This is a genomic window from Spirillospora sp. NPDC046719, assembly GCF_040645715.1.
In the GTDB taxonomy this organism is placed as follows: Bacteria; Actinomycetota; Actinomycetes; order Streptosporangiales; family Streptosporangiaceae; genus Spirillospora.
The window spans coordinates 1-57671 of the sequence record NZ_JBEYYT010000001.1 but is presented as its reverse complement, the minus strand read 5'-3'; the positions used below and the strand labels follow the sequence as shown (position 1 = coordinate 57671).

Annotated in this window: 50 protein-coding genes and 1 pseudogene (1 of these 51 running past the window's edge); 23 read left to right on the top strand and 28 right to left on the bottom strand. The window is 72.3% G+C overall.

From position 1 onward, the window contains the following. The 5 genes from ABZ914_RS00255 to ABZ914_RS00235 all read right to left on the bottom strand — a co-directional run. On the bottom strand, nt 1-48 hold the 5' end (the start) of the coding sequence (locus tag ABZ914_RS00255) for a class I SAM-dependent methyltransferase (protein ID WP_500190508.1). 657 nt of this gene lie to the left of the window's left edge; only the first 48 of its 705 coding nucleotides appear in the window; it begins with the start codon at nt 46-48; its stop codon lies beyond the left edge, outside the window. A gap of 77 nt (nt 49-125) precedes the next feature. Continuing rightward, nucleotides 126-1496: an ABC transporter ATP-binding protein gene (locus ABZ914_RS00250; RefSeq protein ID WP_500190507.1), complete on the bottom strand. Its 1371-nt coding sequence runs from the start codon at nt 1494-1496 to the stop codon at nt 126-128. Between the two features lie 20 nt (nt 1497-1516). After that, nucleotides 1517-2347 (bottom strand): carbohydrate ABC transporter permease, encoded by an 831-nt coding sequence (locus ABZ914_RS00245; RefSeq protein ID WP_190867306.1) that lies wholly within the window; start codon nt 2345-2347, stop codon nt 1517-1519. Continuing rightward, nucleotides 2347-3300: a carbohydrate ABC transporter permease gene (locus ABZ914_RS00240; protein ID WP_433146091.1), complete on the bottom strand. Its 954-nt coding sequence runs from the start codon at nt 3298-3300 to the stop codon at nt 2347-2349. The genes ABZ914_RS00245 and ABZ914_RS00240 overlap by 1 nt, the downstream gene beginning before the upstream one ends. A gap of 11 nt (nt 3301-3311) precedes the next feature. Beyond that, the gene (locus tag ABZ914_RS00235) at nt 3312-4625 is read right to left on the bottom strand and encodes an extracellular solute-binding protein (protein ID WP_500190504.1); all 1314 of its coding nucleotides are present in this window, start codon (nt 4623-4625) and stop codon (nt 3312-3314) included. A gap of 236 nt (nt 4626-4861) precedes the next feature. Between ABZ914_RS00235 and ABZ914_RS00230 the strand changes: the two genes are divergently transcribed. Then, a complete protein-coding gene (locus ABZ914_RS00230; protein WP_190867300.1) occupies nt 4862-6172 on the top strand; it encodes an ammonium transporter in 1311 nt (436 codons plus the stop codon). 120 nt (nt 6173-6292) lie between these two features. Here ABZ914_RS00230 and ABZ914_RS00225 read toward each other — a convergent pair whose 3' ends face one another. Continuing rightward, nucleotides 6293-7285, bottom strand: coding sequence for an SCO0930 family lipoprotein (locus ABZ914_RS00225; protein WP_500190502.1), 993 nt, complete (start codon nt 7283-7285; stop codon nt 6293-6295). A 175-nt stretch (nt 7286-7460) separates the two neighbouring features. Here ABZ914_RS00225 and ABZ914_RS00220 point away from each other — a divergent pair, with 175 nt between their 5' ends. Then, nucleotides 7461-8480: a hypothetical protein gene (locus ABZ914_RS00220; protein ID WP_500190501.1), complete on the top strand. Its 1020-nt coding sequence runs from the start codon at nt 7461-7463 to the stop codon at nt 8478-8480. A gap of 69 nt (nt 8481-8549) precedes the next feature. On the opposite strand, the gene ABZ914_RS00215 is transcribed toward ABZ914_RS00220, so the two are convergent. Next, nucleotides 8550-8744: a DUF6243 family protein gene (locus ABZ914_RS00215; protein ID WP_433146079.1), complete on the bottom strand. Its 195-nt coding sequence runs from the start codon at nt 8742-8744 to the stop codon at nt 8550-8552. Nucleotides 8745-8993: 249 nt separating this feature from the next. Between ABZ914_RS00215 and ABZ914_RS00210 the strand changes: the two genes are divergently transcribed. Next, a complete protein-coding gene (locus ABZ914_RS00210) occupies nt 8994-10070 on the top strand; it encodes a quinone-dependent dihydroorotate dehydrogenase (protein ID WP_500190498.1) in 1077 nt (358 codons plus the stop codon). Between the two features lie 107 nt (nt 10071-10177). Beyond that, on the top strand, nt 10178-11440 hold the full coding sequence (locus ABZ914_RS00205; protein ID WP_500190497.1) for a calcium:cation antiporter family protein: 1263 nt from the start codon (nt 10178-10180) through the stop codon (nt 11438-11440). Here the strand turns inward: ABZ914_RS00205 and ABZ914_RS00200 are convergent. Together ABZ914_RS00200 and ABZ914_RS00195 are read right to left on the bottom strand one after the other, a co-directional pair. Beyond that, nucleotides 11430-12926, bottom strand: coding sequence for a DUF7059 domain-containing protein (locus ABZ914_RS00200; protein ID WP_500190495.1), 1497 nt, complete (start codon nt 12924-12926; stop codon nt 11430-11432). The genes ABZ914_RS00205 and ABZ914_RS00200 overlap by 11 nt on opposite strands. A 226-nt stretch (nt 12927-13152) precedes the next feature. Then, on the bottom strand, nt 13153-13521 hold the full coding sequence (locus ABZ914_RS00195; RefSeq protein WP_500190493.1) for an ArsR/SmtB family transcription factor: 369 nt from the start codon (nt 13519-13521) through the stop codon (nt 13153-13155). 88 nt (nt 13522-13609) lie between these two features. Between ABZ914_RS00195 and ABZ914_RS00190 the strand changes: the two genes are divergently transcribed. Further along, nucleotides 13610-14854 carry an MFS transporter gene (locus ABZ914_RS00190; RefSeq protein WP_500190491.1) on the top strand — a complete coding sequence of 415 codons (1245 nt, stop codon included), beginning with the start codon at nt 13610-13612 and terminating at the stop codon, nt 14852-14854. On the opposite strand, the gene ABZ914_RS00185 is transcribed toward ABZ914_RS00190, so the two are convergent. The 3 genes from ABZ914_RS00185 to ABZ914_RS00175 all read right to left on the bottom strand — a co-directional run bounded on the left by ABZ914_RS00185 (nt 14842) and on the right by ABZ914_RS00175 (nt 17555). Then, on the bottom strand, nt 14842-15684 hold the full coding sequence (locus tag ABZ914_RS00185) for an N-acetylmuramoyl-L-alanine amidase (RefSeq protein WP_500190489.1): 843 nt from the start codon (nt 15682-15684) through the stop codon (nt 14842-14844). The genes ABZ914_RS00190 and ABZ914_RS00185 overlap by 13 nt on opposite strands. A gap of 168 nt (nt 15685-15852) precedes the next feature. Continuing rightward, nucleotides 15853-16089, bottom strand: coding sequence for a hypothetical protein (locus ABZ914_RS00180; RefSeq protein WP_151542608.1), 237 nt, complete (start codon nt 16087-16089; stop codon nt 15853-15855). Between the two features lie 353 nt (nt 16090-16442). Then, a complete protein-coding gene (locus ABZ914_RS00175; protein WP_190867283.1) occupies nt 16443-17555 on the bottom strand; it encodes a LacI family DNA-binding transcriptional regulator in 1113 nt (370 codons plus the stop codon). A gap of 291 nt (nt 17556-17846) precedes the next feature. Between ABZ914_RS00175 and ABZ914_RS00170 the strand changes: the two genes are divergently transcribed. Further along, complete coding sequence (locus tag ABZ914_RS00170; protein ID WP_500190484.1) at nt 17847-18536, top strand: TetR/AcrR family transcriptional regulator; 690 nt, start codon at nt 17847-17849, stop codon at nt 18534-18536. Between the two features lie 350 nt (nt 18537-18886). On the opposite strand, the gene bldC is transcribed toward ABZ914_RS00170, so the two are convergent. Continuing rightward, a complete protein-coding gene (gene bldC / locus ABZ914_RS00165; RefSeq protein ID WP_012850682.1) occupies nt 18887-19090 on the bottom strand; it encodes a developmental transcriptional regulator BldC in 204 nt (67 codons plus the stop codon). 273 nt (nt 19091-19363) lie between these two features. After that, nucleotides 19364-20281 (bottom strand): DUF8083 family protein, encoded by a 918-nt coding sequence (locus ABZ914_RS00160; RefSeq protein ID WP_500190482.1) that lies wholly within the window; start codon nt 20279-20281, stop codon nt 19364-19366. A gap of 95 nt (nt 20282-20376) precedes the next feature. Between ABZ914_RS00160 and ABZ914_RS00155 the strand changes: the two genes are divergently transcribed. After that, nucleotides 20377-21459, top strand: coding sequence for a Leu/Phe/Val dehydrogenase (locus tag ABZ914_RS00155; protein ID WP_500190480.1), 1083 nt, complete (start codon nt 20377-20379; stop codon nt 21457-21459). A gap of 336 nt (nt 21460-21795) precedes the next feature. After that, a complete protein-coding gene (locus tag ABZ914_RS00150) occupies nt 21796-22002 on the top strand; it encodes a DUF3073 domain-containing protein (protein ID WP_208270045.1) in 207 nt (68 codons plus the stop codon). A gap of 273 nt (nt 22003-22275) precedes the next feature. Here the strand turns inward: ABZ914_RS00150 and purM are convergent, their stop codons facing one another. Beyond that, nucleotides 22276-23301 carry a phosphoribosylformylglycinamidine cyclo-ligase gene (purM, locus tag ABZ914_RS00145; RefSeq protein WP_500190478.1) on the bottom strand — a complete coding sequence of 342 codons (1026 nt, stop codon included), beginning with the start codon at nt 23299-23301 and terminating at the stop codon, nt 22276-22278. Then, a complete protein-coding gene (gene purF / locus ABZ914_RS00140; protein WP_500190476.1) occupies nt 23298-24749 on the bottom strand; it encodes an amidophosphoribosyltransferase in 1452 nt (483 codons plus the stop codon). The genes purM and purF overlap by 4 nt, the downstream gene beginning before the upstream one ends. Before the next feature lie 127 nt (nt 24750-24876). Here purF and ABZ914_RS00135 point away from each other — a divergent pair, with 127 nt between their 5' ends. Beyond that, nucleotides 24877-25248, top strand: a complete 372-nt coding sequence (locus tag ABZ914_RS00135; protein WP_500190475.1) for a DUF4190 domain-containing protein — start codon at nt 24877-24879, stop codon at nt 25246-25248. 13 nt (nt 25249-25261) lie between these two features. On the opposite strand, the gene ABZ914_RS00130 is transcribed toward ABZ914_RS00135, so the two are convergent. Both ABZ914_RS00130 and ABZ914_RS00125 read right to left on the bottom strand, forming a co-directional pair. Beyond that, nucleotides 25262-25900, bottom strand: a complete 639-nt coding sequence (locus ABZ914_RS00130) for a LamG domain-containing protein (protein WP_500190474.1) — start codon at nt 25898-25900, stop codon at nt 25262-25264. 137 nt (nt 25901-26037) lie between these two features. After that, complete coding sequence (locus ABZ914_RS00125) at nt 26038-26490, bottom strand: sterol carrier family protein (protein WP_433239729.1); 453 nt, start codon at nt 26488-26490, stop codon at nt 26038-26040. A gap of 250 nt (nt 26491-26740) precedes the next feature. On the opposite strand from ABZ914_RS00125, the gene ABZ914_RS00120 reads away from it, so the two are divergent. The 4 genes from ABZ914_RS00120 (at nt 26741) to ABZ914_RS00105 (ending at nt 32064) form a co-directional block, all read left to right on the top strand. After that, nucleotides 26741-28909: a serine/threonine-protein kinase gene (locus ABZ914_RS00120; protein ID WP_500190472.1), complete on the top strand. Its 2169-nt coding sequence runs from the start codon at nt 26741-26743 to the stop codon at nt 28907-28909. A 257-nt stretch (nt 28910-29166) separates the two neighbouring features. Further along, complete coding sequence (locus ABZ914_RS00115; RefSeq protein WP_433146038.1) at nt 29167-30333, top strand: S8 family peptidase; 1167 nt, start codon at nt 29167-29169, stop codon at nt 30331-30333. 167 nt (nt 30334-30500) lie between these two features. Next, nucleotides 30501-31460, top strand: coding sequence for a coiled-coil domain-containing protein (locus tag ABZ914_RS00110; RefSeq protein WP_500190470.1), 960 nt, complete (start codon nt 30501-30503; stop codon nt 31458-31460). A 10-nt stretch (nt 31461-31470) separates the two neighbouring features. Next, a complete protein-coding gene (locus ABZ914_RS00105) occupies nt 31471-32064 on the top strand; it encodes a hypothetical protein (RefSeq protein ID WP_500190468.1) in 594 nt (197 codons plus the stop codon). Between the two features lie 12 nt (nt 32065-32076). Here ABZ914_RS00105 and ABZ914_RS00100 read toward each other — a convergent pair whose 3' ends face one another. The 6 genes and pseudogenes from ABZ914_RS00100 to purS all read right to left on the bottom strand — a co-directional run. Further along, nucleotides 32077-32571, bottom strand: a complete 495-nt coding sequence (locus tag ABZ914_RS00100; RefSeq protein WP_500190467.1) for a GNAT family N-acetyltransferase — start codon at nt 32569-32571, stop codon at nt 32077-32079. Further along, a complete protein-coding gene (locus ABZ914_RS00095) occupies nt 32568-33086 on the bottom strand; it encodes a GNAT family N-acetyltransferase (protein WP_500190465.1) in 519 nt (172 codons plus the stop codon). The genes ABZ914_RS00100 and ABZ914_RS00095 overlap by 4 nt, the downstream gene beginning before the upstream one ends. Nucleotides 33087-33333: 247 nt before the next feature. Beyond that, nucleotides 33334-35628 (bottom strand): phosphoribosylformylglycinamidine synthase subunit PurL, encoded by a 2295-nt coding sequence (gene purL, locus ABZ914_RS00090; protein WP_500190593.1) that lies wholly within the window; start codon nt 35626-35628, stop codon nt 33334-33336. Between the two features lie 920 nt (nt 35629-36548). Beyond that, nucleotides 36549-37229, bottom strand: coding sequence for a phosphoribosylformylglycinamidine synthase subunit PurQ (purQ, locus tag ABZ914_RS00085; protein WP_173097141.1), 681 nt, complete (start codon nt 37227-37229; stop codon nt 36549-36551). A gap of 101 nt (nt 37230-37330) precedes the next feature. Next, nucleotides 37331-37786, bottom strand: coding sequence for an ATP-binding protein (locus ABZ914_RS00080; RefSeq protein WP_500190463.1), 456 nt, complete (start codon nt 37784-37786; stop codon nt 37331-37333). A gap of 236 nt (nt 37787-38022) precedes the next feature. Beyond that, nucleotides 38023-38259 (bottom strand): annotated as a pseudogene (purS, locus tag ABZ914_RS00075) (phosphoribosylformylglycinamidine synthase subunit PurS); the annotation flags it as partial. 119 nt (nt 38260-38378) lie between these two features. On the opposite strand from purS, the gene ABZ914_RS00070 reads away from it, so the two are divergent. The 6 genes from ABZ914_RS00070 to ABZ914_RS00045 all read left to right on the top strand — a co-directional run bounded on the left by ABZ914_RS00070 (nt 38379) and on the right by ABZ914_RS00045 (nt 45917). Beyond that, nucleotides 38379-39998 carry a hypothetical protein gene (locus ABZ914_RS00070; protein ID WP_500190461.1) on the top strand — a complete coding sequence of 540 codons (1620 nt, stop codon included), beginning with the start codon at nt 38379-38381 and terminating at the stop codon, nt 39996-39998. A gap of 165 nt (nt 39999-40163) precedes the next feature. After that, complete coding sequence (gene pdhA, locus ABZ914_RS00065; RefSeq protein ID WP_433146021.1) at nt 40164-41297, top strand: pyruvate dehydrogenase (acetyl-transferring) E1 component subunit alpha; 1134 nt, start codon at nt 40164-40166, stop codon at nt 41295-41297. Further along, complete coding sequence (locus tag ABZ914_RS00060; protein ID WP_387024235.1) at nt 41294-42283, top strand: alpha-ketoacid dehydrogenase subunit beta; 990 nt, start codon at nt 41294-41296, stop codon at nt 42281-42283. Before pdhA ends, ABZ914_RS00060 begins: the two co-directional genes overlap by 4 nt. 5 nt (nt 42284-42288) lie before the next feature. Continuing rightward, nucleotides 42289-43770, top strand: a complete 1482-nt coding sequence (locus ABZ914_RS00055) for a dihydrolipoamide acetyltransferase family protein (RefSeq protein ID WP_500190458.1) — start codon at nt 42289-42291, stop codon at nt 43768-43770. A gap of 170 nt (nt 43771-43940) precedes the next feature. Further along, on the top strand, nt 43941-45287 hold the full coding sequence (locus ABZ914_RS00050) for a lipase family protein (RefSeq protein WP_500190456.1): 1347 nt from the start codon (nt 43941-43943) through the stop codon (nt 45285-45287). Nucleotides 45288-45440: 153 nt separating this feature from the next. Beyond that, nucleotides 45441-45917, top strand: coding sequence for a nuclear transport factor 2 family protein (locus ABZ914_RS00045; protein WP_500190455.1), 477 nt, complete (start codon nt 45441-45443; stop codon nt 45915-45917). On the opposite strand, the gene ABZ914_RS00040 is transcribed toward ABZ914_RS00045, so the two are convergent. Both ABZ914_RS00040 and ABZ914_RS00035 read right to left on the bottom strand, forming a co-directional pair. Continuing rightward, complete coding sequence (locus ABZ914_RS00040) at nt 45914-46306, bottom strand: VOC family protein (protein WP_500190453.1); 393 nt, start codon at nt 46304-46306, stop codon at nt 45914-45916. The two genes, ABZ914_RS00045 and ABZ914_RS00040, sit on opposite strands and share 4 nt — an antisense overlap. 148 nt (nt 46307-46454) lie before the next feature. Next, on the bottom strand, nt 46455-47501 hold the full coding sequence (locus tag ABZ914_RS00035; protein ID WP_500190451.1) for a hypothetical protein: 1047 nt from the start codon (nt 47499-47501) through the stop codon (nt 46455-46457). Nucleotides 47502-47594: 93 nt separating this feature from the next. Between ABZ914_RS00035 and ABZ914_RS00030 the strand changes: the two genes are divergently transcribed. Next, complete coding sequence (locus tag ABZ914_RS00030) at nt 47595-48182, top strand: TetR/AcrR family transcriptional regulator (protein WP_500190450.1); 588 nt, start codon at nt 47595-47597, stop codon at nt 48180-48182. A gap of 283 nt (nt 48183-48465) precedes the next feature. After that, nucleotides 48466-50331: a serine/threonine-protein kinase gene (locus ABZ914_RS00025; protein WP_500190448.1), complete on the top strand. Its 1866-nt coding sequence runs from the start codon at nt 48466-48468 to the stop codon at nt 50329-50331. Nucleotides 50332-50343: 12 nt separating this feature from the next. Here ABZ914_RS00025 and ABZ914_RS00020 read toward each other — a convergent pair whose 3' ends face one another. Both ABZ914_RS00020 and ABZ914_RS00015 read right to left on the bottom strand, forming a co-directional pair. Continuing rightward, on the bottom strand, nt 50344-51783 hold the full coding sequence (locus tag ABZ914_RS00020; RefSeq protein ID WP_500190591.1) for an OmpA family protein: 1440 nt from the start codon (nt 51781-51783) through the stop codon (nt 50344-50346). A 202-nt stretch (nt 51784-51985) separates the two neighbouring features. Next, nucleotides 51986-53821 (bottom strand): acyl-CoA dehydrogenase, encoded by a 1836-nt coding sequence (locus ABZ914_RS00015; protein WP_500190446.1) that lies wholly within the window; start codon nt 53819-53821, stop codon nt 51986-51988. A 502-nt stretch (nt 53822-54323) separates the two neighbouring features. Here ABZ914_RS00015 and ABZ914_RS00010 point away from each other — a divergent pair. Together ABZ914_RS00010 and ABZ914_RS00005 are read left to right on the top strand one after the other, a co-directional pair. Further along, a complete protein-coding gene (locus ABZ914_RS00010) occupies nt 54324-55592 on the top strand; it encodes a glycosyltransferase family 2 protein (protein ID WP_500190445.1) in 1269 nt (422 codons plus the stop codon). Between the two features lies 1 nt (nt 55593). Then, nucleotides 55594-57671, top strand: a 2078-nt coding sequence (locus ABZ914_RS00005; RefSeq protein ID WP_500190443.1) for a right-handed parallel beta-helix repeat-containing protein, incomplete at its 3' end; no start/stop codon positions are given.

The window sequence follows — 57671 nt, the reverse complement described above, 5'->3', positions numbered from 1 at the left end:
GCTCACTTCGGCGTGCGCGGCGTACTCGTCGGCGAAGCGGTCGTACATGCGTCCGATCGTGCCAGACCCGTCGCCGGACGGCGCGCCTGCGCGGGACGCGCGGTCGCGCCGACCGGGGCGCGGGGTCAGGTCTCCGAGGCGCCCGCGGTCGCCGCTCCCTCCTCCCCTCCCGGCGCGCCCGCCTCGTCTCCGGCCGCGCCCGCCGCGCCCGCCGCGCGCGGAGCACCGCCGGCCGGGTCGGCCGCCGCGCCGGCGCCCTCGCCGGGACGCTGCGCCCGGCGCTGGGCCTCGCGGGCGCGCTCGGCCACCCGCGCCAGCTCCGCGACCCGCGCCTCGTCGCGGGTGAGGTTCTCGCCGCTCGCCGGATCGAAGATGTGGATCTTCGAGGTGTCGATCCACAGCTCCGCCTCGTCGCCCGGCGTGATCCCGCTGGACGCGTCCAGCGCCACCACCGCCTGCGTGCGCAGCTGGTCGCTGTCCAGCTCGCGGGACAGGTCGCGGAGCTGCGCGGCGAGGTCGGCCGGCGCCTCGTACGGGACGTAGGCGTACAGCTCGTTGCCGAGCCACTCGGTGACGTCGACGCGCGCGCTGACCGTGCTGCCGCGCGCCTTCCTCTCCGCGCCGACCAGCGCGGCGTCCTCGAAGTGCTCGGGGCGGATCCCGACGAGCACGACGTCGCGGCCCGCCACCGCGGCGGCCTTGCGCTCGTCGCCGACCTCGAAGCGGCCGAGCGGGGTGTCGAGCGCCGTGCCGTCGACGGACGCGGGCAGGAAGTTCATCGACGGCGAGCCGATGAACCCCGCGACGAACAGGTTGACCGGCTCCTCGTACAGCTCGCGCGGGCTCCCGACCTGCTGCAGGACGCCCTTGCGCAGCACCGCGACGCGGTCGCCGAGCGTCATCGCCTCCGTCTGGTCGTGCGTGACGTACACGGTGGTGACGCCGAGCCGGCGCTGGAGCCGCGAGATCTCCGTGCGCATCTGGCCGCGCAGCTTGGCGTCCAGGTTGGACAGCGGCTCGTCGAACAGGAACGCGTTCGCCTGCCGGATGATCGCGCGGCCCATCGCGACGCGCTGCCGCTGCCCGCCGGACAGGTTCGCCGGCTTGCGGTCCAGGTGCTCGGTGAGTTCGAGCAGCTCGGCGGTCTCCCGGACGCGGCGGTCGACCTCCTCGCGCGGCACCTTCGCCAGCCGCAGCGGGAACGCGATGTTCTCGAACACCGTGAGGTGCGGGTACAGGGCGTAGTTCTGGAACACCATCGACAGGTTCCGCTGCCGCGGCGCGATCTTGTTGACGACCCGCTCGCCGATGCGCATCTCACCGCCGGTGATGTCCTCCAGCCCGACGATCATCCGCAGCAGGGTGGACTTGCCGCAGCCGGACGGCCCGACGAGGATCATGAACTCGCCGTCCCGCACGTCCAGGGACACCTCGTTCACGGCCGGGAACCCGTCGCCGTACCGCTTGACGATGTTCTTCATGGTGATGGCGGCCATGCTTCAACCCCCTCGGGCCCTCAGCCCTTGACTGCGCCGGACGTCAGCCCGGCGACGATGCGGCGCTGGAACGCCAGGACGATGACGACGATCGGGACGGTCACCACGACCGCCGCCGCGCAGATGGCGGTCGTCGGCTGCTGGAACTCCGACGCGCCGGTGAAGAACGCCAGCGCGGCGGGCACGACCCGGGCCCGGTCCGACGACGTCAGCGAGATCCCGAACACGAAGTCGTTCCAGCAGAAGAAGAAGGTGAGGATCGCGGCGGTGAACACGCCGGGCGCGGCCAGCGGGACGATCACCTTGCGGAACGCCTGCCAGGTCGTCGCGCCGTCCACCTGCGCGGCCTGCTCCATCTCCCACGGGATCTCGCGGAAGAACGCCGACAGCGTCCAGATCGCGAGGGGCAGCGCGAACGAGATGTACGGGATGATCAGCCCCGGCCACGTGTCGTACAGGCCGACGTCGCGCCACAGGTCGAACAGCGGCCCGACCAGCGACACGACCGGGAACATCGCGATCGCGAGGGCGAACGACAGGATCGCCTTCTTGCCGGGGAACTCCAGCCGGGCGATCGCGTACGCGACGAGCGTGGCGAACACGACGCCGATCACGGTCGCGATCAGCGAGATGCCGATTGAGTTGATCAGCGCGGCGGTGAACAGGTCGGTCTTGAAGACCGTCCGGTAGTTGTCCCAGGTCCAGTGGTGCGGCAGGAAGCCCTTCTGGTTGCCGATCTCGCCGGGCTGCTTGAACGACAGCATCACGATCCACAGGATCGGGAACACCGTCCACACGAGGATCAGCAGGGACGCGACGGCCCACAGCCATTTCGAACGGGCGGTCTCCATCACTTCTCGCCTCCCCCGCGCTCGCCGCGCGCCTGCGCCAGGTCGACACGGAACCCCTTGATGAACACGACCGCGATGAGGACCACCGACAGGAACAGCAGCACGCCGACCGCGTCGCCGAGCCCGATCGCGGTCCGGGTGATCGTCTGCCGGTAGGTGAGGAACGACAGCGTCTCGGTCTTCTGCTGGCCGGACGTCATGACGAAGACGTTGTCGAAGATCCGCCACGCGTCGAGCGTGCGGAACAGCACCGCGACGAGGATCGCGGCCTTCATGTTGGGGATCGTCACCCGGCGCAGCCGCTGCCACGCCGTCGCGCCGTCCACGGTCGCGGCCTCGCCGAGGTCGCCCGGCACCTGCGCCAGCCCGGCGAGGAGCAGCAGCGACACGAACGGGGTCGTCTTCCAGATCTCGGACAGGACGATCACGGTCATCGAGGACCAGCGGCCGGAGAACCAGGCGTAGTCGCCGAGCCCGAACCAGGAGTTCACGAACCCCGACTGGAGGTCGAACGCGTACTTCCAGGCGAACGCGGAGATCACCGTGACGATCCCGTAGGGCAGCAGGATCGCGGTGCGGACGGTCCGCCGCGCGAAGACGGCCCGGTGCATCACCATCGCGAGCGCGAACCCGATGACGAGCTCCACCGCGACGGTGACGAAGGTGATGACGAAGGTGGTGAGGACGTCCTGCCAGAACAGCGGGTCGGACAGCGCCGTCCCGTAGTTGGCGAGGCCGACGAAGCGGCGGTCGTCCGGCGCGGTGATCCGGTAGCTGAACAGCGACAGGTACAGGGCGTTGACCAGCGGGTACGCGGTCACGACCAGCATGACGAGCACGGCCGGGGCGGACAGCAGGAGGCCGAGCCGGCGTTCGGCGCGGCCGCGGTCGGAGATCTCCGCCGCGGGCGCCGCGGGTCTTCCGGCGGCGGGGGCGGTGTGCACTGCGGTCATCGTCGGTCCCTTCAGAGCAGGCGCTGGTCGCGCAGGACCTGGTGGACGAACGTGGCGGACTCGCGCGGCGTCGAGTTCGGGTTCACCGACGCCGGCGGGTGCCAGCGGCTCTGGATCGCGCCGGACACGTCGGTGTAGTACGGCGTGATCGGGCGCGGCGCCGCCGCGTTGATCGAGTCGCGGATCAGTCCCGCCATCGGGAACTGCTTCTGGATCTCCGGGTCGTCGTAGACGGCCGGACGCGCCGCCGGGTTGCCCTCGGCGAGCATGTACTCCTTCTGGTGCTCGGTGGAGGTGATGCAGGTGACCGCGTCCACGGCGAAGGTGTTCTTGTACTTGCCGTAGGCGCCGATCGCGACCTCGATGCCGCCGAACGGCGGCTTGCTGTCCTGGCCGGCCGCCACCTTCGGGTAGCGGGCCCAGCCGATGTCGGACGGGATCGCCTTGCCGATGACGCCGGCCTTGGCGTCGCTGGCGTCGGCGGCCCAGATGTAGGGCCAGTTGACCATGAAGCCGCCGCGCGCGCCGTTGAACAGGGCGCGGGCCTGCTCCTCGATGTCGGTGGACAGCGTCGGGCTCGCGGCCCGGGAGGTCGCCAGCCGGTGGACGATCGTCGCCGCGGCCCGCCCGGCCGGGGAGTCGATCTCGATCCGCGCGTTGTCGCCCTTCTGCGCCTCGCCGACCACCTGACCGCCGGCGGACGCGACGAGGGCGTTGATCCACACCATGTAGCCCTCGTACTTGTTGGCCTGCACGCCGACGGTGGTGCCGGTGCGCAGCGCCGCGTCGATCATCTTGTCCCAGGTGAAGTCGGGCGCGTTCGGATCGACGCCGGCCTTCTTCACGGCGGACTTGCGGTACCAGAGCAGTTGCGTGTTCGCCCAGAACGGCGCGGCGTACAGCTTCCCGTCCCAGGTGGAGCTCTGCACCGCCACCGGGAACACGCCCTGCGTGAACCGCGCCGCCTGGCTCGCCGGGAACGGCCGCAGGAACCCGGCGTTCGCGGCCTCCGCGACGAACACCGGGTCGAGGCTCATCAGGTCGAGCCCGCCGTCCTTGGCGGCCAGCCGCCGGACGAGCTGCTCGCGCTGCTGCGTGGCGTCGTCCGGCATCAGCGAGGTCTTGATCTTGAATTTCCCGCCGGACGCCTTGGAGCAGGCGGCGGCGAGCTTGTCCTGCCCGCCGTTGTCGGGGTTGATGTACCAGTTCAGGGTGGGGGTGCCGCCGCCTCCGCAGGCGGCGAGGCCGCCCGCCGCCAGCGCCAGCGCGACCGCGGCTCTCAGTGCGGTACCGGTTCTGCGTGCTCGTCCGACTCCCTCGACCATCGGGCCTCCCGAAGCCACCCACCATGTGCGGGCGCTTCGCCGGAACGCATCCATGGCGGGTCCGATTTCATGAGAACACCGGAATGCGTAACTGTCGAGATGCGAAGAGTGAGGTGGTGAGGGGAACGAAACGCACCGGCAACACGAAACACAGCCGAAACAAAGCGGTATAGGACACGAAACGGACACGGGTGATTCTCGATGGCGGACAACGGATCCGCGAAGGGGGAGACGCCGTGCCCAGAGGAACCGATGCGGGCGACACCGCGTGGCTGCTCGCGAGCACCGCGCTCGTCCTGCTGATGACGCCCGGACTGGCGCTGTTCTACGGGGGAATGGTCCGCGCCAAGAGCACCCTCAACATGATCATGATGAGCCTGGTGTCGGTCGCGCTGGTGACCGTCTCCTGGCTCGTCGCCGGCTACAGCCTCGCGTTCGGCCACGATCTCGGCGGCCTCGGGCTGCTCGGCGGATTCGAGCACGTGGGCCTTAAAGGCATCACCCCGACGACACCCCATGGTCACGTCCCGGCGCTGCTGTTCGTGACCTTCCAGCTCACCTTCGCGATCCTCACCACCGCGCTCATCAGCGGCGCCATCGCCGACCGCGCGAAGTTCTCCGCCTGGATGGTGTTCGTGCCCGTCTGGGCCCTCGCCGTCTACGCGCCGATCGCCCACTGGGTGTGGGGCGGCGGCTGGATCTCCGACCTCGGCGCCCTCGACTACGCGGGCGGGCTCGTCGTCGAGATCGCCTCCGGCGCGTCCGGGCTCGCGATGGCGCTCGTCCTCGGCCCCCGCATCGGGTTCCGCAAGGAGGCGATGCGGCCGCACAACCTGCCCATGGTGCTGCTCGGCGTCGGGCTGCTCTGGTTCGGCTGGTTCGGCTTCAACGCCGGGTCCGCGCTCGCCGCGAACGGGACCGCCGCCGCCGTCTTCCTCAACACCCTCGTCGCCGGCTGCACCGGCCTGCTCGGCTGGCTGCTCGTCGAGCAGCGCCGCGACGGCCGCCCCACCACGTTCGGCGCCGCGTCCGGCGTCGTCGCCGGCCTCGTCGCGATCACCCCGTCCTGCGGGTCGGTGAACGTGCTCGGCGCGCTCGCCGTCGGGCTCGTCGCGGGCGTCGTCTGCTCCTACGCGGTCGGCTGGAAGCACCGGCTCGGCTACGACGACTCCCTCGACGTCGTCGGCGTCCACCTCGTCGGCGGCGTCATCGGGACGCTGCTGATCGGGCTGCTCGCCGTGCGCTCGATGACCGGCGGCGCGGCCGGGCTGATCGCCGGCGGCAGCGGCGTCCAGCTCGGCAAGCAGGCGATCGCGGTCCCGGTCGTCGGGCTGTTCGCGTTCACCGTCACGTTCGCGGTCGGGAAGCTGATCGACAAGGTGATGGGGTTCCGGGTGTCCGCCGAGGACGAGACGAGCGGCGTCGACCTCGCCCTGCACGCCGAGACCGCCTACGAGCACGGCGTCAACGGCCACGCCAACCCCATTGGCAAGCTCGCCCACCCCTCCCCGCTCGGCATCGCCAAGCAGCAGGAGCAGGGCGCCTGACCCGCCCGACCCGGCCTGGCCCCGGGTTCCCGGGAAGACGAAGAAGGCGCGGGAGGCTCGCGGACCCCGACCGACCCGCGATCCTCCCGCGCCTTCGCCCTTGGGGGACGGCGCGGGGGCTCAGTACCCGCCGCCCGTCCCGTAACCGGAGCCGCCGCCGGACCCGGTGCCCGAACCGCCACCCGAACCGCCGCCGGTCATGATCTTCGCACCGCTCGGCCTCGTCAGCCACCACACCCCGCCGACGCCCTGGCCCTTGGTGTCACCCGGCTGCTTGTCCTTCTCGTAGAAGTACATCGGCCAGCCGTTGATCGTGAGCTGGCACTTGCCGTCGTCCTTGCGCTCGATGAAGTTGACGACCTTGCGGCTGACGCCTTCGAGCTTGAGGTGCTTCCAGCCGTTGAACACCGCCGGCGGCCACGCCTTCTTGCACGCGCCGAAGCACGTCGAGTTCGGCGGCTTGCTGGTGTCCTTGTCGTAGCGGTACAGCGTGCGGCCGTTCCCGTCGGTCAGGATCAGCCCGAACTTCGGGTCGTTCTTCGCCTTGACGACCGTCCAGCCCTTCCACTTGTTCGCGGTCCTGGCCGCCGCGAGCGCCTTCTTGCCGGTCGGCGCCGCCGCGTACCACTTCTTGCCGACGCCCTGCCCGCGCACGTCGCCGGGGCTCTGGTCCTTCACGTACCGGTACAGCGGCCAGCCGCCGAGGGTGACCTGCCACTTGCCGTCCGGCCGCCGCACCTTCCCGACCAGCGCCGCCTCGACGCCCTTGACCTGCGTGGCGGCGCCGTTCGCCCACACCGGCGGCCACGCCTTCGCGCACGCGCCCGCGCAGGTCGACGCGGGCGGCTTCGCCGTGTCGTCGTCGAACCGGTACAGCGTCCTGCCCTGGCCGTCCGTCACCACCTTGCCGAGCCTGGTGACGCTCGCGACCTCCAGCGTCGTCGGCGCGGCGGACGGCGACGGCGACGCCGACGGGTCCGCCTGGGCCCTGCTCCCGGCGGCGGCGTTCCGCTGCCCCTTGCCGTTCCCGTTCTCCTGCCCGCACGCCGACAGCACCATCCCGGACGCGATGAGGGCGGCCGCGGCGGGGAACGCCCAACGTGGGAAATGCATCTCGTGTCCTCCATGTGTTGTGGGCCCCCGCTCGGTCCGGGTGCCGCACGCCGATCGAGGAGGCGGCCGCACCGCTCGTCCTGATCGAGGAGCAGTACGGTGAAGGGCGCGGAACGGGTTCAACCTCGGACACGTCCCAGGAAAAGCCCACGAACACCGCGATCGAGGTATGCAGGTGCCGACCCCCGACCGTCCGAGCCGCCCGTCCCCCGACCCGGCCGGCCTCTTCGCCAAGCCATCGCCGCCTCAGCCCGCCGGCCTCTTCGCCAAGCCGCCGCCGCCCGAGCCGGAGCCGCCGGCAGGTCCGGCCTGGCTCGTCGTCCCGGCGCGGGTGATCGCGCTGATCGTCGTCGTGCCGTTCCGGCTCCTGTACGACCTGCTCAGGGTGGTCGGACGCGGCGTCGCGGCGTGCTGGCGGTTCCTGATCCGCGTGCCGGCGGCGATCGCCGTCGCGCTGTACCGGTGGGTGCTGCGGCCGCTCGGCCTCGTCCTGTGGTGGCCGCTGCGCATGCTCGGCCTCGGCATCGCGGCCGCCGCGCGCTGGCTCTACCGGTACGTCCTGACGCCGATCGGGCACGTCCTCGACCTCGTCCTGCTCAGGCCGCTCCGTGCGCTCGGACGCGGTCTCGCCTGGCTCGGCGGATGGATCGGGCGCGGATTCGCGTGGCTGTTCCGGGGCATCGGATGGCTCGTCGCCGTCCTCATCGTCCTGCCCGTCAGCCTGCTCTGGCGGTACCTGCTGCTGCCGCCGCTGCTCGGGCTCGCCTGGGTCGCGCGCTGGATCGGCCGCGGGCTCGCCGCGGCGTGGCGGGCCTTCGCGACCGCCGCCGTATGGACATGGCGGCAGACCGGGCGCTGCCTCGGGTGGCTGCTGCGCGTCTTCGTCGTCGTCCCGGCGCGCGCGCTGTGGCGGTACGTGCTGGCGCCGATCGGCGCAGGCATCGCCGGGACGTGGCGGCTCTCCGCCCGCGTCCTGTCCTGGCTATGGCGCACCCTGGTGGTCGCGCCCTTCCGCGTACTGGTGCTGATCCCGCTCCGCTGGTTCGGGACGACCGTGCTGCTCCCCATCGGGCGCGGCATCGGCGCGGCATGGCGCGTCACCGTCCGCGACCCGCTGCGCGCCGTCCGCCGGACGCTGCGCGAGGCGAGCCGGGACGTCCGCCGGACGCTGCGCCGCACCTTCCTCGGCCGCTGAGCCCGATCCCGGGCCGGACGGCCGAACGCGCCGGCCTCCTGGACGGAGACCGGCGCGCTCTGGTGATCGTTACTGCTCGTCCGCCGCGGAGTCGCGCCGCTCGGCGCGCTCGCGCATCTTCCTGAGCAGCTCCTTCTTCCGGGCCGCCGGATCGGCGGCGCCGCCCGGCGCCGCGGCCTCCCCGCCGCGCAGCGCGCGGCGCGAGATCTTCTTGCGCTGGCCGCCGACTCCGAGCATGCCGTTCCGGCTCCTGCTCTTGGACATGATCGACTCCCGTCCGGGCTGGTGTGCCATCGGTCCTGCACCCAGATCCGGCCGCGCGGGAGCGGTGACGCTCAGACGCCCCTGGCGTCCCGGCCGGATCGTCCGGCGGAACGCGGCGGATGCACGCGCTGGAGCACGGGCCACGCGGCGGTGGCCAGGAGATCGCTGATCATCCCGCCACCGTAGGGACCGCCCCGCGCGGCGGGCAACGTGTTTTCGGGCGGGCCGGTGCTGCGATACTGGCGGGCGATGTATCGACTCCTGTTCTCACTGGTCATCGCCCGGATCTCCGCCGAGACCGTGCACCACCTGACGCTGCGGGCGCTGCGCGCGATCCAGGCCGTCCCGGGCGCGGCGCCGCTGCTGCGGCGGGTCCTCGCGCCGCGCGACCCGGCGCTCCGCGTCCACGCGCTCGGCCTGGACTTCCCGAGCCCGCTCGGCCTCGCCGCCGGGTTCGACAAGGACGCCGTCGCCTACGAGGCGCTCGGCGCGTTCGGGTTCGGCCATGTCGAGATCGGCACCGTGACCGGACGGCCCCAGCCCGGCAACCCGCGCCCCCGGCTGTTCCGCCTCGTCCGCGACCGGGCGGTCATCAACCGGATGGGGTTCAACAACGCCGGCTCCGAGGCCGCCGCCGCCCGGCTGCGCGACCGCCGTCCCGGCACGATCGTCGGGGTCAACATCGGCAAGACCAAGGTCGTCCCGGAGGCCGAGGCCGCCGCCGACTACGTCGCGAGCACCGAGCGGCTCGCCCCCCACGCCGACTACCTCGTGGTCAACGTCAGCTCCCCGAACACCCCGGGCCTGCGGAACCTGCAGGCCGTCGAGCACCTGCGGCCGCTGCTCACCGCCGTCCGCGAGGCCGCCGACCGGTCCGCGCCGCGCCGCGTCCCGCTGCTGGTCAAGATCGCGCCGGACCTGGCCGACGCCGACGTCGACGCGGTCGCCGACCTCGCCCTCGACCTCGGCCTGGACGGGATCATCGCGACCAACACCACCATCGAGCGCTCCGGGTTGCGCAGCGACGCCGCGCTGGTGAAGGAGACCGGCGGGCTGTCCGGCGCGCCGCTGAAGGACCGGTCGCTGGACGTGCTGCGCCGGCTGCGCGACCGCGTCGGCGACCGGCTCGTCCTGGTCTCGGTCGGCGGCGTCGAGTCCGCCGACGACGTGTGGGAACGCGTCCGCGCCGGCGCGACCCTCGTCCAGGGCTACACCGGGATGATCTACGGCGGCCCGCTGTGGGCCCACCGCGTCCACCGCGACCTGGCCCGGCGCCTGAAGACCAGCGCCTTCCCCACCATCACCGCCGCCCGCCGCCCCCGTTGAGCCGGGGCGCCTCGTCCTCCTCAGGCCGCGGGCAGGGCGGCACGCCAGGACCAACGGAGATCGCGGCTTTGCCGTGAGCTGAGCATCGCGCGGGCACGAGTGCAGGTATGCCCGGCGACCTGGTGCCCCGTGAGACGCTGCTCGTCCGCATCGGCGCCGCGCTGGCCGTCGGCACGCCCGCCCTCGTGACGCGGGTCGCCGGGCTGCACCCGCCCTCCGTCGCCGCCGCGGTGATCTACGGCGCCGGGGTGCTGGCCGCCGCCGTCCTGCTGATGTGGGCGGCCGAGACGGCCCGCGCCGACATGTCGGGAGCGCTCGCCCTCGCGCTGCTCGCCCTCATCGCCATCCTCCCCGAGTACGCCGTTGACGTGTACTACGCGTTCGCGGCCGGCACGAAACCGCACTACGCGGGCTATGCGGCGGCCAACATGACCGGCGCGAACCGGCTCCTCGTCGGCGTCGGGTGGGCGCTGGTCGTGCTGGCGTTCACGCTCGGCGTCCGCCGGACCGCCCGGCGCCGCCGGCGGCACGGCAGGAGGCGCGGCGGACGGCCGGGAGCGCCGCCGCCCGGCGAGGAGCGGGACGTCCGCCTCGCCCCGCACCACCGGACGGAGCTGGGGTTCCTCGCCCTCGCGACCGTGCTCGGCTTCGTCCCCGCGCTCACCGCGGAGATCGGGTGGTACATCGCGATCATCCTGATCGCCGTGTACATCGTCTATCTCGGCCGGATCGCCCGGGGCGGCGGCGAGGACGTGGAGAACCTCGCCGGGGTGCCCGCCTGGCTCGTCACGCTGCCGCGCCGGATGCGCCGCTCCGCGACCGCGGCCGGGTTCGCGATCGGTGCGATCCTCGTGTTCATCTCCGCCGAACCGTTCGCGAACTCGCTGGTGGACGCCGGGTCCGCGCTCGGTGTCGACGAGTTCCTGCTGGTCCAGTGGCTCGCGCCGCTGGCGTCCGAGGCCCCGGAGCTGATCGTCGCGGTGATGTTCGCGTGGCGGCTGCGCGACGCCGACGCGATCGGCACGCTGCTGTCCAGCAAGGTCAACCAGTGGACGCTGCTGATCGGCAGCCTGCCCCTCGCCTACAAGGCGGGCGGCGGCGCCTGGTCGCTGCCGCTCGACTCGCGGCAGCTGGAGGAGGTGCTGCTGACCGCCGCGCAGACCGTCCTCGGGCTCGGCCTGCTCATCGACCTGGTGCTGCGGCGGTGGGAGGCCGCGCTGCTGTTCGTGCTGTTCGCGATCCAGTTCCCGCTGCCGGGCGAGCAGGCCCGGCTGGTCCTCTCCGGGATCTACCTCGCGATCGGCTTCACCGTCCTGATCAACCGGTACCGCGATCTCGGCCGCGCGATGGAGACCGTCCTCAGGCACTAGCCGTCGTCGCGGGCCGGACCGTCTCGAAGAAGCCGTCGGCGATCAGCTCCGGCAGCACGGCCTCGGCGTGCGCCCGGACCTGGCCCGCGTCCATGCCGGTGAGCTGGGCGATCGCGTCGAGCAGCGGGTCGATCGGGAGGCTGCCGTCGCAGACCCCGGCGAGCGCCGCCTCCACCGTGCCGACCCCGGCCGCCCGGCGCAGCCCCGCGGTCTGCCGCAGCACGATCCGCTCGGGGTCCTCGGCGCCCGGCGGGCCGACCTGTTCCTGGACGAGCCCGGCCGCCGCCCGCACCCGCGATCCACAGCCTGTGGAAAACTTTTCGGCGTTCCCGAACCCGTCCAGGACGCCTTCCACATAGGCGCCGACGGGTTGGTCGACGGCCTGCCGCAGCTCCTCGATCCGGACGGAGGGGCGGTCGCTGCGGCGAAGCGTGATCCACCCGAACCCGATGCCGGTGACGCCCTGCCGCTCGAAATGGTCGAGCCACGCGTCGTAGCGCACCCGGTATTCGGGCGTTCCCGCCTCGCACGAATCGCGCAGCCACAACTCGGCGTACTCGGCGGGGTCCTGGACGTCCCGCTGGACGATCCACGCGTCGCAGCCCGCCGTCCACGCGCCGACGCGCTCCTCCCACGGCACGCCGTCGACGTGCAGCCAGTTGGCCAGGAGCTGGCAGTATCCGCCGTCCTCCAGCATCTCCGGCGCGGCGCCGACGAGCCGCCGGCAGAAGTCGTCGCCGGGCATCCCCGACTCCCGGTAGGTGAACCGGCGGTCGCCGGACGGCGCGACCACGAACGGCGGGTTCGACACGATCAGGTCGAAGCGGCGGCCCCGCACCGGCTCCAGGAGCGAGCCCTCCAGCAGCTCGACGCCGTCCGTTCCGGACAGCGCGAAACTCATCGCGGCGAGCTCCAGGGCGCGCGGGTTCACGTCCGTCGCGGTGATCCGGCCGGGGCGCAGCCGGTCGTGCAGATGCACCGCCTGGACGCCGCAGCCGGTACCGAGATCGAGGGCGTTGTCCACAGCCCTGTGGACAACGAGCCGGGCCAGATTCCCCGACGCGCCGCCCGCCCCCACCACGTGGTCGTCCGCCGGGACCGCGCCGGAGCCGGGCCGCACCTTGAGATCGGAGACGACGTACCCCGCGTGCCCCTCGCCGCTCACCGACTCCAGCGGCTCGGCGTGCAGCAGCGGCCGCGCCTCCGCACCGGACGGCTCGGCCAGCCCCGCCGCGAACAGGTCGCGGTCGTCCAGGCCCGCCGCGGCGAGGGCGGCCGCGTCCACCGGCACCTGCAACCAGAACAGCCGGGTCAGCAGCTCCAGCGCCGACCCGCCGCGCGTCGCCCGCAGCGCCGGGACGATCTCGTCGCGGGCCAGCGCGCCGCCCGCGACCGGGCCGAGCAGCTCGCGCACGCCGCCGACGGTGTAGCCCGCGTCCTCGAACGCGGCACGGACGCGGCGCAGGGCCTCCCGAAGATCACGCATCCGCCCATCCTGCCCGACCGCTCTCCGGCATGCCCGAACCCGCGCTGCACCGCCTCGACCCCGCAGGAACCTCAGGCGTCGCGATCGCGAGCGAAGCCGGATGCGAGCGAAGCCGGATGCGAGCGAAGCGAGAATCCGATCGCGCAGCGAGCCCCTGGGCGAGTCGGAGCGATGCAGCGATCGCACGCGTCGTCCGTTGAAGGAAGGCCGTCTAGCGGCCTGACGCCTAGGACGATGCGATCAGATCCAGCAGGCCGGGGAAGCGGGCGTTGAGGTCGTCGATGCGGACCTCGCTGCGGCGCTCCAGGCCGTACTGCCGCTGCCGCAGGACGCCGGCCTCGCGCAGCGCCTTGAAGTGGTGGGTCAGCGACGACTTCGGCCGGTCGAACCCGAACCAGCCGCAGGGATGGTCGAACTCCTCGCGTTCGAGCAGCAGCCTGCGCACGATCTCCAGCCGCAGCGGCCCGCTGAGCGCGCCGAACACCGTCTCCAGCCGGAGGTCCTCGACGGCCGGTTCCGGCAGCGGCTCGGGCAGGCCGGGCGGTTCGGCCATCACCCGGATCGCCGGTCGCGTGGTCGTCCCCGTCGTCGCCATGCCGCGTCCCCTCTCCCACATGTACGAGTTTCATCGTACTGCATGTTATGTTCGAAAAAAGTCGTACTGCTTCGGCGAAGGGACCCCCATGTCGCACGCCCGGACGATCCGCGCCCCGGAGGACGCCCCGGAGGGCGCCCCGCCCGCCGCCGTCCCCACCCGCTGGATCTGGCTCGCCGCCTGGCCCGTCACCGCCGTCTTCGTGCTGTCGAACGCCGCCACCCCGCTCTACGTGCTCTGGCAGCGCGACATCGGCTTCTCCAAGGGCACGCTCACCGTCGTCTTCGCCTTCTACATCGTCGGGCTGCTCGGCTCCCTGCTGGTGTCCGGCGTGCTCTCCGACCGGTTCGGCCGCCGCCCCGTGCTGCTGCCCGCGCTCGCCCTCGCGCTCGCCGCCTGCGTCGTGTTCGCGACCGCCGGCACCGTCGCCGCGCTCATCGCCGCCCGGCTGCTGACCGGCGTCGCCGTCGGCGCGGCCGTCTCCGCCGGCATGGCCGCCGTCACCGACGTCGCCGGGCCGTCCCGCCGCCGCCTCGCCGCGCTCCTCGCCTCGTCCGCGATGGTCTTCGGCGCCGGCCTCGGGCCGCTGCTGTCCGGCGTCCTGTCCGAGACGCTGCCCGCCCCGACCGCCACCGTGTTCGCCGTCGAGGCCGTCCTGCTGGCCACCGCGGTCCTCGTCGTGCTGCGCATGCCGACCGGACGCCCGTCCGGGCCCGCCGCGCGGTCGTGGATCCGGGTGCCGCGCGTCCCGCGCGGGAGCGGCATGCGGCTCGTCCTCGGGATCGCGGTCTTCGCGCCCGGCATCACCGCGACGTCGTTCGTGCTGTCGCTCGGCCCGTCACTGCTGTCCGGGCTGCTCGGCACCGGGAACCGGATCGTCGCCGGCGGCATGGCGTTCGTCATGTTCGCCGCCGCCACCGGCGTGCAGTTCGCCGTCCAGCGGCTGCCCCGGCGCGCCGTCCTCCTCGCGGGCGCCGCCGCCACGACCGCCGCGATGGCCGCGCTGGTCGGCGCCGTGCACGGCGGGTCGGTCGCGGCGCTCGCCGCGTCCGCCGTGCTCGCGGGCGCCGGGCAGGGCATGGGCCAGCTCGGGGGCCTGTCGCTGCTGAACTCCGCCGTCCCGCCGCGCCGCCTCGCCGAGGCCAACGCCGCGTTCAACATCGGCGGCTACGTCCCCGCCGGCCTCCTGCCGGTCACCGCCGGCTACCTCAGCGACGCCGTGGGCCTCACCGCGGGCGCCACCCTGTTCGCCGCCGCGCTCGCCGCCCTCGCCGCGACCGGCGGCCTCGTCGTCCTGGCGGCCCGCCGCGGCACCGACGCTCAGGACAGGTAGTTCTGGAAGCCCTTCGCGAGGGACTCCGCCATGCGCTGCCGGAACGATGCGCTGGTCATCTTGGCCGCGTCGCCCTTGTTACGCATGTTGCCGCACTCGATGAAGACCTTCGGGACCGTCGACATGTTCAGCCCGCCGAGGTCGCTGCGCTTGTCGATGGCCTTCGTGCCCAGGTACGTGGAGTAGGAGATGCCGGTGCCGGAGTGGTACGCGTCGCGCAGCGCCGTGCCGAGCTTGGCGGACGGAGCGACGATCTTGGCGTTCTTGCCGACCGCCAGCGGCTCGATGATGTGGAACCCGTGCCCGGACGCGGCCGCGCCGTCGCCGTGGATGGAGATGGCGGCGTCGGCGTGCGCGGCGTTGCCGACCGCCGCCCGCTGGTCCACGCACGGCCCGACGCCCGTGTCGTTCTTGCGGGTCAGCGTCACCTTCGCGCCCTCCGCGCGCAGGATCTTCGCCAGCCGGTTCGACACGTCCCAGGTGAAGGCGTGCTCGGAGTAGCCGGAGACGGTGTCGGTGCCGGTGGTGTCGCACTCCTTGGTGCCGTTGCCGACGTACACCGGCTTGGCGATCTCGCGCGGGTGCGAGGCGTTGCCGCCGTTGTGGCCCGGGTCGATCACGATGACCTTGCCCGCCAGCGGGTGCCCGCCGGACCCCTGCGGCGAGACGGGGCCGCCCGCCGAGGTGCCCGTCGTCGCGCCCGTGGTCGGGGGCGCCGCGGTGTCACCGGCCGGCGACGCCTTCCCACCGGCCGATCCGCCGCACGCGGCCAGTGCGCCGAGGCACAGCGCGAGACCGGCGACCGCGGGGCCTCCTCGTTGGATGCGCACAGACCGTCCTCCGTGATGACTTCGTTACCGACCCTGACAGTCTGCACACGCGCGGGAGTTCGTCAAACGAAGTCGGAGAAACGGGTAGGGCGAGTTCCGGCCGTACCAGGTCAACGAGGACGGCTCTGGACGGCCCTGGTTCGCCCGTACGCGCGCCGGGAGGTCCGGTCAGAGGAGCGGGTCCTCCTTGCCCAGCAGCGCCGCCAGCGCGCGCGCCTCGTCCGCGTCCAGGCCGAGGACCACGCGAGGCCGCCCCCAGGGGTGGTCGATCGAATGGGCGACGTAACTGGCGACCGACTCCGAGACCTGCTCGGCCAGGCCGCGCGCGTGCCGCCACTGCGACCACGCCTGCTCCAGTTCGCTCGCCGCGCGCTGCGCGCACGACACCAGTTCCGGATCACGCACGAGCTGAACCCCCTTGGGTGAACACGACCCTTACCCGTACCGCCCGGCCGCGCGGGCGGCCCCATACAGGAGCCGCCCGCGCGCCACGCCGAGCGGTGAGTCCATTAAGGCGCCGCCGAGGGGGAGGAGGCTGATGAATGCGGCAGGCTTGGCCAGCCCCTTACCCGCACCACACCACTTCGAGGAACACGGACCGTCCGGAGCGTCGGACGGAGCGAGACGAGCGCGCGCGGGCAGGTGCGGCAGAGAGCCCCGGGCGGGCGCGAGGGAGCCCCTGGGGAGGCGCCAGGGGAGCCCGCAGGCAGGCGTGAGGGGAGCGCTCGCGGGCGCGTGCGCGCCGGACGGGGGCCGCGCTAGACGGCGGGAGCGGGGCCGGTCGTCGAACGGATCACCAGATGCGGGACGACGAGGTTCTGCTTGGCCCCCCGGGACGGGTCGCCGATCCGCGCGGTCAGCAGCTCCGCGGCCACCCTCCCCATGTCCCGGCGCGGCTGGTCGACGCTGGTCAGCGAGATGTGCCGGATCGCGGCGAGATGCGTGTTGTCGTAGCCGACGATCGACAGCTCACCGGGCACCGACATGTCCAGCTCGTCCGCCGCCGACAGCGCGCCGGTGGCGACCAGGTCGTTCGGCGCGAAGATCGCCGTGGGCCGCCGCTCGCGGCGCAGCAGCTCCAGGGTCGCCCGGTAGCCGCCGTCCTCGGTGAAGTCGCCGGGCTCGACCACGATCTCGTCGCTCAGCCCGTGCCGGTGCATCGCCTTCTCGTAGCCCGCCCGCCGGTACCGCGCGGTCGTCGAGCGCGCCCCCTCGATGTGCGCGATCCGCCGGTGCCCCAGGCCGACCAGGTGGTCGACGGCCAGGCTCGCGCCCAGCTCGTCGTCGTCCACCACGATGTCGACCCCGACGACGTCGCGCTCGCCGACGACCACCACCGGGACGCTCGCCGCGGCCTCCTTCAGCGACTCCGGGACGACGCTGAGCAGGACGAGGCCGTCCACCCGCATCTCCAGGAACGCCTCGACGGCCTCCGCCTCGAACAGCGGGTCCCAGCGGCCGCTGCCGACCAGCATCCGCAGCCCGGCGCCGTGCAGGCTCTCCTGGAGGCCGTCCAGGAACTCGGCGAAGAACGGGTTGTGCAGGTCGGCGACGATCGCCCCGATCAGCCGGGTGCGGCCCTCGACCAGGCTGCGCGCCACCGCGTTCGGCCGGTAGCCGAGCTCGCGCGCCGCCTGCAGCACCGCCTGCCGGCGCCGCTCGCTCACGTGCGGTGACCCCCGCATGACCAGCGACACGAGCGACTTCGACACGCCGGCCCGCTCGGCGACGTTGCGGATGGTCGGCTTCGGCGCGGGCACCGGCCTCCCCTCGTCGCTGCGCGCCGCGGAGGCGGGCTCGCGCGGCGGGGGCACCGCGCCCTCCCCCACCACCGGCGTCTCGTGCGGGGGGCTTGCTTCACCAGCTGACATGGCACTCCGTCCAGGGGGGCCTAGGCATGCCTCATGGGTCTTGGCGGACCTGCCGCGGCGGCACGCCGCGGAGGGCCGGCGCACCTCCTGCGCCGCGGAGGAGATGCCATGATGCCTCTCCTTCGCCCCATATCGTCGCAACAGTGAGTAACGGGCATACGACAATGGCAGTTGCGGCCTGTGGTGTTCCGGATCACAGCGGTGTCGGCGGGTGATCACGACCCGGTGAAAAGCCCGCCCCGCGGGACGCGCCCGCGACCCGCCCGGGTCGCCCTCGGATACGCTGCCCAGGTGGCAGAACGTGGGGTGGCCGGCGGTAAGGCGCGGAGCCGGCAGGGCGGCGGGCAAGGACGCCGCAGGCTCAGCGTGGACGAACGGCGAGAGGAACTGATCGAGGCGGCGCTGCAGCTGTTCAGCACGCGCTCGCCCGAGGACATCTCGATCGACGACGTCGCGGCCGCCGCGGGCGCCTCGCGCGCGCTGGTCTACCACTACTTCGGCGGCAAGTACGAGCTGTACCTCGCGGCGCTCGGCAGCGCCGCCAAGCAGCTGTCGGTGCTGCTGGAGCCGCCGGCGGAGGGCAAGCCGCTGGAGCGGCTGCGGGTGTCGCTGGAGCGCTACTTCGACTTCGTGGAGAGCCACGCGGCCGGTTACACGGCGCTGCTGCGCGGCGGGCCCGCGGACCGCTCCGGCGAGGTCGGCGAGATCGTCGACGGCATCCGGCAGCTCCTGCTGGACCGGATCCTGCACTCGCTGGACGTGGAGACCCCGCCGCCGATCCTGCGCATCACGCTGCGCTCGTGGATGGCGTCCGTGGAGACCGCGGGCCTGGACTGGCTGGACAACCGCGACGTGTCCCGCCCCGAGCTGGAGGCCCTCGTGGTGGACCAGCTCGTGGTGATGCTGCACGTGGCGGGCAAGCACGACCCGTCGACCGGCGCCCTGTTCGACCGTCTCGCCCAGGAAGAGATGAGCGTCTGAGCCGCGCCCCGTCCTGCCACAACGGGAAGATCGGCTGACCTCATCCGGTCACGCCCCGTGCGCTCCGGCGCGGGCCGGGGGCGAGAGCGGGACCGGGGTCGAGACCGGGGTCGGGAAAAGGATTGTCCCGCCCGCGGTTCGCGAGCGGGACATCCAGACCGGACGGTGATCGGCCCGGGACCGCGATTCTCGGATGACCGTGGTCCCGGCCCGTTCGTCCAGGAGGCCGCTGCGGCGTCCTCGCGCGTAATCGACGTGCGAGGCCGTCGAGGGGCCTCCTGACCGCCCCCCCAGTTGTTCGGCCGGGTGCTTCCGGCAGGGCTCGGTTCGAGCCCGGCCGGCCGGAGCGGCTACTCCGACCGCTGCTGCGGAATGCCCGCCAGCAGCGCGCGCACCTCCGCCTCGCGGTAGCGCCGATGCCCCCCGAGCGTGCGGATGGACGTGAGCTTCCCCGCCTTCGCCCACCGCGTGACGGTCTTGGGGTCGACGCGGAACATCGTCGCCACCTCCGCCGGCGTCAGCAGGGGCTCGGCCTCTGGCGTACGTGCTGACATGTTTGCGGCCTCTCCTCCGTGGACCGATGACAGCGATCCTGCGATTGATCCTCGCGCGGTCACTGATGTCCCCTATGGCCCGAAAGAGCCACTATGACATCACAACGTGTAACCTTGCCACCACTCAGCGCAACAAGCAAGTTCCTGGCGGTAGTTGCGTGCAAACATCCCCGCCGAGGCCGGGAGCTGCGCGTGTCCGGTGATGACTGGGTCACGCTGCGTGATTCTAGCGACACGTATAGTCGTATCGCGCGCGGATTCGGGAAATTTGTTTTAGTTCGCCGATTCGAGGGCCCGTACGGGCCTCCAGCGCGCGAGGAGACGCTTGTACATCGCCACGGTCAGCTCGACCTCACCGCGCTCCATCCCGGTGAGCGCGACGGCCATCTCCGCGACCGACTCGTCCCCCTGCAGCGTCCGGTCGTCCAGCAGATGGACGAGGCCGCCGTAGTCCAGCTCGACCAGCGCCCGCGGATGGAACTCCCCGAGCCACCGGGCGAGCGTGTCCAGCCGGCCCGCCGACAGCAGGAAGACCTCTCCCGACCCGTCGCCGAGGGTCTCGCGCACCACCGGGAGGGCGGCGGCGACCCGGCGGCGCGCCTCCCCCATCGAGGTGACGTAGATGAGAGTACGCGCAGGAGCCGCCGTCGCAGGGCCATGACCTGCTTGTTCTTGGGACGCGTCCTCCTCCGGGCCGTATCCGGCGCCCGGCGCGCCCAGCATCAGGCACCGCTCCCCGCGGGCGAACGGCACGAACCAGTCCAGCGGCACGTGCCACGTGCTGGTCAGGATGTGCGGCCGCAGCGAGCGCCCCGCCCGCTTCCACTGCTCGAACTCGCGCACGACCCGCTCGGCCAGCGGCGGCGGGACGAACGCGGCCGCGAGCGCCGCCGCGTGCTCCCCGCGGAACCGCTCGAACGCCAGCCAGGACCGCAGCCGCGTCTCCCACGGGCAGATGTAGATCGTGTCGCCGACACGCCGGACGTAGGCGTCCCGGCTCTCCCGGTCCGGCACGACCTCCGGCGGCACGCCGACGACCCGGCGCGCCGCGTCGTCGTGCTCGGCGCCGAGCGCGTGGATCCGGCGGGGCCGCCGCCTGGAGTCGGCATAGGCCGTCCACAGGGTCCGCGCGGGCTCCGGGAAGGCGGTCACCGGTTCATATATCCGTAGGTACGCCGCGTACGGAAACACCACCGCATCGTGACATGAGACCGGACGAACGCTGCCGCGAACACGCCATACCGCGCCCCTTAGTCTGATCTACAGACAGAGAGGAGGGCACTACCGTGCCTAATGTCTTCGGGTCGCCCCACAAGGGCACAGAGCCCCGACACGAGCAGGTCGTCTTCTGCCAGGACGAGGCCAGCGGCCTGCGCGCGATCATCGCGATCTACTCCACCGCGCTCGGCCCCTCGCTGGGCGGCACCCGCTTCTACCCGTACGGGTCGGAGGAGGAGGCGCTCACCGACGTGCTGAACCTGTCCCGCGGCATGGCTTACAAGAACGCCATGGCGGGGCTGGACCTCGGCGGCGGCAAGGCCGTCATCATCGGTGACCCCGCCAAGGACAAGTCGGAGGCGCTGCTGAGGGCGTACGGACGGTTCGTCCAGTCGCTCAACGGCCGCTACTACACGGCGTGCGACGTCGGCACGTACAGCGAGGACATGGACGTGGTGGCGCGGGAGTGCCGGTTCGTCACGGGGCGGACGGTCGCGCACGGCGGCGCGGGCGACTCGTCGATCCTCACCGCGTACGGCGTGTTCCAGGGCATGCGCGCCGCGGCGGAGACGGTGTGGGGCACGCCGTCCCTGCGCGGCAAGAGGGTCGGCGTGGAGGGCGTCGGGAAGGTCGGCCACAGGCTGGTGGAGCACCTGCGCGAGGACGGCGCGGACGTGGTCATCTGCGACGTCAGCGAAGCGGCGGTGGAGCGCGTCCAGGCGCTGCACCCCGAGGTGGACGTCGTCGCGGACAAGGACGAGATGGTCCGCACGGAGCTGGACGTGTACGCGCCGTGTGCGCTCGGCGGGTCCCTCAACGACGACACGGTGCCGGTGCTGAGCGCGAAGGTGGTGTGCGGGGCGGCCAACAACCAGCTCGCCCACTCCGGCATCGAGAAGCGCCTCGCGGACCGTGACGTGCTGTACGCGCCCGACTACGTGGTGAACTCCGGCGGCGTGATCCAGGTGGCGGACGAGATCGAGGGCTTCAACTTCGACCGGGCGAAGGCGCGCGCGGCGGGGATCTACGACACGACCCGGAAGATCTTCGCGCTGGCCGCCGACGAGGGCGTCCCGCCGGCGGTGGCCGCCGACCGGCTCGCCGAACGGCGGATGTCCGAGATCGGACGCCTGCGCGGCATTCTCCTCTGAGCGGACGGACCCCTCCGAGCGGACGGTGATCCGGGCCGCCGCGGGGCCGGTACGGCCGGCTCCGCGGCGGTCCGCCGCGTTTCCGCCGATGGCGGCCGCTCTCGCGCGCGTGTCGCGGGCGCCTTGCCGCCGCACTGTAGGGCGGCCCTGACCACCGGATACACTGGAGTCTCAGCAACAAGAGCGCCGCCACGTACCGTCGATGTACCGAGCCGGGCGCAAAACGGGTACGGTTGTATCCGTGACTGACGCATGGCTCATCAGGCACCGGTTCGTGTGGTACACGCGCGCGTTGATGGGCCCACGAAAGCCCTGACCATCGAGGGGGTCGAGCCAATGGGTCGCGGCCGAGCCAAGGCCAAGCAGGTGAAGGTTGCCCGCCAGCTCAAGTACAACAGCGGCGGTACAGACCTCGACCGCCTGAAGCACGAACTCGGGGTCAACGACTCCGGTGACGACTCCTACGATGAGCTCGCCGAGAAGTACGCGGACTTCGCCGATGACTACGGGACCGAAGACCGCAAGGACGGCACCTCCGGTTGACCGGCTGACAACACGCCACTGCCCGCACCCGCGGGCAGTGGCGTTTGTTCGGTTTCGGGCATCCGGTCCCCGGCGCTCCTGAGCACCGCCCCGCGCGGCTGAGAACCGCCTGGGGCCACGTCCGGCGTCTCCGGCGCATCAGCCGACCCACGGGTCTCCCTGGCGTCCCAGCGTCGCGCTGAGCGCCTCCGCCGTCCCACCCGGAACCCCGGGCGGGACGGATCGGACGGCAGGTCGCTTGATCGACGGATCGGACGGTCGCTTCCGGACGGGTCAGGCGAAGTCGGCCCGGCCGGCGCCCTCGGTGACCTCACCGAGGGCCCAGGACGGCACGCCGCGCGACGCCAGCAGCCGCAGCGCCTCGTCGGCGGCCTCGGCGGCGACGATGGCGGCCATGCCCACGCCCAGGTTGAACGTCTTGTCCATCTCCGCCTGCGGCACGTCGCCGTGGTCCTGCAGGACCCGGAACAGCGCGGGCACCTCCCACGACGAGCGGCGCAGCACGGCGTCCGCGGTCGGCGGCAGGGACCGCGCCAGGTTCGCCGCCAGCCCCCCGCCCGTGATGTGGGCGAACGCCCGGACGCCCCCGGCCCGGGTCAGGGCCAGGCAGTCCTGCGCGTAGATGCGGGTCGGTGTGAGCAGTTCCTCACCGAGCGGACGGTCCAGCTCCGACGGCTGCGACTCCAGCGCGAGGTCGGTCGTGGCCAGGATGTGGCGGACGAGCGAGTACCCGTTGGAGTGGATGCCGGACGACGCCATGGCGATGACCGCGTCCCCGGGGCGGACACGGTCCGGCCCCAGCAGCTCTCCGGCCTCCACCACGCCCGTCCCGGCGCCGGCGATGTCGAACTCGTCCGCCTCCAGCAGGCCGGGGTGCTCGGCGGTCTCGCCGCCGACCAGGGCGCAGCCCGCGAGGGCGCAGCCGTCCGCGATACCCCCGACGATGTCGGCGATGCGCTCCGGCACGACCTTGCCGCAGGCGATGTAGTCCGTCATGAACAGCGGTTCGGCGCCGCATACGGCGAGGTCGTCGATGACCATGCCGACGAGGTCGTGCCCCACCGTGTCGTAGACGCCGAGGCGCCGCGCCAGGTCGACCTTGGTGCCGACGCCGTCCGTGGACGTCGCGAGCAGGGGCCGCTTGTAGCGCAGGAAGGCGGACGCGTCGAAGAGGCCCGCGAAGCCGCTGGCGTCGTCCACGACCTCGGGACGCCGCGCGCGCGCCACCCGCGACTTCATCAGCTCGACGGCGCGCTCGCCCGCCGCGATGTCCACGCCGGCGGCCTCGTACGAGGTCATCGGGTGACCTCCAGCAGGTGCTTGCCGCGGGCGGCGTCCTCCACCGGGATGGGGTAGACGCCGTCGAAGCAGGCCCGGCACAGGTTGTCCTTGGGGATCCGCGACGCGGAGATCAGCTCGTCCAGCGAGATGTAGCCGAGCGTGTCGGCGCCGATGGAGTCGCGGATCTCCTCCACCGACAGGTTCCCGGCGATCAGCTCGGCCCGCGTGGCGAAGTCGATGCCGTAGAAGCACGGCCACGACACGGGCGGGCTGGAGATGCGCACGTGCACCTCCCTGGCGCCCGCGTCCCGCAGCATCCCCACGATCGCGCGCTGGGTGTTGCCGCGGACGATCGAGTCGTCCACCACCACCAGGCGCTTGCCCTCGATCGCCTCGCGCAGCGGGTTCAGCTTCAGCCGAATGCCGAGCTGGCGGATCGTCTGCGACGGCTGGATGAACGTCCGGCCGACGTAGGAGTTCTTCACCAGGCCCTGGCCGTAGGGGATGCCGGACGCCTCGGCGTAGCCGATCGCGGCCGGGGTGCCCGACTCCGGCGTCGGGATGACCAGGTCGGCCTCGACGGGGTGCTCGCGGGCCAGCCGGCGGCCGACCTCGACCCGCGTCGCCTGGACGCTGCGCCCGGCGATCGTGGTGTCCGGCCTGGCCAGGTACACGTACTCGAACAGGCAGCCCTTCGGCCGCGGCTCGGCGAACCGCTCGGAGCGGACGCCCTCGCCGTCGATCGCGATCAGCTCGCCGGGCTCGATCTCCCGGACGAACCGGGCGCCGACGATGTCGAGACCGGCGGTCTCGGACGCGACCACCCAGCCGCCGTCCTCCAGCGAGCCCAGCACCAGCGGGCGGATCCCCTCGGGGTCGCGCGCCGCGTACAGGATCCCCTCGTCCATGAAGACCAGGGAGTACGCGCCGCGCGTCACCGGCAGGATCTCGCGCGCCGCCGCGAGCGGGCCGCCGTCGCGGGTGGCCAGCAGCGCGGTCAGGACCTCGGTGTCGGTGGTGGCGGTCAGCACCCCCGGCTCCAGCCGGGCGGCCAGGTCCGGGGTGTTGATCAGGTTGCCGTTGTGCACCAGCGCCAGCCCGCCCGCCTCGGTCGAGCGGAACGTGGGCTGCGCGTTCTCCCACGTCGGCGAGCCGGTCGTGGAGTAGCGGCAGTGGCCCACGGCGATGTGGCCGCGCAGGGTGTTCAGCACCGACTCGTCGAAGACCTGGGCGACCAGGCCCATGTCCTTGTAGACGACGATCCGGGAGCCGTCGCTTACCGCGATGCCCGCCGACTCCTGCCCGCGGTGCTGGAGCGCGTACAGGCCGTAGTAGGTGAGCTTGCTCACTTCCGCCCTCGGCGCCTGGTCCGCGGGGACCCAGACGCCGAACACACCGCAGGCGTCCTGCGGGGGGCGGTCGGAGGGATCGATGTCGTGGCTCAGACGTCCGTCACGGAGAGGCACACCAGTCAGTCTAGATGCCCCCTTCACCTGCTCGGATCGGTGGATCTCCTTAAGCGACCTTTACTCCCCGCGAGCACGGCTTTCAGCGTCCGCGCGCAAATCTGGTGGCCGACACGTGGAGGGACGCATGACGCTGCCTGGGTACCAGACCTATTCGCCTCCGGCTCCGCCCAGGCGGAGCGGGCTGGCACGGGCCTCCCTGGTGCTCGGCATCGTCGGGCTCCTAGGGCTCGCCCTGTGCCTCCTGGGGCTGATCCCGGCGCTCGTGGGGCTCGTCCTGGGGACGGTCGCCCTCGTCCGCGGGCGGTCCGAGCGGTGGCCCGCTGTGGCGGGGATCGTGTGCTCCGGGATAGCCGTCGTGGTGGGCGCCCTGGCGCTGTCCTGGCTGCTGAGCAAGGCGGCGATGTGCGGGGACACGTCCCGCTACCCGGACGACGCGGCGCGCCAAGGATGCGTGGAGCACGAGTTCCCGTTCGTCCGCGATACGCCGGCTCCCTGAGCCGGACCGCTCGTCAGCCCGCTTCCGGGACGGCGAGGGCGGCCACCGCCTCGGCGCTCAGGGGCGACGCGTAGACCCGGAAATCGTCCATCAGGCCGCCGAAACCGGGCTTGGTGGGTTCGCTGCCCAGGTAGATGGGCCCGGCGGGCGTCACGACGGCGTGCTCCAGGGACATGCCCGTGTCGAGACGGCCGTTGATGTAGAGGAACATGCCTTCCTGGTCCACGACGAAGGCGACGTGGGTCCACTCCCCCAGGGGCGGCCTCGCGTGGCTGTCCACGTACTCAGGGCCCTTGATGGTGAACAACTGCACGCGCATGCGCATGGCGTCCGGGTAGAGCCACATGCCGAGCGCGCGCGCATCGCTCTCCGCCACCGGCTTGTAGAGCAGGCTCCGCCACTCGCCGGTCGGCTCCTCCTCCACCCGGACGAAGAACGCCACGCTGAACCCGAACACCTGGCTCAGCACCAGTTGCGGCATCGCGGGGATCAGCGCCCGGCCTTGGCCGTCCAGGCTCAGCGCCTCCCCGTGCCGTCCCGGGACGATCTGCGCGGACTCGTTCAGCTCCGCGACCGGCCCGCCCCCGGCGGCGTCCGCCACCCGGCGGCCGTCGACGGTCGCGACGTCGAACGTCCAATGCGCAACGAGCACGGGTCCACCTCCTGCACGGCCTCTCGCCGATGCGGTGCCCCGACGGTCGGCCCCCACGCTCGCAGCGCCCGGCGCGCCAGGCAAGGCACGAAACGGACACGGCGCCCGATATGGCAGGTCAGGCTCGGGAAACCGGATCAGCCGAGCGGCAGCGGGACCTGCGCGGACAGGTCCGCGCGCGCGCCGCTGGCCCGCACCCGGTTGGCGGCGACGGCGTCCGCCCAGCTCAGCCGTCCCGTCGCCAGCGCGATCCAGGTCCCGGCGTCCATCTCCACCACATTCGGCGGGGTTCCCCGGGTATGGTGCGGGCCGGCGATGCACTGCACGGCGGCGTGCGGAGGGACGCGCACCTCGACCGACCGGCCCGGCGCCAGCTCCGCGAGCCGGTCGAGCAGGAACCGGACGGCGCCGCGGACGACCGGGCGGGACACGTCCCGGGCCGGGTCCTTGCCCGCGTCCAGGGCCGCCAGCACGGTCTCCAGGGCCGCGCGGCGCAGCGCGGCGGCCTCGTCCGGGCCGGGGAAAGGCGGCAGGCCCAGGGCGGCGCGCTGCTCGTTCAGCACGGCGGTGGAGAGCGGTGTTCGCGGCACCGTCCCGACGCTACCGGGTCGCCGCAGGCGGAAGGAGCGGGAGGCCGCCCGCACGGAGGTGCGCGGGGACGGCCTGCGAGGGTGTTCGGCGGCGGTTCCCGGCGGCGGTGGGGCGGGGCGCTCGGCCATCGATGGCACCCGAACGCCTCACACACGGTAAAAATGGACCCCGGTAGCAGGCACGCATGGGGACTTGAAAGGAACGGGGAAGCCGGGGACGCGGTCCCCGGAGGACACGGAGGTTCGTCAGATGCCCGAGGCGCTGCCCCTGCAGCCCGGTGACCCGCGACGGCTCGGCTCGTACGAGGTCACGGGCCGGCTGGGCGTCGGCGAGCAGGGCGCCGTCTTCCTCGGCAGGGACCCTGCGGGCGGCTTCGTCGCCGTGAAGCTCCTGCACGTCCGGCTGAGCGGCGAGCCCGTGGCGCGCTCCCGGTTCGCCAACGCCTTCGCGTCCGCCCAGAAGGTCGCCGGTTTCTGCACGGCGGCGATCCTGAGCGCCGACGTGGAGGGCGACCGCCCCTACGTGGTGAGCGAGTGGGTGGACGGTCCTTCCCTGCAGCAGCTCGTGGACGAGGAAGGGAAGCGCGGCGGCGCCGTAGTGGAACGCGTGGCCGTCGGTGCGGCGGTCGCGCTGGCCGCCGTCCACCGGGCGGGCGCCGTCCATCACGGGCTGAAGCCGGGGAACATCCTGCTCGGCAGGAACGGCCCCCGGATGGCCGACTTCGGGATAGCGCGCGCGCTGGAGGCCGTTAACGCCGCGCCCACCGGACGCATCACCGAAGACCCCGCCTACAAGGCGCCCGAGCAACTCAGCGGCAGCGGCATCGGCCCCGCCGCCGACGTCTTCGCCTGGGCCGCCACCATGCTCTTCGCGGCGACGGGCAAGGCGCCCTTCGGGGACGGCTCCCCGTCCGAGGTGATGCAGCACATCATCTACGAGGAGCCGGACCTGTCGGAGGCGCCGCCGTCACTGCGCGAGGTGATGCGCGACGCGTTCGTCAAGGACCCCGCCGCACGTCCCACCGCCAAGCAGTTGCTCGAACGGCTCCTTGCGGAGAGCAGCGCGCTCGCGGGGCGCCTGCCCGCGTCGATGGTGGACGAGGGCCGTGCGCTCGCCACGAGCGTCGTACCGGCCGCGCAGGCTTCCCCACCGCCGCCGCCCTCTCAGCCCGCCCAGCCTCCGGCGCAGCCGCCGGTCCAACCGCCGCCACCGCGCACCGGCCTAGGGCAGCCCACCGCACCGCCTCCCCCACCGCAGGGACCACCACCGCCGCAAGGGCCGCCCCTGCAGGGACCGCCCGCACCGCAGGGACCGCCCGCACCGCAAGGGCCGCCGCCTCCCGGCGCTGGGCCCGCGCCCATGCCGCCCGGGCCGCCGCACTCGCCTATGGGCGTCCCTATGGGGATGCCTATGGGCGGTCCCGTAGGCGCGCCCATGGGTGCTCCCCAGGGGCCGCCGCCTCACCAGGGGTTCATGCCCCCGCCTCCCGGCAACGCGCCGCAGATGCAGCCGCCGCCCGCGACGGCCCGGCACGCGTTCCATCCGCCCCCGTCGCGTCCCTTCCGGAAGCTCTCGCAGTTCCTCTCCTCCACTTCCCTGGGGAAGGACAAGCAGAAGCCCGAGCCGGAAGGCCCCGTCGGTTCCGGTGGCGCGGCGCCGTCCGCACCCGATCTGGACCCCGCCGCCTTCGAGGCGACCACCACGTTCAACGTGATCGCCCCGTCGGCGGACGCCACGGCCACGCTGAGCGCCGTCCCGGAGGCCCCCGGCCCGTCCGACCCGGCCCCGACCGCCATGTTCGACCCCCTCGACATGCCGGACGCGCCGGGCATGCCGGACGCGCCGGACTCGACGACGGCGTCGCACTTCATCCCCGGCCTGCGGGCCGAGCAGGGCGGCGGTGGCGACCGGAAGGCGTCGGCGCTCCTCGCCCTCGGCCGGATGCGCCGGCCCAGCAACCACGTCCTGGGCGTCGCGCTGTCCCTCGTCATCGGCGTGGGCGTGGGCATCGCCATCATCGTGCTCGTGCTGTGGCCGCAACTGAAGGACGACGGCGACCCGCCGACTAACCAGACCAACACGTCCGCCAACCAGCCGGTGAGCACGGTCCCCGGCCCGTTCGCGGGCACCTGGAAGGGCACGGTGGTGAACACCGCCCAGCACGCGTCCTTCCCCGTCGAGGTGACGTTCCAGACCGGGGCCACCACCGCGCGGGCGGTCTACCCGCAGGAGCGCTGCACCGGAACGCTCACGCTCAAGAGCGGCACGCAGAGCAACCTGACCATGGACCTCGCCATCCCGGCGCCCTGCACGCCCGGGACCGTCCAGATCAAGCGGATGGCGGACGGGACGCTCCAGTACGCGTGGAACAAGCCCGGCACGAACCTCGCCTACTCCGGAAAGCTGTCGCGCGGCTGACCCCGCCCTCGCCCGCTCGCGACGTCCCCGGGCGCGCGCGGGGGCGTGCGACAGGGCCGGGCGCGCGACCGGATCGGAACCGTCTCCTGACGCGGCCTTCCGGTTGACGGCCGACTCCGGCCGCCGTGCAGCCCGTCCGACCCGTCCACTTTTGCGGTCTTTATCAGAGTAGTTCCGCTAGGGTTTCCCCTCGATCGAATCCTCGATCCTCTGACGGGCCGCCGAGAGCGCGGCCCCCCGGCAGAAGGAGACACGCCTTGCGGGCTGTCCACCGGAGGCTCCTGTTGGCCGGCGTCGTCGCGGCGTGCGTCGGCGGCGCGGCGGCCTTCCCCGTCCTCGCGGACTCCTCTTCCCCCTCCCTCGTCAAGGTGACCGCCGCCGAGGGCACCCCCGTGCCCGGCCGCTACATCGTCACCCTGAAGAAGGGCGCGTCCGCCGAGTCGGCCGTCAACAAGGTGAAGGCCACCGGCGCGCAGCGCTTCGACGGCGTCCTCAACGGCTTCGCCGCGAAGCTGACCGGCGCCCAGCTCGACAAGCTTCGCCATGACAGCCGCGTCGCCGCCATCGAGCAGGACCAGGTCATGAAGGCCCAGGGGACGCAGGGTTCCGCGCCCTGGGGCCTCGACCGCATCGACCAGCGCAAGCGGCCGCTGTCGAAGAGCTACCACTACACCTCGCTGGCCAAGGACGTCACCGCCTACGTCATCGACTCCGGCCTCGACGTCACCCACTCGCAGTTCGGCGGCCGCGCCGCCATCGCGTGGGTCGCTCCCACCTACAACGGCAACGGCGCCGACTGCAACGGCCACGGCACCCACGTCGCCGGCATCATCGGCTCGAGCACCTACGGCGTCGCCAAGGGCGTCAAGCTGCGCGCGCTCCGCGTCCTCGACTGCGACGGCACGGGCTACGTGTCCGACCTCGTGTCCGCCGCGCAGTGGCTGCGCACCCACGCCGCCAAGCCGGCCGTCGCGAACATCTCGATCGGCGCGCCCAAGTCCGCCGCCCTGAACACCGCCGTGGAGAACCTGTCCCGGTCCGGCGTGTTCGTCTCCGTCGCGGCGGGCAACGAGAACGCCGACGCGTGCAAGTCCTCGCCGTCCGGCGCGGGCTGGGTCATGGCCGTCGGCGCCACCACGTCCTACGACAACCGCGCCACCTTCTCCAACTGGGGCAAGTGCGTGGACATCAACGCCCCCGGCTACGACATCCGGTCGACGCTGCCCGGCAACACGACCGGCCTGGAGAGCGGCACGTCCATGGCCTCGCCGTTCGTCGCCGGCACCGCCGCCCTCTACCTGCAGACGCACCCCAAGGCGACCTTCCCCACGGTGCAGAAGTGGCTGAACGACAACTCCACCAAGAACGTCCTCGGGCGCATGCGCAGCCAGGCCAACCGGCTGCTCTACAAGAGCAACCTCTGACCCTCCCGTAGGATGGCCCGGCTCCCCCACGGGGGGCCGGGCTTCTTGGGCGTTGAACCGTCCCACCCGTCACAGCCGTTTACCCTTGGCGAGGACAAGGACGGCCCCCCTCGCCGTCCGTTGGCATTCGGCCGGGCGCCCCCGGGTCCGGCCGGAGAGGAGAAGACGTGGAGTCCCCCACCTCCACCCTCCGGAGACGAACCCGGCGCGCGGTCCTGGCCCTCGTCGCCGTCGCCCTGCCGCTGGCCGGCACCGCCGCCCCCTCCTCCGCCGCCGCGCCGCGCACCCCCGCCGCCCTGCCGTCCGACCCCGGCGACAGCGGAAAATTCGCCAAGATGAACGCCCAGATCGCCAAGCTCGACAAGGCCTACGGCGGCGACCTCGCCAAGCTGAGGGACGCCCAGTACGCCGCGAAGAAGGCGCTGCAGAAGTCCGAGAGCCTGCAGGGCGACCTCAACGACGCCCGCTCCCTCGTCGCCCAGATGGCCGCCACCCAGTACATGACGGACGGCCAGGGCCCCACCATCTCCATGCTCGCCGCGGGCAACGCGTCCGACATGCTGAGCGGCTACACCCTCATCGAGCACCTCGCGCAGAACAAGACGGCGAAGGTCGCGCAGATCGGCAAGCTCGTCGACGAGCAGGCCAAGGCGCACGAGCAGGCCCAGCAGAAGATCACCGAGCTGCAGAAGGAGATCAAGGACCTGCTGGGCCAGAAGAAGCGCGTCGAGGCCCTGGTCAAGAAGTACAAGCCGCAGTCACCGAGCGTCGGCATGGGCGGCGTCACCCCGCGCATGCTGAACGTCAAGAACGTCATCGACCAGGAAGAGGGCCCCTTCCCCACGATCGGCTGCGTCCGCACCACCGGCGACCCGCAGGACCACGGCACCGGCCACGCCTGCGACTTCATGATCACCACCGGCGGCGTCATGGCCACCGGCGCCGCCAAGGCCCACGGCGACGCCACCGCCGCCTACGCCATCGCCCACGCGAGCGCCCTGGGCATCAAGTACATCATCTGGCGCCAGCGCATCTACGACCTCCGCAGCCCCGGCTGGCGCACGATGGAGAACCGCGGCGGCGTAACCGCCAACCACTACGACCACGTCCACATCTCGGTCTTCTGAGCGTTTTGGGGTGGGGTTCTGGGGCACGGTCGCCTTTCTACGGTCCCAACGGCACGCCGAGACGCTGGACGCGTTGTCTTCCTGGGCCGCCCTCGGCATGGACTCCTGGGTCCACGGTGACGGCTGGCAAGGCGTCCAGTTCCGCCACGACCAGGACCTCGACTGGCGGACGGTGCTCATCGAGGTGATGTGCGAGACCGCCCGGCCCGTGCTCGGCGCCTTCGTCCTCGACAGCGACGGCGCGTGCGTTCTCGGCGCGGACCCCGTGAACGGGGCCTGGTCGGCGGTGCTCGAGATCGAGGGCGTCCTGGCGCACCTCGTCCTGCCGGTCGTCGAGTGGGTGGAGGGTGAGGAGACCCCTCGCGTACTTGAGGACGACCCGGACTACATGCGGGAACGCGAAGAGCTTCGTACCGCGCTCACCGAAATGTGCGGCCCGGTCGAGGAAACCGCGCGCCGTGCGGCGCTGTGGTCGGCCGAGGCGGGTCACCACGCCGAAACCGGGAGCATCGTGCAGGCCCTCATGACCACCGGCGGCTTCGTCGAGGAGGTGTTTGGGGCGCTCGCGGAAATTCTTGGGATCCCTGCCGTGCATTCGAGATGAAGGACGAATGGTTCAGGAGCGGGTGGTCTCTTCGGTTTTGAAAGTGCGGAAACCTCTGCGGTGGTAGTTCGGGAGGGCGTTGGGATGGTCGAAGGACGAGGTGTGGAGCCAGACCCGGGCGGCCGTCGGGGACAGTTCCCAGGCGTGCTGGATGCCCAGGGTCAGCGCGTAGCCGCCGAGGCCCTTGCCGACGAAATCGGGGAGCAGGCCGAAGCTCTTGATCTCGACCTCGTGGTCCTGGGGGTCGTAGGCGACGATGCCGGCGTGCTCGCCGGTGAAGAACAGCAGGCCGAACGTCCGGCGGGGGTTCTCGTCGAACCAGGCCCGCCATTCCTCCGGGGTGCGGCGGGAGCTTTTCCAGCCGTATGGTGCGCCGACGCGGGCGAGGATGTCCGGGACGAGGGGCGAGGTCCGGTCCAGGGGCGCCAGGGACAGGCCGGGGATGGGGGCGGCCGCGACCAGCTGCGCGCGGTCGGTCATCTCGACGTACGTCACGATCTCCTTCACACCGGCAGGCTACGGTGCGGGCGCAACTCGCGGCGGTAGCGGAGTTCGTCGACGGGTGTGCCGCGGACGTTCCGGTGGCGGGTCTCGCCGGTGAAGGCCCAGCCGGCGGCCTCGTAGAAGGCGCAGGCGCGCTGATTGCCGTCGAGGACCCAGAGGACGGCGCTTTCGTGGCCGAGGCCGGAAAGGGCGTTGAGGGCGCGGGCGTGGAGGGCGCCGCCGATTCCTTGCCGCCAATGCGACTCGGCCACGTGCAGGGCCAGCAGTTCGCCCGTGCGAGGGCCGTCGTGGGAGGGCCCGATTTCGGCGAAGGCGACTATGGCGGGCGCGGTGACGAACGTGGCGCGGGACGGGTCACGGAGCCTTTCCAGCCAGCGGTGCTCGCGTTCGGCCGCATCGTAGGCGGCGAGGAAACCGTCCGGGAGAAGGCCGCGGTAGGCGGCGCGGTACGAGGCCAGGTGCAGGCGCGCGATCGCGGGGGCGTCGGCCTCGGTGGCGGTGCGGATCGCAGGGGGCATGCGTTCAATGGAAGACGAGAAGGGGGGCCCGGGGGGGGGGCCGGCGGTGGGGGTGGGGGGGGGTTAGGGGGTGGGGGGGGGGTGGGGGCGTTGGGCTGGGGGGGTTGGGCGGGGCGCTCGGGCGCCTGGGGCCGCCGCGCGTGCGGGGGGGGGCGGGCCGGGGGGGGGGGGGGTAGCGCGGGGCGCAGCTTTACATGGAACCCCGCCCGGGCCGCCCGGGTGGGGCGCCCTTCTGTGGTCGTGCGGGTCAGTTCGCGTAGCTGGGGAGCATGCGCTCGTTGGCCTCGCGGAGTTCGGCGAGGGGGATGGAGAACAGCTCCTGCTGGTCGCCCTCCGGGCCGCGGCCGGCGACGGTCAGCGTGTCGCCGCCGGCGACGCCGATCTGGGTGACCGGGACGCCCGCCGACTCGCAGAGGGCCGCCAGGCGGGCCTCGCCGCCGGGACGGACCGCGACCATGGCGCGGGCCACCGACTCGCTGAACAGCGTGACGAACGGGTCGCCGGGCAGGGTGATCCGGGCGCCGAGGCCGCCGCGCAGGCAGGACTCCACCAGGGTCTGCGAGAGGCCGCCGTCCGACAGGTCGTGGGCGGCCGTCAGGAGGCCCTCGCGGATCGCGGTGACCATGACCGAGGCGAGGGCCGCCTCCGCCTTCAGGTCCACCAGCGGCGGCAGGCCGCCGAGGTGGTTGTAGACGACGTGCGCCCATTCGGAGCCGCCGAACTCCTCGCGGGTCTCGCCGAGCAGCGCGATCGTGGCGCCGTCGGAGGTGAGCGCCATGTTCACGCGGCGGCGGACGTCGTCGTGGACGCCGAGGACGCCGATGACCGGGGTCGGGTTGATCGGCGTGGTGCCGGTCTGGTTGTAGAAGCTGACGTTGCCGCCGGTCACCGGGATGCCGAGGTACTGGCAGGCGTCGGCGAGGCCCTCGACGGCGCGGGCGAACTGCCACATGACGCCCGGGTCCTCGGGGGAGCCGAAGTTCAGGCAGTTCGTCACGGCGAGGGGGCGGGCGCCGGTGGCGGCCACGTTGCGGTACGCCTCGGACAGCGCGAGCTGCGCGCCCGAGTACGGGTCGAGCCGGGTGTAGCGGCCGTTGCCGTCCAGGGACAGCGCGATGCCGAGGCCCGACTCGTCGTCGATCCGGACGACGCCCGCGTTGTCCGGCATGGCGAGGACGGTGTTGCCCAGCACGTACCGGTCGTACTGCGAGGTCACCCACGTCTTGCTCGCCAGGTTCGGCGAGCCCGCGAGCCACAGCACGGTGCGGCGCAGCTCGTCGCCGTTGGACGGGCGGGTCAGCCGGCCCGGGGTGTCGGACTGGAGGGCGCCGAGGTCCTTCGGGGGCTCGAACGGCCGCTCGTAGACCGGGCCCTCGTCGGCGGCGGTGACCGGCGGGATGTCGACGATCGTCTCGCCGCGCCACGTCATGACGAGGCGGCGGGTGTCGGTGACCTGGCCGATGACGGTGGCGGGGATCTCCCAGCGGCGGCAGATCTCCATGAAGCGGTCGACCTTGTCGGGCGACACGACCGCCATCATGCGCTCCTGCGACTCGCTCATGAGGATCTCCTCAGGGCGCAGGGTCGCGTCGCGCAGCGGGACGGCGTCGAGGTCGACGTACATGCCGCCGGTGCCGGCGGCGGCCAGCTCCGTCGTCGCGCAGGAGACGCCGGCGGCGCCGAGGTCCTGGATGCCGACCACGAGGTCCTCGCGGAACAGCTCCAGGCAGCACTCGATGAGCAGCTTCTCCATGAACGGGTCGCCGACCTGGACCGACGGCCGCTTGGTGTGCGACTCCTCGTCGAAGGTCGCGGACGCCAGGACGGACGCGCCGCCGATGCCGTCCGGGCCGGTGAGGGCGCCGAAGAGGATCACCTTGTTGCCGGGGCCGGGGGCCACGGCGCGCTTGATGTCCTCGTGCTTCATCACGCCCACGCAGAGGGCGTTGACCAGCGGGTTGCCCTCGTAGCAGGCGTCGAAGACGGTCTCGCCACCGATGTTGGGCAGGCCGAGGGAGTTGCCGTAGCCGCCGACGCCGGCGACGACGCCGGGCAGCACGCGCTGGGTGTCGGGGGCGTCGGCCGGGCCGAAGCGCAGGGAGTCCATGACGGCGATCGGGCGGGCGCCCATCGACATGATGTCGCGGACGATCCCGCCGACGCCGGTCGCGGCGCCCTGGTACGGCTCGACGTAGGACGGGTGGTTGTGCGACTCGACCTTGAAGGTGACCGCCCAGCCCTGGCCGATGTCGACGACGCCGGCGTTCTCCCCCATGCCGACGAGCAGCTTGTCGGTCTTGGGCGCCTTGTCGCCGAACTGCCGCAGGTGGACCTTGGAGCTCTTGTAGGAGCAGTGCTCGCTCCACATCACCGAGTAGATCGCCAGCTCGGCGGAGGTGGGGCGGCGGCCGAGGATGTGCCGGACGCGCTGGTACTCCTCGTCGTTCATGCCCAGCTCGACGTACGGCTGCGGGCGGTCCGGCGAGGCGGCGGCGATGGCGACGGTGTCGGTGCCGGGGTCGGCCCTGACGGACGACTCGATCGCGAGCCGGGCGCCGCCGCCGATGGCGGGCTGCGGTCCCGTCCCGGACCCGACGGCGTGCTGGGGCCCGGTGCCGGGGCCGCCGACCGCGGGCTGCGGGCCGGTGTTCGGGCCCCCGATGGCGGGCTGCGGGCCGGTGTTCGAGCCCACGGCGGGCTGCGGGCCGGTGCCGGAGCCGATCGCGGGCAGCGGGCCGGTCGCGGGGCCGACGGGCGGGAGCGGGCCGGTGTTCGGGTTCACGGCGGGCAGCGGACCCGTCGCGGGACCGGGGACGGCCTGCGGGCTCGCGCCGGGGCTCGCCCAGGGGCCGGACTGCCCCTGCGGGCCGACGGCGGGCTGCGGGCCCGTGCCGGAGCCGATGGCGGGCTGCGGGCCGGTCCCGGGGCCGGCGACGCGCTGCGGCGCGGCGGGCGGGGGCGGCGGGAACGCGGCGTACTCGCTCAGGTCGGGGGTGGTGAGCGTGGGGTCGGCGTGCGGCGGGAAGGGGACGGCGACGCCCTCCTCGGCCAGCGCGCGCGCGAAGTCATCCGAGGGGACGCCCGTGTCGGGCATGGTGCGTCCCGTCGCGGCCGGGTCGTCGTTCAGCACGGGCAGCGGCCCGGTGAACGGCCCCTGCGGCGCGGGCGGAGCCGGCGGCCCCTGCGGCGTGGGCGATCCCTGCGGCGTGGGCGATCCCTGCGGCGTGGGCGATCCCTGCGGCGCGGGCGGGGCGGGCGGTCCCTGCGGCGTGGGCGACGCGGCGGCCGAGTTCGACCGGTCCTCCTCCAGGATGGCCTCGAAGGCCTGCGTCACCGATGGGTCGACGGGCTGCAGCTCGGGGTCGTCGGCGTCGGACTTCAGCTCGTCCAGCCAGTCCAGCGACGGCTCGTCGTGCGCGGCGTCGCGCGCCGCGCGGCCGGAAGCGTTGGGCCGTTGCTCGCTCATGCGTTGACCAGTCTCTTGACGATCGAGGTGAAGAAGCCGAGCCCGTCGGTGGACGGGCCGGTCAGCGACTCCGCGGCATGCTCGGGATGCGGCATGAGCCCGACCACGTTGCCGGCCTCGTTGCAGATCCCGGCGATGTCGTCGAGGGAGCCGTTGGGGTTCAGGTCGAGGTAGCGGGCGACGATCCGGCCGGAGTCGGCCAGCTCGGCCAGGGTCTCGCGGTCGGCGGTGTAGCGGCCGTCCGCGTTCTTGACCGGGATCACCAGCTCCTGGCCCTCGGTGTACTCCGAGGTCCAGGCGGTGCCGGCGTTCTCGACGCGCAGCCGCTGGTCGCGGCAGACGAAGTGCAGCCCCGCGTTGGGCAGCAGGGCGCCCGGGAGCAGGTGCGACTCGCAGAGCACCTGGAAGCCGTTGCAGATGCCGAGGACCGGCAGGCCGGCCTTGGCGGCCGCGACCAGCTCGGTCATCAGCGGCGCGAACCGGGCGATCGCGCCGGCCCGCAGGTAGTCCCCGTAGGAGAACCCGCCGGGCAGCACGACCGCGTCGACCCCCTGCAGGTCGTGGTCGGCGTGCCAGAGGGCGACCGGCTCGGCGCCGGCCAGCCGCACGGCGCGCGCGGCGTCCTTGTCGTCCAGGGAACCAGGGAAGGTGATGACCCCCACCCGGGCAGCGTCCATCTGTTCTGTTCCTCCGAAATGAGGTGCGGCCGGGACGGTCGGGATCTCATCCGCCGATCACCGCTGCGCGCGTCGCACATTCCCCCCGCGCGCGTACCAATCTACCCGGCCGTGTGCATGAGCCGGCGGTCGAGGCCGCCCACCAGTGCCCCGTCCCGCCAGGTCAGGCGCTTCCGCAGGTGAACGATGGTGCCTCTGTCGGGCGTGCGGTCGATGTCCAGATCGTCCACCAGCGCCCGCATGATTTTAATCCCGCGCCCGGATTCGCTCAAAACCCCCCGGTCCGCCGGGACGGGCCGCGGCCCGTGGCCGCCGTCCTCGATCTCCAGCGAGCAGGTGCCGTCGTCGACGCGCCCGGCGACGCGGTAGTCCCCGGTGGCGCGGGCGTGCTGGACCGCGTTGGTGCACGCCTCGGAGGCGGCGACCAGGATGTCGGCGACGCAGTCCTCGGCGACGCCCAGCCCCCGCAGCGCGTCCCCCACCACCCGGCGTACCACCGGAATGCTCGGCGCCTCGCGCGGCAGCGCGAGCGCGAACTCCATATCCACCCCGGACACCTCGTGTCATGCCCCGGGCGTCCCGGCAGGGCCCCCGGTCCCGGAGCGTGCTCGACGACTCGACGCAGCTAGAACTTCCCCGACGGAATCTTTCGTAACCGCTATGCTGTCGGGTCTTTCGCTTCGCCCGGGAGGCCCTCGGGCGGGGCCGGCTGCTCGTCGGCCGGCGGCGCCTCCGCCGGCGAGCCCTCGGAAAGGCCCTCCGGAGCCTCGGGTTCGAGCCCTTCGGGCTGCAGGACCCGCACCTCGAAGTTCTCGATCACCGGGTTGGCGAGCAGGGTCTCGGCGATCCGGCGGACCCGCTCCAGCGCGGCCTCGTCGGCCGGTCCCTCCAGCTCGACCTCGAACCGCTTGCCCTGCCGGACGGCCACGACGCCGTCGAACCCCATCTGCGGCAGCTTCCGGGCTATCGCCTGGCCCTGCGGGTCGAGGATCTCCGGCTTGAGCATGACGTCGACGACGACACGCGCCACGGTCGCCCCCTCACTGATCTGCGCTTTTGCTTACGGACCTGAAGCGTACGGCACCATTGGCACTCGCGACCCACGCATCCCCCTTGTCCGCACCCCGCCCGCATCACCGGAGCCGTCCGATGAACATCGAGGACCTCACCCCGTCGGAGCGCCGCCTGTGGGAGGCGTTCCCGAGCGGCGAACCCGTGGACCTGTCGACCGGCGACCCGGCGCACGACGACCCGGGGTACGCGACGCACTGGGGGCATGACCGGATGGTCAGGGCCGAGGTGCTGGTCGCGCTGCTGGTCGGCGCGGTGGAGCCCGAGCCGGGACGGGTCGCGGCCGTCCGGCTGAGCGGCGCCCGGATCACCGGCTCGCTGAACCTCGGGCACGCCGAGGTCTGCGTGCCGCTGGCGCTGACCGGCTGCTCGTTCGACGAGGCGCCGCACCTGTACTGGGCGAGCATGAACAGCGTCCACCTGATGGGGTGCCGGCTGCCGGGGCTGGTCGCGTCCGGCACCCGGGTGGACGGCCACCTGTGGCTGGAGGGCAGCCGGATCTCCGGCGGGCTCTGGCTGGACGGGGCGAACATCACCGGCATCCTGAACATGTCGGGCGTCCAGCTGTCCAACCCGGGCGGGGACGCGCTGCTCGCCGACCGGCTGACGGTCGAGGCGAACGTCTACTGCGACCAGGGGTTCGCGGCGAACGGCGAGGTCCGGCTGCCCGGCGCGCGGGTCGGCGGCCAGCTGATCTTCCGGAAGGCGCGGCTGCACAACCCGTCCGGCGCCGCGCTGTACGCGAGCCGGCTGGACGTGGCGGCGAACGTGTTCTGCGACAGCGGGTTCGTCGCGGAGGGCGAGGTCCGGCTGCGCGGCGCCCGCGTCGGCGGCTACCTGTCGTTCGTCGGCGCGCACCTGTCGGCGCCCGAGCGGACCGCGCTGAACGCCGACGACCTCACCGTCGAGACCGACGTGTACTGCTCGGACGGGTTCACCGCGCACGGCTCGGTCAGCTTCTCCGGGGCGCACGTCACCGGGCAGCTCAGCCTGCGCGGCGCGCACCTGCGGCACGAGCAGGGGACGGCGCTGAGCCTGCAGCGCGTCCAGGCGGAGGAGCTGCTGCTGCGCCCGGCGGACAAGATCGCCGGGATCACCGACCTGTCGTACGCGCGGATCAACCTGCTGCGGGACGATGCGGCGACCTGGCCGGACCGGCTCCAGCTCGACGGCCTGCAGTACGAGACGCTCGAACCGCCGATGACCGCGCGCGAGCGGCTGGCGTGGCTGCGCCGCGACACCGACGGCTACGCTCCGCAGCCGTACGAGCGACTCGCGCAGACGTACCGGTCCCTGGGCCTGGACGCCGACGGGCGCTCGGTCCTGCTCGCCAAGGCCCGCGACCGGCGCCGCACGCAGGGCATCCCGCTGAAGGTCGTCGGCTTCCTGCAGGACGTCCTGGTCGGCTACGGGTACCGGCCGTTCCGGGCGGCGAGCTGGCTGGTCGGGCTGCTGGCGTTCGGGACGATCGTCTTCTCCATCCACCGGCCGGACGTCCTGGACACCGGCCACAAGCCGCACTTCAACGCGTTCTTCTACACGCTCGACCTGCTGCTGCCCATCGGCAGCCTCGGCCAGGAGGTCGAGTTCGCGCCGAGCGGGATCTACCAGTGGGTCGCCAACCTCATCGTGGCGGCCGGCCTGGTCCTCGGCCTGACGGTCGCGGCGGGCGCGACCCGCGCCCTGTCCCGGGAGTGACGCGCGCAACCGGGGTAGGAGATGGAGGGCGGCACTTGCATCTCCGGGTGTGATGTCTGCCACGATGTCTTTGGTGGGTTTTGTCCCTTACCGGGGACGGGGCCGCTGACATCGGCCGGCTGTGCGGCGATCCCGCGTACCGGCCCCGAACGAGGAGTGCCATCAATGACGATCGACTCCGTGCGCGGCGCGCCAGGCGCCTCCGAGCTCGCCGAACCCGAGCTCATCAGGCTGCTGACCCCCGAGGGGGAGCGCGTCGAGCATCCCGACTACCCGCTGGACCTGAGCCCCGGCGAGGTCCGCGGGCTCTACCGCGACCTGGTGATCGTCCGCCGGATCGACCGGGAGGCCGTGGCGCTGACCCGGCAGGGCGAGCTCGGCCTCTGGGCGTCGCTGCTCGGCCAGGAGGCCGCGCAGATCGGCTCGGGACGCGCGCTGTCCGAGCACGACATGGTCTTCCCCACCTACCGCGAGCACGGCGTCGCGTGGTGCCGGGACGTCCCGCCGCTGAACCTCCTCGGCCTGTTCCGCGGCGTCAACCACGGCGGCTGGGACCCCGCCGAGCACGGCTTCCACCTGTACACCGTCGTGATCGGCAGCCAGACGCTGCACGCGACGGGCTACGCGATGGGCGTGCAGCGCGACGGGGTGCTGGGCACGCCGTCCGCCGGCGCCACGATCGCCTACTTCGGCGACGGCGCGACGTCGCAGGGCGACGTGAACGAGGCGTTCGTGTTCGCCTCGGTGTTCAACGCGCCGATCGTGTTCTTCTGCCAGAACAACCAGTGGGCCATCTCCGAGCCGCTGGAGAAGCAGACGCGCATCCCGCTGTACAAGCGCGCGCAGGGCTACGGGTTCCCCGGGCTGCGGGTGGACGGCAACGACGTGTTCGCGTGCCTGGCCGTCACCAGGAAGGCGCTGGAGAACGCGCGGACGGGCCAGGGCCCCACGCTGATCGAGGCGTACACGTACCGGATGGGCGCCCACACCACCACCGACGACCCCACGCGCTACCGGCTGAAGGCCGAAGAGGAGGCGTGGAAGCTCAAGGACCCGATCGAGCGGGTCAAGGCGTACCTGGTCCGCAACGACCTCGCCGACACCGCGTTCCTGGACGACGTCGAGGCCGAGGCCAAGCAGGTCGCCAAGGAGCTGCGGGAGGGCTGCCTGGCGCTGCCCGACCCGGCGCCGCTGTCGATGTTCGAGCACGTCTACGCCGAAGACCATCCGCTGATGACCGAGGAGCAGGAGCAGTTCGCCGCCTACCTGGCGTCCTTCGAGGAAGAGGTGCCGTCGTGACCGCGGAGACCCTGACGCTCGGCAAGGCGCTGAACGCCGGCCTGCGCAAGGCCATGGAGGACGACCCGAAGGTCCTGGTCATGGGCGAGGACGTCGGGAAGCTCGGCGGCGTGTTCCGGATCACCGACGGGCTGCAGAAGGACTTCGGCGAGGAGCGGGTGATCGACACCCCGCTGGCCGAGTCCGGCATCGTCGGCACCGCGATCGGGCTCGCGCTGCGCGGGTACCGCCCGGTCTGCGAGATCCAGTTCGACGGGTTCGTGTTCCCCGCCGCCGACCAGATCATCACCCAGCTCGCCAAGATGGGCATGCGGTCGCTGGGCGCGCTGTCGCTGCCGGTCGTCGTCCGCATCCCGTGCGGCGGCGGCATCGGCGCCGTCGAGCACCACTCGGAGTCGCCGGAGGCGTACTTCACCCACACCGCCGGGCTGCGGGTCGTCGCCTGCTCCAACCCGGCGGACGCGTTCACGATGATCCAGCAGTCGATCGCGTCGCCCGATCCGGTGATCTTCTTCGAGCCGAAGCGCCGGTACTGGGACAAGGCCGAGGTCGACGTCGACGCCGCCCCCGGCGCGTGGGCGCCGCTGCACGGCGCGAAGGTCGTCCGGCCCGGCGAGCACGTGACGCTGCTGGCCTACGGACCGCAGGTGAAGACCTGCCTGGAGGCCGCCGCGGCCGCCGCCGAGGAGGGGCGGTCGCTGGAGGTCATCGACCTGCGCTCGCTCAACCCCCTCGACATCGACGCGATCACCGGCTCGGTGAACCGCACCGGACGCTGCGTCGTCGTCCACGAGGCCCCGGTGTTCAGCGGGTTCGGCGCCGAGCTGGCCGCCCGGATCACCGAGAAGTGCTTCTACCGGCTGGAGTCGCCGGTGCTGCGCGTCGGCGGGCTCTCCACCCCGTACCCGCCGTCCCGCCTCGAGGACCACTACCTGCCCGACCTCGACCGCATCCTCGACGCGGTCGACCGGACCTTCGCGTGGTGACGCCGGTGAGCCCGAAACTGTTCAAACTGCCGGACGTCGGCGAGGGCCTGACCGAGGCGGAGATCGTCAAGTGGCACGTCCAGCCCGGTGACACCGTCGAGGTCAACCAGACGATCGTGGAGATCGAGACGGCCAAGGCGATCGTGGAGCTGCCCTGCCCGTTCGAGGGCGTGGTCGCCGAGCTGCTGGTCACCGAGGGCCAGACCGTGGACGTCGGGGTGCCGATCATCGCGGTGAGCACCGAGGCCGAGGGCGGCGTCGCGACCCCGGTCTCCGAGCCCCCCGCGCAGGCCGCGGCGATGCGCGAGGAGGGCGTCCCGTCCGCCGACGAACCCGGGATGACCTCGCCCGAGCAGCCGAAACGGCAGCCCGTCCTGGTCGGCTACGGGGTCAAGGAGGGGACGACCAAGCGCCGTCCCCGCAAGGCGGCCAACGGCGCGCCGCCGGTGCCCGCCCCGTCCCCCGCGCCGTCCCCCGCCCCGTCCTCCGCCCCGTCCTCCGCGCCGCCGCAGGCAGCGGCCCCGGCACCCGCACCGCCCGCGCCGCCGGCGCCGCCCGCCGTCCGGCCGCCTGCGGCGCCCGTTCGTCCACAGCCTGTGGAAAACGGGTTGCCGCTGGCCAAGCCGCCCGTCCGGAAGATGGCCAAGGACCTCGGCGTCGACCTGACGACGATCACCGGCTCGGGCCCGAACGGCTCGATCACCCGCGACGACGTCCTCGCCGCCCAGGCCGGTCCGGCCACGGCGCCACAGGCCGCGCAGGCGCCGCGCGCCGCCGCCGAACTCGAAGAGCGGATCGCGGTCAAGGGCGTCCGCAAGGCGACCGCCGCCGCGATGTCGGGATCGGCGTTCACCGCGCCGCACGTCACCGAGTTCCTCCAGGTCGACGTGACCCGCACGATGGAGGCGGTGGCCCGGCTCCGGGAACTCCCCGACTTCGCCGGGACCAAGGTCTCCCCGCTCCTGCTCGTCGCGCGCGCGCTGCTCACGGCCGTGGCACGCCACCCGATGGTGAACTCCACCTGGGCGGACGGCCCGTCCGGCGCGGAGATCGTCGTCAAGCGCTACGTCAACCTCGGCATCGCCGCCGCCACCGAGCGGGGACTGATCGTCCCGAAGATCAAGGACGCGCAGGACATGTCCCTGCCCGACCTGGCGCGCGCGCTGACCGAGCTGACGGAGAAGGCCCGCGCGGGAAAGGCGTCCCCCGCCGACCTGTCCGACGGCACCATCACCATCACCAACGTCGGCGTGTTCGGCGTGGACACCGGGACCCCGATCCTCACCCCCGGCGAGGCCGCGATCCTGGCCTTCGGCCAGATCCGCGACATGCCCTGGGTGCACGAGGGCGAGTTGGCGATCCGCAAGGTCACCACGCTCGCGCTGTCGTTCGACCACCGCATCGTCGACGGCGAGCTCGGCTCCCGCGTCCTCCGCGACGTCGGCGACATGCTCGAAGACCCCCTGCGCATGCTCGCCTGGGGCTGAGGGACCCGTCGAAGGCGCGCGCCGTCCCGGCGCGCGCCTTCGTCATGCGCGGGGCGTTCCTGTCAGTTGCGCATGGATCGCGGGCCTCCGGATGTGCGCCCCGCCGATAGGAACCAAGATCCACGGATGGCAGAGTAAGTGAGTTCTTATTGACCGTCCGTGGAGTGAGCATGAGGAGAACCGGATCCCTGGTGCGCGGGGTGCTGGCCGTGTCGTCGGCGGGCGTCCTCGCGGTGACCGTCCAGGCCGGACCGGGCCTGGCGGCGACTCCGGGCCCGGCGCCCGTGGTGTCCCGGGGAGTCACGATCCCGGTCTTCTACGACCCGCCCGCCGCGCTGCCGCGTACGAACGGCACGCTCGTCCGCACCGAGCCGCTGCCGCTCGGGCTGAGCCTGCCGGGGCTGGACGGCCGTCCGCTGCCCGGCAAGGCGACCCGGCTCATGTACAAGTCCACCGACTCCAACGGGAAGCCCGTCGCGGTGACGGGCGCCTACATCGAGCCCACGGCGGCATGGAAGGGCGGCGGCCCTCGTCCGCTGGTCGCGCTGGCGTCCGGGACGATGGGCCAAGGCGACCAGTGCGCCCCCTCGTACGCCCTGCAGAACCCGCTGACGCTGACCGGCGACACCATGTCCGTGGCCTACGAGGACCTGGCGGTCTACCGGCTGCTGTCCACCGGCGCGGCCGTCGTCGTCACCGACTACGTCGGCCTCGGCGCCACCGACCGTCTCCACACCTACGTGAACCGCGCCGACGAAGGGCACGCCCTCCTCGACGCCGCCCGCGCCGCGCACGCCGTACCGGGAGCGTCCATCACGGCGAAGTCGAAGGTCGGGCTCTACGGCTACAGCCAGGGCGGCGGCGCCAGCGCCGCCGCGGCCGAACTCCAGCCGGCCTACGCGCCCGACATCCACCTCGCCGGCACCTACGCGGGCGCGCCGCCCGCCGACCTGACCGCCGTCATGAAGGGCATCGACGGCAGCGCGCTCGCCGGGGCGCTGGGCTGGTCGATCAACGGCTTCGCCCAGTCCGACCCGGCCCTGCGCCGCCTCATCGACGACAACATCAACGCGGCGGGCAAGGCCGCGCTCAAGGACATGTCCACCATGTGCGTGGGCGACGTGCTCTTCAAGTACGGCTTCACGTCCAGCACCAAGTGGAGCGTCAGCGGGAAGCCCATCGGCGACATCATCCCGGCCATCCCCGAGGCGCGGGCCGTCCTGGACAAGCAGCGCATCGGCACGCTGAAGCCCGCCGGGCCCGTCCGGCTGACGACGGGGGTCAAGGACGACATCGTCCCGCACGCGCAGGCACGACGGCTCGCCGCCGACTGGTGCCGGCGGGGCGGCGACGTCAGCTACGTCCCCGTCGACCTGCCGAACCTCGGCGACAAGACGCTCCTGAACCACTTCGCGCCGCTCCTCCTCGACCAGGGCGACGCGGTCTCCTGGCTCACCGACCGCCTCACCGGCAAGCCGAGCCCCTCCACCTGCAAGACCCTGCCCACCCAGCCGTAAGCCCGGACAAGACGAGGGCGCGCGCCCTCGTCATGCTCGACCGACCTCAAATAGTTCGTTGACGAATAATTCCCCAACGAACTATCGTGGCCCCTGCTCGACCTCCGCACCGGCCGTCACCGACGGTGGGTGAGCCCTAGCGAGAGAAGCCCCATGCCCGAACCCCTGACTCCCCGCGAGGTCTTCCTGAAGCTCGTGCACGGCGTCTGCGAGGAACGCTGGGAGGAGGTGATCGACCTGTACGCCGAACGGACCCATGTCGAGCACCCTTTCCATCCGCTCGCGGCGCCGCCCATGCGCTCCCTCGACGAACTGCGCGCGCACTTCGGCGTCACCGCGCCGCCCGGCACCGGTCCAGGGCACACCCTGCGCCGCCGCCCGGCCGGAATCACCGTCCACGACACGGCGGACCCCGAGGTCATCGTCGCCGAGTTCCGGTACGAGGGAACCGTGGTGGAGACCGGCGAGCCGTTCACCATTCCCGCGATCTTCGTCCTCCGGGTCCGGGACGGGAAGATCGTCGAATCCCGCGACTACCTGGACCACCTGCGCTCCGCACAAGCCCGCGGCCACCTGGACGAGGTCCTCAACGCCGTCAGCCGACACCACACCCCCGCCCACGAGCACTAACGGTGGCAGACGGTCTCCAAAGTGACGCCGTCGTGGCCTTCCCAGAAGGTGGCGTAGTAGGTGGGGCCGTACTGCGGGAACTCCTGCGGCTCATAGAGCACTTTCGCGCCCCGCTTGACTGCCCACTCATGCAGACGGTCGACCTCCTCCCGAGTCTTCACCATGAAAGCGAGGTGCTGGAGACCCGGACGGTGGCGCGAGTACTCGCCGTCCTCCAATGCCGGATAGAAGAACAGATACGTGCCCGGCTTGCCACCCGCCGGACGGTAGGAGAACTCCTCCTCGGTGGCGAAGAAGGTTTCGAAGCCGACCAGGGGCATCAACTCGTCGTAGTACGCCTTGGCTTGGCCAAGGTCGCGGACATTTACGCCAAGGTGGCCTAGAGGCATCCGCCGATCATAGACGCCGCACCGGGAGACCTCGATTCGGTGGTCGGCCTGCACACCCGGGCCCGCAGACCGCCCCATCAGCCACGCTTTCAACCCCGCGCAGATAAGCCCGACTGGCGCCTTGTGCTTTCCGAGGGGAGAAGGCAGCTCAGCGGTGGGTGCGGGGGTGGGTGGCGAGGGTGTGGAAGGCGGCTTTGGGTTCCCAGGGGAGGCCGGTGGCGGGCAGGGCGGTGCCGGGTTCGAGGATTTTGACGATGCCGTAGCTGGCCTTATCGAAGTCGCGTTCGGGGTCGGACGACGTGGGGAGGTCGCGGCGGGCGAAGGTGTTGACGAAGGCGGCGTCGACGCCGGCCTTGTCGTAGACGTCGAGGAGTTCGCGAATGTAGTCGGCCTGCTCCTGCTCGTCGCGGACGAGGGGCTTCGTCATGCGGACGGGGCAGGCGCGGTCGTCGTATTCGAGCACGGATTCGCCGTGCCCGCCGAGGTCGGCGGAGCCGCGGTGGGTGGTGCAGCCGAACTCGGTGACGGCGAACGGCTTGCCCTGCGACGTCTGCCCGGCGAGGTGCTCGGCGAAGCCGGGCGCGGTGTTCGCGTCGCGGTATCCGGCGTCGGTGGCGATCACGTCGAACGGGGTCCAGTCGACGCCCTCGAAGGGCAGTGACGCGTAGCCGACGGGGCCGGCGAAGCGTTCGCGGACGGCGGCGACGGCCCGGCCGAGGAAGGCGTTCACGCGGGGGTGCAGATCGGGGAGCAGCGCGCGGAAGCGGGCGGGGTCCGTCATCACGGCCACCCTGGCGTGGAGGTCGTCGCCGGGCAGGAAGCCGTGCGTGAACAGGGTGATCTCGGAGCCGGTGAGGAAGACGACGGACGCGCCGGAACGGCGGACGCGCTCGGCGCGTTCGGCGCCGTCGAGGATGAACGCCATCAGCTCGTCCTGGGTGAGGCCGTTGGTGAACGGCGAGTACCAGACCTCCAGGCCGGCGTTGGCGGCGTGGCGGGCGGCGGTCTCCAGGCGGTCCTGGACGCCGCCGGTGATCCGGACGGCGTCGCAGTGCAGCTCGTCCCGGATGATCCGCATCTCGCGGCGGACCAGGTCCGGGTCGAAGGGCTCGTGGGTGGTGGTTCCGGCGGACGTGAAGCCGGCGTCGTAGGTGATGCCGTAGGCGCGCACGGTTCTCCGATCGGTGGTCGTCATACGGTACGTCGAGTACCTTACGCGAGGATCTGGAGTGCTGCTCTGGTTGGCGTGCGGAGGGCGGTCGAGTACGGTTCGTACTCTGGAGGTGGGATGTCGGGTACGAGGCGGCGGGGTGCGGCTCTCGAGGAGGCGATCCTTCAGGCGGCGGCCGACGAGATGCGCGAGTCCGGCTACGCGGGGATGACGATGGACGCCGTCGCCCGGCGCGCCGCGACCAACAAGAACGCCATCTACCGGCGCTGGCCGAACCGGGCGGCGCTCGGCGTCGCCGCGTACCGGCGGCTCGCGCGCGCGCAGTTGACCGTGCCGGACACCGGGACGTTGCGGGGCGACGCACTGGAACTGCTCCGGCGGGCGAACGCGACATGGTCGTCCCCCCAGGGCGCCTTACTGCGGGAACTGCTCACGGCCGCCGGGGACGATCCGCAACTGCTGGGCCTGCTGCGCGAGCAGTCCGGCGACAGCAGCATGGACAACGCGTGGCTCGCACTGCTCGGCCGCGCGGTGGCGCGGGGCGAGGCCCCGCCGGAGGCGGTGCACCCGCGCGTGGCTTCACTGCCGATGACGATGCTGCGGGGCGAGTACGCGGTGCGCGGCCTGCCCGACGTCCCGGACATGGTGCTGACCGAGATCGTGGACGAGGTGTTCCTGCCCCTGGTGCGGGGGCGCGCCGGGTAGGCGGCTCCCGTTTTCGGTCGGTACATATCCCGGCCGCGATGATCTCTATATCGCGGGGCGGAAAAGGCCGGACACAGGAATCCGCACATCGACGTCGACGGATACGGTTCGCCGAAGCGCGCCTTTTTCGGATATGGCGGCGAGAATAAGATCTCCGCAGGGCAGCCGTGGCCGGCGCGTTCGGTTCCACCGGCCACCGCGCCGCGGGGTGCGCGCGGCTCCGGCGGCGGGCACGACGCGGCCGCGAGCGAGCGGCCCGTCGCGCCGAGTTCCCTGAATTCACATGGACGAGAGCATGGACGGCTGGCACGTCGAGGGGTACACCGAGGTCCGCGAACTCGGGCACGGAGGCCAGGGGCGGGTCGTCCTGGCGCGGGACGACGCAACGGGCGCCCCCGTGGCGATCAAGTATCTGGCGGGTGGCGCGGACGAGGCGGAGCGGGAGCGGATGCGCCACGAGGCCCGCATGCTCGCGCAGGCCGACAGCCCCCATGTCGCCCGCTTGCACCGGCTGGTGGAGGGCGCGGACGGCGTCGCGATCGTCATGGAGGCGGTCGACGGCGTGTCGCTGAAGGAGCTTCTCGAGCGGAACGGGGCGCTCGGGCCCGAGGCGTCCCTGGCCGTGCTGAAGGGCTCGCTGCTGGGCTTGGCGGCGGCGCATGAGCTGGGCGTCGTCCACCGCGACTACAAGCCCGCCAACGTCGTCGTCCCGGCGGACGGCAAGAGCCGGCTGGTCGACTTCGGTATCGCCGTGCCGGCTGGGCGGGAGGCGGGCGGCTCGGGCACCGCGTACTACATGGCGCCCGAACAGTGGGACCGGCACATCGCCCGGCCCGCCGGCGACGTGTACTCGGCCACCTGCGTGTTCGTGGAATGCGTCAGCGGGCGGCGGCCCTACGGCGGTGACCGGCGGGAGCTGAGGCGGGCGCATCTCACGGCGCCGGTGCCGGTCGAGACCGTCCCCGAGCCGCTGCGTCCGCTGGTCGCGGCCGGGATGGCCAAGGCGCCGGACGGCCGGCCGGCTAGCGCCGCCGCCTTCGTCGCGGACCTGGAACGGACCGCCCGGGAGGCGTACGGACCGGATTGGGAGGAACGGGGCGTCCGCAGGCTCGCGGCGGCCGCCGCGGCCCTCGCCGCGCTGTTCCCGCTCGCCGCCTGGCTGCTCCCCGGCGGCCAAGCCGCGGGGCACGCGGCGGGTCACACAGCAGGTCATGCAGCCGGGCAGGCCACGAGTCATGCGGCGGGCCATGTCGCTGCGCAGGGCACCAATGAGACGGTCGGCCACCTCACCGCGCAGAGCGCCAAGCACGGCGCCGGAAAGGCCGCGGGGACGGGCGCGAAGGGAGCCGCCGGCGGGGCGAAGGGCCTGCTGGCGGCCGCGGCCGGGACGGCGGCGGTCGTCGCCGCCGGGGCCGTCGTCGCGACAACGGCCGGGCACGGGTCGGGCGGGAAGCACCACACCGGCGCGCCGTCCGCCGTCACCGTCGCCACCGTCCGGAACTGCACCACCACCACCTACTCCGGCGCGACGGCGACGACGATGACGCCGTCCCCCGGGCCCGCGAAGGTGCGGCTGCCCGAGCAGGTCAAGCTTCCGAAGGGCGCGGCCGTCTTCCGCAGCCAGGTCGGGCAGTACCTGATCGCACCCGCCGCCGAGCGGTGCGCGGGGTCGATGGGGGTGGACGGCGGCGGAGAGACGGACATCCCGGCACGCAGCGGAACCGGGGGTGCGGGGCTGACCGGGACGATCGCCCAGGTCCTGCCGGGCGGGGTCGGCTCGAAATATCAGATGGACTGCGACTACTTCCCCGACTCCCCGGAAGGGCGGAAGCAGGGCGAATGCCGGCCGCCGCTGCCCGTGCAGGCCGTCCCGACCGGAGTGCCGTCCGTGCGGGCGTCCATCCGGAAGGACCAGCTGACGAACGGCGGCCCGCCGAGCCCGTACGTGGCCGTGTCCTTCGCGACGATGGACGCCAACGGGTGGCCGACGGTGGTCGGCTGCACCAAGCCGTGGGCGCAGGCCGACCTCTGCACGGCCGCGTTCACCTACGCGTTCGTGCAGGCGGTCGAGAAGGCGCACGCGCCCAAGGCCGACCTGGACCGGGCGGCCAAGAGCATCGCGGCGTTCGTCGCGTCCGCCAAGCAGTGACGCGGTGCGCGGTCACGAGACGGGGACGTTGAGGACCTTCCCGAACGGCCCGCCGTCGAAGACCACCGACGAGACGTTCCCGGGCGGGGCCGGGACGTAGATGAACCCGCGCTGCGGCTGGTTCACGGCGGTGAGGAAGGTGGCGCGGCCCGGGTCGACGTAGACGGCGGGCTTGCCGGGGTCGCCGGGACCGACGCGGACGGCCCGGTACACGTCCTTCCCGCCCTGCGCGAGGACGGAGAACGACGTGAACGCGCCGCCCGGGTAGTCCTTGTGCGCGTAGGCCGCGTCGGGCGGGGTGGTCCCGGGACCCTCGTCGGTGATGGTGAAGACGCAGACGATGTAGGCGCCGTCCCGGTAGAACGGCTTGACGTCCAGGCGGCGCTTGTCGGCGCCGAACCGCCCGTACCGGCTGGCGACGGTGTTGCCGTCCTGGCCGTGGAAGGCGGCGGGCGCGACCGTGCCGCCGCGCCCGCCCGCGGCCGCGGTGCTGGAGCCGGTGGTCCCGTCGGTCTGCTGCCGGACGACGTAGGAGATCTCGACGCGGCGGTTGCGGGCGCGGGCCTGCGCGTCGTCCTTGCCGCCCTCCTTCGCGACGGGCTCGGCCTCGCCCTTGCCGTGCGCGGAGTACTTGAACGCGTTGCCGAGCCGCTTCTTCATCTCGCCCATGACGGCTTCGGCGCGCTGGCGGGACAGCTTGAGGTTGTAGGAGTCGCTGCCCTTGCTATCGGTGTGACCGTCGAAGGTCAGCGGCCGCTTGTCCGGGTCCGCCTTCGCCTTGATCTCCTGCGCGGCCTCGTCCAGGACCGACTTGGCGCGGCCGGACAGCTTCGCCGAGTTGAACGCGAACAGCACGTCGGTGCGCAGGTTCATCGTGACGTCGGTGCCGCTGGACGTGACGTCCTTGATCTCGCCCTCGGTGATGTCGTACAGCTCCGCCGGGTTCCCGCCGGACGCCCCGGCCCCGGAGCCCGCCGCGGGCGAGTCCCCCGTGCCCGTCACCGGGATGCCGGTGTACTCCCCCGCCGTGCCCGGGGTGATCGCGGTGACCTTCTGGACGGTCTGCGGGATCGCCGGGTACTCGGCCTGCATCTGCCGGGTGGCGTTGGGCGCGAGCTGCGCGGCGCTGGTGGTCGCGGTCGGCTTGTACAGCTTCCCGGCGACGGGGTCGAGCAGGGCGATCTCGACCGGCACCGACTTCGGCGCCTGGTCGAGCGAGGTCAGGCTGTACTTCAGCACGGACTTGGCGCCCTGCCGCTCGACGCCGGTGATCGCGAGCCGCGCGTGCAGGCCGTCCGCGCCGCCGAACCAGCCCTCCTTGGTGAACCCGGCCGCCGCGGTCGTCGCCGCGGGCGCGGCGGGCGCGCCGCCCTTGGCCGTCGGCGGGTCGCTCTTGCTCGCCTTGCCGGAGTCGGAGCAGCCCGCGGCGACGAGCACCCCGGCGAGGGACACGGCCAAGGGGACGGTTAAGGGAAGGCGCCGCGCGCTTCGGTGATCCCGCTGTCGGCTTACCGGCATCGGCTTCTCCGGTTCGGTTCGGGGGAGGGGCGGGGACGGCGCCCACAGTAGTGACCCGGCCGCTTGAACGGCAGCGGCCCCCGCCACACGGGGTGGCGGGGGCCGCTGTTCCCTGTCCGCGGGAGGCGGAGGGGTCTCAGAAGGCCTCTTCGGGCAGCTCCATCACGTCCAGGGTGGTGGCCTCGGTGACGGCGCGCTCGGACGCGAGCCGCGGCAGCACCGTCTGGCAGAAGAACTGCGCGGCGGCGACCTTGCCGGTGTAGAACGCCTTGTCGGCGTCGGAGACGTCGCCGCCGCCGAGGGCGGTGAGGGCGACCTCGGCCTGCCGGCACAGCAGCCACGCGACGATCAGGTCGCCGAGGGCGAGCAGCAGCCGGGAGGTGTTGAGGCCGACCCGGTACAGCTCCTTCGGGTTCTCCATCGAGCCGAGCGCCCACCCGATCATCGGGTTCAGGATGCCCTGCACGTCGTCGAGGGCCTTGCCGAGCAGGGCCCGCTCGTTCTTCAGCCGGCCGTTGCCGGCGTCGGACTCGGCGAACGCCTGGATCTGCCCGGCGATCACCTTGAGGGCCTCGCCGTTGTCCCGGAGGATCTTGCGGAAGAACAGGTCCTGGCCCTGGATCGCGGTGGTGCCCTCGTAGAGGGTGTCGATCTTGGAGTCGCGGATGTACTGCTCGACCGGGTACTCCTGCAGGAAGCCGGAGCCGCCGAAGGTCTGCAGGGACTCCGCGCCGAGCAGCGCGTAGGCGCGCTCGGAGCCGAAGCCCTTGACGATCGGGAGCAGCAGGTCGTTGACCTTCTCGGCCTGCTCGTCCTTGCGGCCCTCGAACTCGGCGATCTGCACCGCGTCCTGGTAGGTGGCGGTGAGCTGCACCAGCGCCCGCATGCCCTCCGCGTACGCCTTCTGGGTCATCAGGCTGCGGCGGACGTCCGGGTGGTGGGTGATCGTGACGCGCGGGGCCGACTTGTCGGTCATCTGCGTCATGTCGGCGCCCTGGACGCGCTCCTTGGCGTACTCCAGCGCGTTCAGGTAGCCGGTGGACAGCGTGGCGATCGCCTTGGTGCCGACCATCATCCGGGCGTACTCGATGACGAGGAACATCTGCTTGATGCCCTGGTGCACGTCGCCGACCAGGTAGCCGACCGCGGGGTGCTTCTCGCCGAGGGTGAGCTCGCAGGTCGTGGAGACCTTGAGGCCCATCTTCTTCTCGACGTTGGTGACGTAGGCGCCGTTGCGCTCGCCGAGCTCACCGGTCTCCACGTCCACCAGGTACTTGGGGACGAGGAACATCGACAGGCCCTTGGTGCCGGGGCCGGCGCCCTCGGGGCGGGCGAGCACCAGGTGGAAGATGTTCTCGGCCATGTCGTGCTCGGCCGAGGTGATGAAGCGCTTGACGCCCTCGATGTGCCAGGTGCCGTCGGGCTGCTGGACGGCCTTGGTGCGGCCGGCGCCGACGTCGGAGCCGGCGTCCGGCTCGGTCAGCACCATCGTGGCGCCCCACTGCCGCTCCAACGCCAGCTCGGCGAACTTCTTCTGCTCCGGGGTGCCGATGTGCCACAGGATCTGGGCGAACCCGGGGCCGGAGGCGAACATGTAGACCGCCGGGTTGGCGCCGAGCACCTGCTCCGCGACGGCCCAGGTCAGCGAGCGGGGGGCGCCGCTGCCGCCGAACTCGGGGGCGAGGTCGAGGCGGTACCACTCGGCGTCCATCCACGCCTTGAACGACTTCTTGAAGCTCTCCGGCATCTCGACGGTGCCGGTGGCGGGGTCGAACTTCGGCGGGTTGCGGTCGGCGTCCTCGAAGGATGCGGCCAGCGGGCCCTCGGCGAGCCGGTTCACCTCGTCGAGGATGCTGCGCACCGTGTCCTCGTCCAGGTCGGCGTACGGTCCGCTGCCGAGGAGGTCCTGGCGCTTGAACACCTCGAAGAGGTTGAACTCCAGGTCCCGGAGGTTGCTCTTGTAGTGCCCCATTCGAGACTCCGTCTGGTCCGGCGGCGCCGGCCGGCCCCGCACGTCTACTGGTCAGTAACTCATCATCATGCTACCCGCTGGTAACCACTGGCAACCACCCCGAACCGGACGGCGTCGCGGGACGCAGGCCACAACGCGGCCCGGTGCGGCCGCTAAACGTGACGCGAATCACACGTCCCGTACCGGCGCGTAGCAATAAGCGGTCAAATGGACATTTTTTGGACCCCGATCCCTATACACGACCACTGACTTCCAGTCGGGTGTTTCCGAATCGTGGCGTCCGCGCGTCCGGCTCCTTACGAACGCGTCGATCAACGAACGATCTCCCGCTTTCCCTTGACAGTTGATCAAGACGCACGATAAAGGGCCCGGCGCAAGTGGCAGGTGTGGCCGAATCTGGCAAATGTGAACCATTTGCTGCGCTGCTCACTCTTACTGGGGGTGGCACGGGGTCGCAATGGTCGGCGAATCCGCCGATGCCACGGAAGAGAGAGGACCTGTCTTGTCGTCTGTCACGGGGTGGCTGAGTGACGCCTGGAGTTCGGTCGCGGGGGCGACGGCCGGAGGCGACTGGCGGAAGTTCGTTCCGCTGGGCTTCGCCGGGCTGCTCGTCTGGGGGCTCTGGCTCTACCGGGTGATCCTGTCCCGCATGGACAAGCCGGTGGTCAACAACTTCCGGACGACCGTCTCGGTCGTGGTCCCCTCCTACCGCGAGGACCCCGAGATCCTCATCCGCTGCCTGGAGAGCTGGCTCGCCCAGAACCCCAGCGAGGTCATCATCGTGATCGACGTCGGCGACACCGAGGGGCACCGGCGCCTCGCCCAGGTCACCGACCCGCGGCTGCACGTGCTCGTCTACGAGCACTCCGGCAAGCGCTCCGCGCTCGGCGTCGGCATCCGCGCCGCCCGCGGCGAGGTCATCGTGTTCGCCGACTCCGACACGTGGTGGCAGCCCGGCCTGCTCGACGCGGTGCAGATGCCCTTCGAGGACCCGCAGGTCGGCGGCGTCGGCACCCAGCAGAACGTGTACCAGCGCACCACCAGCGTCTGGCGCCGCGTCGCCGACTGGCTGGTCAACCTGCGCTACTACGACTACGTCCCCGCCATGGGCTCCAAGGGCGGCGTCGCCTGCCTGTCCGGCCGCACCGCCGCCTACCGCCGCTCGGTGATCCTGCCGGTGGTGGAGAACCTGGAGAACGAGTTCTTCCTCGGCCGCCGCTGCATCGCCGGCGACGACGGCCGGCTCACCTGGCTCACCCTGTCGCAGGGCTACAAGACCGTGCACCAGTCGTCGGCGCGCGCGATCTCGATGTTCCCCGACTCGTTCCGGGCCTTCTTCAAGCAGCGCATCCGGTGGAGCCGCAACTCCTACCGCTGCTACCTCACCGCCCTGTGGAAGGGGTGGCTGTGGAAGACGCCGTTCGTCACCAAGGTGACCGTCCTGCAGATCCTGCTGACCCCGGTCACCATGGCCGTCACCCTCGGGTACCTGATCTTCAGCCGGCTGGCCGACAACTTCAACCCGCTCGGCATCACGCTCGCGCTCGGCTGGGTGCTGCTCGGCCGCGGCATCCGCGGCTGGTCGCACCTCAAGCGGCACCCCGGCGAGATCCTGCTGCTGCCGCTGACCGTGTTCGTCGTCATCGGCATCTCGCTGCCGATCAAGCTGTACGCGTTCGTCACGATGAACAAGCAGGGCTGGCTGACCCGCACCGCCGACCAGGTCGGCGGCGCCGGGCAGAGCGCGAGCTCGCTCCAGGGAGTGGGCTGAGGTGACGCACCCGAACCTCCGCCCGCGCCTGCCGAGCGTCTCAGGGCGGGGCCTCGCCGCGGCCGCCGTCGCGCTCGGCCTGGGGCTCGTCCCACTCGGGCTGCTGCCCGGGACGCCCGCGCCGCGCGCGCACGCCGACCCGGTCGCCGACGCCAACCGGCAGGCCGCGCTGGTCGACCAGGAAGACCAGCGGATCATGCAGACGCGGTCCGTGCTGTCCGCGATCCTGATGATCGGCGGGCAGGCGACCGCGCAGTGGAAGCGGCCGCAGATCTTCGGCTCCGCCCAGGGCAAGACGCTGGTCCTGCCCGCGACGCCCACCGGACGCCCCTACACCGTCGCCGACCTCGCCAAGTACGGCGGGCAGTACTTCCGCCGCCAGGGCGACGGCTCGTTCCTGCTCGGCATCCACGTGTTCGTGGCCGACGGCGCGAAGCTTCTGCTGGCCAGCGGGACGAGCCCGCTCGTCCTGCGGATGGGCAGCCTGCCGGGCGCGTTCAGCTCCATCGTCAGCTTCGGCGGCACCGTCCAGATCAAGGGCACCCAGCGCGCCCCCGTGCAGATCACCAGCTGGAACCCGCGCGTCAACGCCCCGGACCGGCAGGTCGCCGACGGCCGCGCCTACATCCGCGCCGTCGGCGGCGAGTTCCGGATGGACCACACCAAGGTCAGCGACCTCGGCTTCTGGAGCGGCCGGACCGGCGGCATCGCGCTGACCGGCACCGACCGCCCGTCCAGCGCCACCAAGCACCTGAACAAGCAGCAGCGGCACGAGGCCAAGAAGAAGCGCCAGCAACAGCAGCAGAACGGCGGCAACACCGGCGGCGGCCCCGGCGACATCGAGACCGAGACGCCCGGCGGCACCGCCACGCACGTCCCGGCCGCCGACCTCGTCACCGGGTCGATCACCAACAGCACCGTCACCGGCGACGCGTTCGGGCTGTTCGTGTCCGGCTCCAACCAGACCCAGATCACCAGCAACGAGATCCAGAACAGCCTGGTGAACGGGCTGGTCATGCACCGGTTCGCGAAGAACGCCAACATCGCGAACACGACCGTGCGGGGCAGCCGCGGCGACGGGTTCGTGCTGTCGCGGGCCACCGAGAAGATCCGCGTCACGAACTGCACCGCGGAGAAGAACGGCCACGACGGCTTCACGCTGAACGGCAAGGCGCTCGCGGACGGCCCGTCCGCGTCCGGCGAGTCGCTGGAGAGCTTCGGCGACAGCTCGATCAACAACAGCCTGGCCAAGGACAACGGCCACTACGGGATCGAGCTGCTCGGCGGCGACAAGCTGTCGGTGCAGAACAGCAAGGTCGTCGGCGGCGACATGGGCATCGTCGTCCGGGACGCCGCCACCAACGTGCAGATCTCCGGCAACCAGCTGACCGGGCAGGTCCGGCAGGGCATCTCGCTGCGCGACGGGGTGCGGGACGCGAACCTCGCCGGCAACACCGTCGACGGCGCCCGCACCGGCATCTACCTGCGCTCCTCGTCGGCGACGCTGCTCGGCAACACCGTCAAGGGCGCGAAGGCGCACGGCATCTCGGTGATCGGCTCGGCGGGCGGCTCGCAGATCCGCGACAACACGCTCAGCGGGTCCGGCACCAGCGCGGTCAGCACGTCCCGGTCGCACGGGAAGGTCGTCAAGGAGGACAACAACGACGACGGCTGGCACGACACCGCGTCGCTGTGGATGAAGGTCCAGCGGTACCTGACGCCGCTGAACGTCATCTGGACGTGCGTGTTCGCGGTCGTCATCTTCTCGATGGTCCGGGCCCGCAACGACCGGCAGCGGATCGGCCGGCTCGGCCTGCACCCGTACACGTTGCAGCAGCCGCTGGAGAAGCGGCAGGTGTGGAGCCTGCCGCGGCGGTCGGCGCATCCGCAGCCGCGGCCGATGCCCGCGCGGCCCGGCCCGATGCCGGGCGCGATGCCGGGCGCTCCCGCGATGGCGGGCGCCGGGGCCGGCGGCCTCGGCGGGAACCCGCTCGCCGCGGCGCCCGGGCAGCCGGTCGCCGGGCGGCACGCCGTGCCGCCGCCGGGCGGGCCGTCCGCCTCGCCGACGGACCCCGGCAA

Coding starts and splice junctions, on each gene's coding strand:
- ABZ914_RS00250 (WP_500190507.1), bottom strand. CDS start 1,496: ATGGCCGCCATCACCATGAAGAACATCGTCAAGCGGTACGGCGACGGG.
- ABZ914_RS00245 (WP_190867306.1), bottom strand. CDS start 2,347: ATGGAGACCGCCCGTTCGAAATGGCTGTGGGCCGTCGCGTCCCTGCTG.
- ABZ914_RS00240 (WP_433146091.1), bottom strand. CDS start 3,300: ATGACCGCAGTGCACACCGCCCCCGCCGCCGGAAGACCCGCGGCGCCC.
- ABZ914_RS00235 (WP_500190504.1), bottom strand. CDS start 4,625: ATGGTCGAGGGAGTCGGACGAGCACGCAGAACCGGTACCGCACTGAGA.
- ABZ914_RS00225 (WP_500190502.1), bottom strand. CDS start 7,285: ATGCATTTCCCACGTTGGGCGTTCCCCGCCGCGGCCGCCCTCATCGCG.
- ABZ914_RS00215 (WP_433146079.1), bottom strand. CDS start 8,744: ATGTCCAAGAGCAGGAGCCGGAACGGCATGCTCGGAGTCGGCGGCCAG.
- ABZ914_RS00210 (WP_500190498.1), top strand. CDS start 8,994: ATGTATCGACTCCTGTTCTCACTGGTCATCGCCCGGATCTCCGCCGAG.
- ABZ914_RS00205 (WP_500190497.1), top strand. CDS start 10,178: ATGCCCGGCGACCTGGTGCCCCGTGAGACGCTGCTCGTCCGCATCGGC.
- ABZ914_RS00200 (WP_500190495.1), bottom strand. CDS start 12,926: ATGCGTGATCTTCGGGAGGCCCTGCGCCGCGTCCGTGCCGCGTTCGAG.
- ABZ914_RS00195 (WP_500190493.1), bottom strand. CDS start 13,521: ATGGCGACGACGGGGACGACCACGCGACCGGCGATCCGGGTGATGGCC.
- ABZ914_RS00190 (WP_500190491.1), top strand. CDS start 13,610: ATGTCGCACGCCCGGACGATCCGCGCCCCGGAGGACGCCCCGGAGGGC.
- ABZ914_RS00175 (WP_190867283.1), bottom strand. CDS start 17,555: ATGTCAGCTGGTGAAGCAAGCCCCCCGCACGAGACGCCGGTGGTGGGG.
- bldC (WP_012850682.1), bottom strand. CDS start 19,090: ATGTCAGCACGTACGCCAGAGGCCGAGCCCCTGCTGACGCCGGCGGAG.
- ABZ914_RS00150 (WP_208270045.1), top strand. CDS start 21,796: ATGGGTCGCGGCCGAGCCAAGGCCAAGCAGGTGAAGGTTGCCCGCCAG.
- purM (WP_500190478.1), bottom strand. CDS start 23,301: ATGACCTCGTACGAGGCCGCCGGCGTGGACATCGCGGCGGGCGAGCGC.
- ABZ914_RS00135 (WP_500190475.1), top strand. CDS start 24,877: ATGACGCTGCCTGGGTACCAGACCTATTCGCCTCCGGCTCCGCCCAGG.
- ABZ914_RS00120 (WP_500190472.1), top strand. CDS start 26,741: ATGCCCGAGGCGCTGCCCCTGCAGCCCGGTGACCCGCGACGGCTCGGC.
- ABZ914_RS00095 (WP_500190465.1), bottom strand. CDS start 33,086: ATGCCCCCTGCGATCCGCACCGCCACCGAGGCCGACGCCCCCGCGATC.
- purQ (WP_173097141.1), bottom strand. CDS start 37,229: ATGGACGCTGCCCGGGTGGGGGTCATCACCTTCCCTGGTTCCCTGGAC.
- ABZ914_RS00070 (WP_500190461.1), top strand. CDS start 38,379: ATGAACATCGAGGACCTCACCCCGTCGGAGCGCCGCCTGTGGGAGGCG.
- pdhA (WP_433146021.1), top strand. CDS start 40,164: ATGACGATCGACTCCGTGCGCGGCGCGCCAGGCGCCTCCGAGCTCGCC.
- ABZ914_RS00050 (WP_500190456.1), top strand. CDS start 43,941: ATGAGGAGAACCGGATCCCTGGTGCGCGGGGTGCTGGCCGTGTCGTCG.
- ABZ914_RS00045 (WP_500190455.1), top strand. CDS start 45,441: ATGCCCGAACCCCTGACTCCCCGCGAGGTCTTCCTGAAGCTCGTGCAC.
- ABZ914_RS00040 (WP_500190453.1), bottom strand. CDS start 46,306: ATGCCTCTAGGCCACCTTGGCGTAAATGTCCGCGACCTTGGCCAAGCC.
- ABZ914_RS00035 (WP_500190451.1), bottom strand. CDS start 47,501: ATGACGACCACCGATCGGAGAACCGTGCGCGCCTACGGCATCACCTAC.
- ABZ914_RS00030 (WP_500190450.1), top strand. CDS start 47,595: ATGTCGGGTACGAGGCGGCGGGGTGCGGCTCTCGAGGAGGCGATCCTT.
- ABZ914_RS00025 (WP_500190448.1), top strand. CDS start 48,466: ATGGACGAGAGCATGGACGGCTGGCACGTCGAGGGGTACACCGAGGTC.
- ABZ914_RS00015 (WP_500190446.1), bottom strand. CDS start 53,821: ATGGGGCACTACAAGAGCAACCTCCGGGACCTGGAGTTCAACCTCTTC.